The organism is Siphonobacter aquaeclarae, assembly GCF_900103285.1.
GTDB lineage: Bacteria > Bacteroidota > Bacteroidia > Cytophagales > Spirosomataceae > Siphonobacter > Siphonobacter aquaeclarae.
Window position 1 is genome coordinate 57672 of the sequence record NZ_FNGS01000009.1, and the last position, 57671, is coordinate 115342.

Consider the following 57671-nt stretch of genomic DNA (forward strand, 5'->3'; position numbering starts at 1 on the left):
GGTACTGCCTGTTTCGTACCTCCGGAAGCGGGAAGATATGCCCTTTACCCGTCCTGACATACGCGAAATCCGGACCGATCAGCTCGAAATGGAGCTGTATCCACGCCAGCCGTTACCCAATCTCGCGCTCCGGCACTGGCAGAACGACCTCAGTTTCCGGATCAGTTCTACCCAGTACGAAGTCATTTTTGCCTGGCAATACTGGCTGGAAGGCAGCGGGAAGGAGCAGTGGTCAACCTGGCGGGAAGACGATTACCTCAAGTTTTCGGCGCTGCCACCCGGCGACTATGTCCTGCACCTCCGGTCGGCTTCTTCCCGGGATGAAACCGTGTTGCCGTTCCGGATACATCCGCCCTGGTACTGGAATACCTGGAGTCAGCTGATCTATACCTTATTGCTTATCGGGCTTTTGTATCTGGTGTACCGGTTGTACCGACGCCGGATTCAGACTCACCAGAACCGCATCCGTCAGAAAATGCAGGCCGAACTCGACGAGGAGCAGCGCCGCAATGCCCAGGTACTCGTAGAACTGCGAAACGAACAGCTGCGGAAGGATGTACACCGGAAATCGGAAGAGCTGGCGAACTCCGCCATGAACCTCCTGCACAAAAACGAATTACTCGAAACGCTCAAGCAGGAGCTCGAAAAACTGCGGAAAGAAATGGGGACCGACCGCGGCGCCCAGCAGTACCGGACACTGGTACAACTGATAGACCGCAACCTCGCCGACGAACACAGCTGGGAGCTGTTTGAGGCCAATTTCAACGATGTTCACGATCACTTCTTCAAAAAGCTGCTGGAGATGTTTCCGAACCTCACGCCGGGCGACCTCAAACTGGCGGCCTACCTGCGCATGAACCTGTCGAGCAAGGAAATCGCACAATTGCTCAACATCACCGTCCGAAGCGTGGAGTTAAAACGCTACCGCCTGCGCGGCAAGCTGGAACTGGCTACGGAACAGAACCTGAATGAATTTCTGATGAAGATGTGATGGCGCATGAGGCATGGGGCAGAGGGCATGGGGCGAGTATCCACCCCATGCCCTTTGCTACCTCAGCTTGAGTGTTACCAGCGTGAATACCGCGAAAATGATGCCTACGATGAGGAAGCGCATCACGATTTTCGGCTCAGGGATATTCGATTTCTGGTAGTGGTGGTGAAGAGGCGACATTTTGAAAAGCCTGTGAGACTGCGCATACTCCAGGCCGCGTCGTTTCTTCTGGTATTTGAAATAACCCACCTGCAGAATTACGGACATATTTTCGATCACGAAGATGCCGCAGAGAACAGGAATGAGGAGCTCTTTCCGGAGGACGATCGCGAGCGTCGCGATGACGCCGCCCAGCATCAGACTGCCCGTGTCGCCCATGAAAACCTGAGCCGGATACGTATTGTACCATAAAAACCCGATACAGGCTCCGATAAAGGCGCCGCAAAAGACGACCAGCTCGCCGGAATACGGAATGTAGTAGATATTCAGGTACTGGGAGAAAACCTTGTTACCCGAAAGGTAAGCCAGAATACCCAGCGTAAGTCCGATGATGGTGGAAGAACCCGCCGCGAGGCCATCGATTCCGTCGGTAATATTCGCGCCGTTTGAAATGAAGGTAATGATGAAAATAACGATGACGGTATACAGAATCCAGGTGTAGTCGTCGGGCAGGATGGAATCCGGGAGTATCTGTGAATAATCGATCTCGTTGTTTTTAAAGAAGGGAACGTTCGTCAGGAATGACTTGGTATCGGTAAACCGGCGTACGTCTTCAAAACCGCCGGGGGTATTGATTTTCGCGTCTTCGTATACCCGGATTTTAATATCGGGGGAAAAGTGCATCGTCAGGCCCACGAGAAGCCCGAGACCTACCTGCCCGACAATCTTGAACCGTCCGGGGAGACCTTCCTTGTTTTTCCGGAAGACCTTGATGTAGTCGTCCACAAACCCGATGAGCGAAGTCCATATTGTCGAAATCAGCAACAGTATGATGTAGGTATTGTTGAGGCGGGCAAACAGCAGTACCGGAACAACCAGCGCCAGGAGAATAATAAACCCGCCCATGGTAGGAGTACCTTTCTTCTGCATCTGGCCTTCGAGGCCGAGATCGCGGACGGTTTCGCCGATTTGCAGGCGTTGGAGGAACCAGATGATCCGTTTCCCGAACAGAATTCCGATAATGAGCGAAGTAACCGTTGCAGCGGCAGCCCGGAAGGTCAGGTATTGAAAAACTCCCGCACCGGGGATGTTGAAGGCTTTATCCAGGTAGTCGAAGAGATAGTAGAGCATGCCGGGGATTAGGTATCACAATGCGACTGCTAAGTTCATCAAAAGGACAGGAAAGGTGCAAATCCTCGGCAAAATACTGGAAAAAGAGAAAAGCCCGCCGGTGGGCGGGCTTTCGCAAATGGGGGAGTAACAGATGCCTATTCTGCGCCGTTGATTTTGGCAATCTCCTTGTCGATCTGGAAACGGCCGGTTCCGGCTTCTCCAATGACGTCGAAGAGTTCGACCGCCCGGCGTGCGTTTTGTTCTTCTTCAATTTGTTCCTGTACGAACCACTGGAGGAAACTCTCCGTCGCGTAGTCGTCAATTTTCCGGCAGAGGCCAACGATCCGGTTGATGGCGTTGGTTACATTGATTTCACTCTGAAGAGCGGTTTCGAATACTTCCCGGAAGGAGGCGTAATCCTGTGCAACTGCTCCGATTTCAGGAGCGTAAGCAGTTGCGCCCTGATCGGCCAGGTAGTGGAAAATCTTCAGCATATGACCGCGCTCCTCGTCTGACTGCTTGTAGAAATAGTCGGCTGAGTGGCGGTATCCGTTGCGATCACACCAGGAGGCCATCGCCAGGTATTTGGAAGAAGCTTCGGCTTCCATTTTCACCTGAGCGTTGAGGGCTATTTCCACTTCCTCTTTGAGGGAGGTACGAAGGCGTTGCAGATCTTTCATTGGTGACTGAGTATGTTATGAATGCGATAGATCAAAAAAATGCTCGTTGTCAGTGCCTTGATGGACTCTTCTTCGTCTGACTGTGAAACAAAAGTAGTATGCCACCGGACACGTTGAAATACTAACCCGCTGAAAAAGAGAAATTTAGAAAGAATCTTGTAACAAGAATAAATAAGGGAGGGGATTGGGAGGGCAGGAAAAGCTGCAGGCTATAAGCGATAGGCTGTAAGCACTAAGCTATGGGAAAGCGGCTGTGCTTCACAGACAAGTAATTAGGCGTCAGCGGCTTCCGGGGAAGAAATGAAAAGGAAGATACTAAATAAGAGCGGGGCAGGTCCCGCCGCAACCGGGCCTAAAGCCTATAGCTTATCGCCTATAGCCACCTCATTAACTGCCTCACGCATAGCTATAAAGCGTCTCGTGCAGCATGGAATTGAGATTCAGGGTAAACTGGGTGCCGGAAAGAAGCTCCCGGAGTTGAACGAGGTCACAAAGGGTAAGAACAAACGTCCGGTCCGCTTTCGGGGCTTCAATGACTTCCACATCAAACTCGTCGCCGAGATTGAAAATCATCTCATGGAGGTTTACATGCTCCACGCGTCGGCGAAATGCCACGAAATCCGAATAACGAAATGCCGAAATCTGACCTGCGAAGTCCAGCACGATCCGATTGGTCACATCACATTGGTAGGTAGTGCCTTTCGGGGTTTTATACAATTCGTACACAGTAATCGACCGGTTACTTGAAAACGTTAACTCTCTCGTCACAAAGATAGCACCAAGAGGGCTTTTAAAACAAGTTATTTAGAACAAGTAAAAATTATTTTCTCTATTATTTGGAATAAATCTAAATAACTCACTTCCTTTGTGTCGTCAAGATGGACAGAAGATAAAGGGGACAGCATCTTTTAACACTCCATCGTTTTTTTGCTCGTTGTTAGTTCAGAAAGAGCCTTCGTCGTACGAAGGCTCTTTTTATGCCCCTTTTGATAATAAACAGGATGATAACAGGATGAAATTGAAGAAAAGAAAGACAATGATACCGCAGAGCTAACATCCTCGTTCTGAACCGGATAACCGGACAGCTTATTTAGAAAAAAACTAAATAAAATCTTGCACAAGCAGATTTCAGACCTCAGTTTTGCATCAAATTAGAATTGGTCTAAATTAATTTGCAATGAGGTTCTTTACCCTACTGGCTGCCCTTCTGGTCGGCAGCACCAGTTTGATGGCACAAACAGGTATCGTCCGTGGAAAGATTACTACGGTCGACGGCAAAGCCGCCGAATACGTCAACATCAATATCCTCGGCACCCGCTTCGGAACGCTTTCTGATGCTTCCGGACGATTTGAAATCAAAAACGTCAAAAGCGGTACCTATACCCTGCGTGTCTCCCTCGTCGGGCTCGAAACAAAGGAACAGTCCATTCAGGTCCAATCCGGACAGGTTACGAACGTTCCGGATATCTTCCTCGCAGAAAATGCCAATCAGCTTCAGGAAGTGCTCGTTCTTGCCGGAGCCGGCAAATACAACGAAGGCGAAGTGTCTCCTTCGCTCCGTCTGGCAACTCCCATCCTTGAACTTCCCCAGAACGTACAGCTCCTGAGCAGTAAAATGCTGGCAGATCAGCAGGTTACGAGCATGAGTGACGGCGTCATCCGCAACGTGAGCGGCGCTACCCGCCTCGAACACTGGGGCGATATGTACACCAACGTACATGCGCGGGGTGACCGGGTTGCTGCTTTCCGGAATGGTGTCAACGTGACATCGCCGTGGGGGCCGCTGACGGAAGACATGAGCTTCGTCGAACGCATTGAATTTGTCAAAGGCCCTGCCGGCTTCATGATGTCCAACGGAGATCCGAGCGGTATCTATAACGTCGTAACCAAACGCCCGACCGGCGAAACCAGAGGTGAAGTAGGGTTGATGCTCGGCAGCTTTGATTTTTACCGGGCGACGCTCGACCTCGACGGAAAAATCAACGACCGGCTGCTCTACCGCGTCAATACCATGGGTCAGTCGAAAAACTCCTTCCGGGCAAACGAATACAACAACCGCTTCAGCATCGCACCGGTGCTGACTTATAAACTGAGCGATAAATCCACACTGACAGCGGAATACATTTACCAGTTCGCCCGGATGTCGAACGTCGGCAGCTACTACGTCTTTGATACAAAAGGATATGCGACGCTGCCCCGCGATTTTACATTGATGGAACCGGGTCTGGACCCGACAACCATCCACGACCACAACCTGAACCTGCAGTTCCAGCATCAACTTTCTGATAACTGGAAACTTACCGCTCAGCTTTCGTACTTCGATTACAAGCAGCAGGGGTCTTCGATGTGGCCGAACGCCGTCAATCCCGACGGATCGATCATCCGCAGTGTCAGTATCTGGGATGCGTCGAACGTGCAGAAATTCGGTCAGGTATTTGTCAACGGCGATATTAAAACGGGCGTTGTCCGCCACCGTATCCTTGGCGGACTGGACCTGGGCAGCAAAGAATACATGGCCGACTGGAACCAGGCCCATGCGCTGGATACCACCGGATCGTTCAATATTCACCACCCGGTATATGGCATGCCGGCGAATGGATTCCCTTCATTCGACCGCAGTAAAGGGCTCCGCGAGCGCGCCGGTCTCTACGGGATTGTCAGCCAGTCGTATACCGGTTTATACCTGCAGGACGAGCTGGGTTTCTTTGATAACCGCCTGCGCCTGACACTGGCCGGTCGCTATACCGACGCCCGCAACAACGATTACAATACCGTTACCTCCGCGAAGCGTTTCACGCCCCGGGTCGGTCTGAGTTATTCGATCAACGATAACACCGCCGTGTATGCCCTGTTCGATCAGACGTTTGTACCGCAAAGCGGGCTTCGCCGGGATGGCAAATCGATCGTTCCGATGACCGGCGACAACCTCGAAGCCGGTATCAAACGCAACTGGTTTGGCGGCAAGTGGATGACGTCATTGACGGTTTACCGGATTATTAAGAACAACCAGACTGTTCCGGATCCAAGTAACGGTGCCGGAGAATCGTACGTCGTTCAATTTGGCCAGACGAAAACGGAAGGAATTGAATTCGATCTCCGTGGAGAAATCGTTCCCGGCCTGACGCTGGTCGCCAACTACGCCCTGACCGATTCGAAAATCACGAAATCGACGACCGAATCGGAAATCGGTAACAAGGTGCCCGGTTATGCGAAACACAACGGCAATGCCTGGCTGAACTACAAGCTGCAAAAAGGCGTACTGAAAGGCCTCGGCATCTCGGCGGGGATCAACTACCAGGTTGACCGGACCACCTGGAGCTGGCCGGGCGCTACCGGACAAATGCCCCTGCCGGATTATACCCGTATTGACGGAGGCGCTTTCTGGGAAAACGGCAAAACCCGCCTGACACTCAACGTCTTCAACATTGCCAATAAATACCTCTATACCGGAGCCTCTTACGGCGCCTACTATTACTGGCAGGCAGAAGCGCCGCGCAACCTGCGCCTCGGCCTGATCCAGCGGTTCTGATCTGTTCCTTTTCCCGATTCCCGGCTGAGGAGGGGCGGTTTCGCCCTTCCTCCCGGATGTCGCATGCCAACCCGCACCTGAAACAGTCGCTTTCTTAACCACAAAACAGATGTCTGACGAATATTCCCGCCGCCCGGCGCTCCGCATCCTGCTGGGTTTTCTACTGCTCTTTTCGATGAATGCCTTTGCCCAGCAAAAAGGGCAGGTAAGGGGGCAGGTACTGACGAGTGACAACCGTCCTGCGCCTTTCGTTTCCGTCCTCGTCAAAGGAACCGCCATCGGTGGCCTGACGATGGAATCCGGTAATTACCAGCTGAAAAACGTACCCACCGGCCCGCAAATCCTCCTGATCAGCGTGGTAGGGTATGAGGCCGTGGAGGTAGCAATAGACGTAAAAACCGGCGTGAATCAGGCAGATATCGTTCGCCTGAAAGAAGATGAAAAAACACTGAATGAGGTAACCATTCGCGGGAAAGGCCGGTACGACAAGCAGGAAAGCGATTACGTCGCCCGGATTCCGATCAAAAACCTGGAAAACCCGCAGATTTATTCGACAGTTTCATCCGAACTGCTGAAAGAACAGGTTGTCACCAACTTCGACGACGCCCTCAAAAACGTACCGGGTGTGGATAAACTCTGGACCTCAACCGGCCGGGGTGGCGACGGCGCCGCGTACTTCACCATGCGCGGGTTTTCGATTCAGCCCAGTATGATCAACGGGGTAGCCGGTCTGTCGAACGGCGGTCTGGACCCCGCCAATATCGAACGGGTGGAAGTAATCAAAGGCCCCTCCGGAACGCTTTTTGGCAGCAGCCTGGTCAATTTCGGAGGTCTGATCAACCTCGTGACGAAGAAACCGCACGAAGTCAGCAAGGGAGAATTTTCCTACACGACCGGCTCCTATGGCCTGAACCGGCTCACGGCAGACGTCAATACTCCGCTTTCGGACAAAGTCTTTTTCCGGGTAAACGGCGCGCTTCATACCGAAAACAGCTTCCAGGACGCCGGCTTCAAACGCACCGGATTTATCGCGCCGTCGCTGCTCTTCAAGGCCAGCGACCGCCTGACGGTACACCTCAACGCGGAAGTATTCACTTCAAAGGCCACCAACCCGCTGATGGTCTTCCTCAACCGCTCCCGGACGCTGATCGCCAAAACGCCGAAAGAGCTGGGAATCAACTGGAACCGCTCGTTTACCTCTGATGACATTACCGTCAGCACGCCTACTACCAACCTGTACGGACAGGTGAGCTATAAACTTTCTGACAAATGGACGTCGCAGACAAACGTCTCTTCCAGCGTCCGCAAGTCGGTGGGTCTATACTCCTATGTAATGTTTCTGGACGCGGTCAAACCGGCAAACGATACCCTGCTGAGCCGGTATGTAGGCGATCAGAACGCGACGACGACGACGACGTCTCTCCAGCAGAATTTCATCGGCGATTTCCGCATCGGATCGGTCCGGAACCGGGTAGTCGCCGGTCTTGATTACCTCGGTACCAAAGCGCGTACCTATTCGTCCTATATTCTGTTTGATAATGTTAATAGTGTGCGTCTCAATGATGTCCGGTACTCCCAACTGACCCGCCCGGCAGTAGAAGCGAAGCTGGCGCAGGTAACGGCTCCGACTAAAAACACTGCTGAATCGCATACCTATAGTGCCTATGTCTCCGACGTTATCAATGTCACGGACCAGTTGCTGGCGATGCTGAGCGTGCGGTTCGACCGGTTTGACAATAAGGGTACCTACAACATCCGGACCGGAGCTACGACCGGCGCATATACCCAAAACGCCGTTTCGCCCAAGTTTGGCCTGGTATATCAGGTCATGAAAGACCGTCTTTCTGTCTTCGCGAACTACATGAACGGGTTCAAGAACGTAGGCAACGGAACGCAGCCGGACGGCTCCGTCGCCGTATTCAAACCCCAGCAGGCCAACCAGTTCGAGGCCGGTGTGAAGGGTGAGCTTTTTGACGGAAAACTGACCGGAAGCGTGAGCTATTACGATATCTATGTCAGCGACATTACCCGGCCTGATCCCGAGCGCGTTGGTTTCACGATTCAGGACGGAAACATGTCGAGCAAAGGTATCGAGTTCGAACTGGCGGCGCATCCCGTACCAGGCCTCAACCTGATCGCCGGGTATGCGCACAATGACAGTAAAAACGAAAAAACCGATGCCGGTTCTATCGGCCGGCGGACGGTCGGTTCGGGCCCTGCCGATCTCGCCAACCTCTGGATCAGCTATGCGCCCGTCGCCGGTTCGCTCAAGGGCCTGGGTTTTGGTATCGGTGGAAACTATGCCGGTGAAAACATCATCACCAACTCAGCCGCGACGGGTCAGTTTATCGTTCCGGCCTATACCGTGCTGAATGCGACGGCCTTTTATGACACGCCGTCGCTTCGGTTCGCCCTCAAGGCCGACAACTTTACCAACCAGCTCTACTGGAAAGGATGGACGACAGTCGAGCCCCAGAAGCCCCGCAGTATAGCTGCCAGCGTGATCTTCCGCTATTGATATTGTATACCCGGGTTTCGGCAACGGAGCCCGGGTAATTTATTGATTACCTGTTTATTATCCTTCACGATCTCACCCATATCCTGATGAACCGACGACTATGGATCTTCGTCCTGCTGCAACTGGCAGGATGCCTCGCCTACGCCCAGACGCGCAGCAAAAATGTGCTGCAGGGGACTATTCTGACGCTGGACCGGAAGCCGGCCGCCTTTGTCAGCGTTGTCCTGAAAAATACCCGCGCCGGTGCACTGACGGACGAAAACGGCCACTGGACGCTGCGCAACGTCCCTTCAGGGGCGCAGGTACTGGTGGTTCGTATTGTCGGGTACGAAAGCCGCGAAATTCCGGTACAGGTAGCTGAGGGGCAAACGACGACCGTCGAAACCATTCAACTCAACGAAGACCACCAGACCCTTCAGGAAGTGACCGTTACCGGCACGAACCGTTTCGGACAACGGGAGAGTGAATATGCCGCCCGTCTTCCGATCAAAAACCTGGAAAACCCGCAGGTATACAACGTTGTGACGAAGGAGCTGGCACAGGAGCAACTGGCTGTCGACTATAAAAACATGCTCCGCAACGTACCCGGCGCCGGTGTCGGCTTCGGCGGCGTCAACAACGGCGTTACCTACCTCATTCTCCGCGGATTTTGGGTGACGAGTCAGGTTCGCAACGGCATGGCTTCCCAGCAGTACGCCGGTATTGATCCGGTAAATGTGGAAAAAGTGGAAGTGTACAAAGGCCCCTCCGGCACGCTGTTCGGTTCGAGCCTGATTTCGTTCGGGGGACTTTCGAATCTCGTTACCAAGAAACCCTACGAAACCTTTGGCGGAGAAGTGAGCTATACCGGTGGAAAATGGGGCCTCAGCCGCCTTGCCGTCGACGTCAATACCCCGCTGAACGACGATAAATCAGCCCTGCTGCGCGTCAATGCGGCTGCCCATAGCGAGCGTAGTTTCCAGAACTTCGGCTTTCAGCGGAGCTATGCCGTGGCGCCGAGTTTTTCGTTCAAAGTCAACGACCGGTTGTCGTTTTTAGTTGATGCGGAATTTTACAAGACGGAGCGGTCGACGATGCCCGCCAATTCCTTCGCCAACGTTACCTTCAAAAACATCAAAAACGCCCCGATTGGCTATACCCAGTCGATCAACAGCAACGATCCCCTTCTCAAAATGGGATCGCAGAATGTGTTCATTAAAGCCGACTACAAGATTTCCCGGAACTGGGTTTCGACCACGCAGTATGCTTACGGGAATGTGGATTTCAACAACGTAAACTACATCTGGCCGGCGACATGGACGAGCGACAGTACCATTGCCCGGAACCTCTCCACCGGTCGGAGCAGCTATACGCGTTCGTCTCAGTTTCAGCAAAATGTTACGGGCGATATCCGGCTGGGTGCGCTGCGCAACCGTGTCGTGATCGGGTTTGACGCTTATGGCTATGTGGCGCTGACGCAATCGCTCGGGACGATTGCCTATGATGTGATTAATATCCGGAAGCCGATTACCCCGATTTCGATGGCGAAAGTAGAGCAACTCGCCGCGAATGCGACGATGTCTACCTCGCTGGCAAAACAAAACCGGTACAGCGTCTATATCTCCGATGTGCTGAATATCACCGACAAACTCATGGCGATGGCTTCTGTACGGGTCGAAAAACTGGACAACCAGGGTACTTCGGTCAACGGGCAGACGCCTGCGGCTTCCGGCGTGTACCAGCAAACGGCGGTTTCGCCGAAGTTTGGCGTGGTGTACCAGCCGATCAAGGACCAGCTTTCCGTTTTTGCGAACTACATGAACGGCTTCCAGAACGTCGCACCGATTACGCAACCGGACCAGTCGGTTTTCAGTCCCAAACCGCAGTACGGGAATCAATGGGAAGTAGGGGCGAAGGCGGAAACCTTCGGTCGCCGCCTGGCCGCAACCGTCAGCTACTATACAATCAACCTGAGCAACGCCGTGCGGGTTGACCCGACACGGCCGGGCTTTCAGATCCAGGACGGTACGCAGGAAAGCAAGGGTATCGAACTGGACATTGTCGCGAACCCGGTTCCCGGCCTGAATCTCGTGGCGGGGTATGGCCACAACGCCTACAAGTACACCAAATCCAGCGCTGTCAACGAAGGGCAGGGGTCGGGTCTGCCGGCGGATATGGCCAATTTCTGGGCGAGCTACCGCTTCCAGACCGGCGCCGTGAAGGGCATTGGCCTGGGGATCGGCGGAAACTACGTCAGCGCCTGCTATCCGAACAACGAGTCGGGTGCGCTGACGATCCCGTCTTACACCAAATTCGATGCGACAGCTTTCTACGATCAGCCCAAATGGCGGCTTGGTATTAAGCTCAACAATTTCACGGGGCAGAAATACTGGGGGCTCAACTACGATCCCCAGCCGCTCCGCCAGTTTATTGCCAGCCTGAGCTATAAGTTATAAGCCGGGTCCGGAGGTATCCGGAAGAGAAAGAGAATCCCTGCCGGATACCGGCAGGGATTTTTGTTTGGTATTTAATTCGAAACCTGCGTTGATTTTCGTCCCGCGAAAACCGGTGATTCGTCCCAGAAAAAGCATACTCAACCCGGATTTGGATCACTCACCCCCGAAATCTTCCTTTTAGCTATCAATTCTGTTGAAGATTGATGAAATTCGGAACAAGTTCGCGTCGTTCTCACATCTGAGGTCGTTTCACGAACCTGTATTTGACGCTTATTCCATGATCGCTTTATCGTTCCGGACCTTCCTTTACACCTTTGTCGCCGCCGCTGTACTCTCTTCCTGTGGAGGAGGTGGTCGCCGGGGTAATCACGGCAAAGAAGAGACTGATCCGCCGGCTGCCTCGCAGGAACCTGCCGCGGGTACGGCCGCTGCCGGGCCGTCTGCCGCCGCCCCCAAATCCCTTCGCGCCAAGCTGTACCTGGAAGCCAGCGGAAGCATGTTTCCGTATGACGCGCCCGGCAGCAAAGGCGAGTTCAATGCCTCGCTGCAACAATTGCTCACAGCGTTTGAAACAGAAAAGGGAGGTTCAACGGAGCTGTTTGCGGTCAATGACAATGTATATCCGCTCGGCGTGAGTTTTCAGGAACTGGTGGAAAAGCCGGACGTCTTCAGCCTCGCTCGGGGAAAAGGTGATTCGAAAAACACGGATTTTAGCCTGATTTTCAAGACGATTCTTTCCGATTTGAAGGAAGGAGATGTCGGGGTATTGTTTTCCGATCTGATTTATTCGACGCCGTCGACCTCCGCGCAGTCGTCCGCCAAAATCCTCGCAGATGTTGAAACCCTGATGCAGACGACCTTCGCGCCCCAGGCCAAAGGCAAATCCCTGCTGCTGCTGCAACTCACCGGCGAATTCAAAGGTACCTATTACCCGCATCACGGCGGCGGCAAAGCCTATGCCGGCTCGCGACCATACTACATTGCCCTCCTGGCGACCAACGCCACGATGAAGGCGCTGCTGTCGGAAGAGAAATTCGAATCCCTCCGCCGGTTTGAAGAACTGCCGGGTTTTGAGTCGTTTCACTACTTTACCAGCGCGGCAGACAACGTTCCGTTTTATACCGTCCTGCTGAAAGATGCCGACCAGGCCGGGAGCTTTGAACAAAGCCACCAGGAGCGCAAGAACGACAAAGCCGCCGTACATACGCTGGAGAGCATCGATGCCGACCGGAAAACAAAGGGCCTGACGATTGTACTGGGCGTAGACCTCGGTGGTTTTTACCTGCCGGAAGCATATAAAACCAATCCGAAATCGTATGTACTCGAGTCGGACGAAGGGTTCCGTATCCAGAAAATCATCGCCGAGAAAGGCCCCGAAGGGTATACCCACAAATTTCTGCTGAATACCGCTGAGCCTCAGGGCGGCGGGAAACGGGAAATTACGCTGCGGCTGAAGCGCCGGTTCCCGCCGGACTGGATCGCCCGGACGACAACCGAAGACGACACCGATACCCGCTCCGGGGATTTTGCCGGATCGACTTTCGGCTTGCTCAACTTCACCCGCGGCATTGAAAAAGCCTATAACCCGCAGAAAGCTGACACGTATTTTGCCGTGACGGTATACCTGCAGGATTGATAATCAGGGGATTCGTCCCCGCCCGAAAAACCGTTACCTCATTCTCTCCATCTACGATATGGAAAACCTTCTCTATGATTTTTATGCGCTTTTTGCCGAGCGCTCCCTCATTGACGACCTCTACGATGAGACTCTCCTCACTCCGCTGACGCTGATGATGAAAGGTATTCCCCTCATCGGAGCTGCTATTTTCTACTTCGGACTGAACAAGGTCCGCTATGCCAAGTTTTCGGTATGGAGCAGTATGCTGGCGGCCTGCTCGGTGCTGGTGATGATCATCACGATTGTGACCTGTAACCAGAAAGCGGCGCAGGAAATACCCCGGAAGAAAGGCCACCCCGAACTCGGCCGCTACTTCGATCAGGGCGGTAGTGTTTTCTTCGGCTTCGGCTTCGAAATGCTGCTCCTCTCGGCGCTGGTCTTCTTCGTCGTCTCCCTGATCATTAAGAATTTGAGTACGAATAACCGGAAGATTCCGTTTTAGGTGTTTTCGGTTTTCTGTTGACGGTTTTCAGTTGGCCGGTCGGCTCCCTGAACTGTAAACAGAAAACCGCAAACCGCAAACTTACCACTGTATGTCACGACTCTTTCTCTTCGCCATCGGCGGGACGGGTGCGCGGGTAGTCAAATCCCTGACGTATCTGCTGGCGTCGGGTGTCAAGCTCCGGAACACCACGCAGGTGATTCCGATTCTGATGGACCCGCATGCCGAAAACAAGGATCTCAAGCGGACGCGGGAGTTGCTGAGCTATTACCAGAACGTCCGCTCGTCTTTGCAGACACCGCCTTCGTCAGGCCTTTTCGGAACCGATATTCAGACGCTGAAACGGCAGCTGCCCAGCGCCTCCATCTCGGATTCCTTTCAATACGAACTCAAGGGAGTCAGCGATGAGAAATACGAAAACTACATCGGCTATGACTCCCTCGACGAAGCCAACCAGGCGCTGGCAGGGCTGCTTTTCTCCAAAGAACAGCTCGCCACGAAAATGGATATCGGCTTCGTCGGAAACCCGAATATCGGATCCGTGGTACTGAACCAGTTCGAGGAATCGGAGGAGTTCAAAGCCTTCGTCAGTACCTTCAAAAAGGAAGACAAGGTATTCATTGTCAGTTCTATTTTCGGGGGAACAGGCGCCGCCGGTTTCCCGATTATCCTGAAAAACATCCGCGGATACGGCGGGTCGGACGCCAAGGACGTACGTGAGGCGCGTATCGGCGCTATTTCCGTGCAGCCGTATTTCGATGTGTACTCCGCTTCGGTACAGGATAAGGTAATCGATAATGCGACCTTTATCTCCAAAACCAAAGCCGCACTCGGGTACTACCAGAACAGCCTTTCCAGCCGGGAATACCCCAAGCTGAATGCCCTCTACTACCTGGCTGAGAGCTTCCGGAGCCCGTATGAGTACGATCCCGGATCAGCAGGTCAGCAAAACGACGCCCACTATGTCGAAATGGTGGCGGCGTTGTCGGTCGTCGATTTCTGCGAACATGCCGGCGAGTTTGAATGCGAACTGCGCAACGGGCAGGTAGTAGCCCGTAATCCCCGCTACTCTGAATTTGGCCTGAATACCAATAATCCCCGGCTTTCCCTGGCGGATTTTGTGGATAAAACACGACAGGTTGTCGGCGGACCGCTCGCCCAAATGGCGTTGCTCAGCCAATACCTCAAAACGCGCATCGAGCGGGACGGTATCCTGGGTAGCAACAGCGCGCCGTGGTCGAGCAAGGAAGCCCCGAAAATCGGCCCGGATTTCCGGCAGACGAAGTTTTACCGGAACCTGCACGACTTCAACGAAGGCTTCCGCCTGTGGCTCACCGAGATGAACGACCACGACCGGAATATCTTCAACAAACGTACCTTCCGGCCGTTTAACCTGGCTACAGAAGACCTCGGCAAGTTTGTTCCTGGTTTTGAGCGAACAAAAAAGAACCTCTTCGGCAAGACGGTCGACGTGGAAATTGAAATGAACAAAGGGGAATTCGACGAGTACCTCAATGCCGAATCCAAAGGGAAAACATACGTGACTCCGGAAGACAAGTTCCTCCAGCTCATGGATTCCTGTACGGCGCAGTTCCTCCGGAAAGAATACCCCCAGCTGATTGCCTGAAAACGGCCGTATTGTCAACCAACGAAACGCAAGTACCATGTCTGATCAGTCATTGAAACGGGAACTGACCCTGCACGACCGCTCCGCTTCGGTAGACGGCCACTGGTTTGTTTCCCAACCGTATAATACCGATCTGATCGAAGCCATCGAGGACAAGGCGAAGGGGGATACTGAAAAGGATCCTACGTCGATTCCGAGTCCCTTTGCCCGGTTTGATCTGGTGAAGTCCGCTTTCCGGAATCTGATTCTCCGCGGGGACCTGCGCGGCTCCGCCAACGACGAGCGGATGGTTTCCGCCTGCTTCGATGTCGGGGAGATTTTTTACAATTACGACAAGTTCAAATCGCCGCGCGGACCGGTCCGTATCATTACCTGGGACCGTGAACAAGCACTCCGCACACTGAAAAACGGCTCACGCAACCACCAGCGTCTGGGTAGTGCGATCGACCTGTACCTCCGCGAAGATTCCGGCAGCTACAATTTCAACGGCCTCCGGAAGATATTCATCCTGCATTACCAAAGCCGGGAAGGAACGGGCGTGATCGGCGGGACCTCGCCGGCGACGCTCTTTTTTACCGCGCCCAACGACCTCGGCTTCGTCAATATCACCTTCGGCAACCATCGGGTGTTCGACCGGAATAACCCGGTGCCGCTGCACGACAGAGACATCGAATACCAGGTATTCTGGCACGGGCTCAAGCGGTTTATGCCGGGTTTCCGGGAGCTGTTTCCGGAAGTATCGGAATACCTCAGCCGCAGCCTCGAAATCCTGCACAGCAAAAACTACGAGTTCTGGCAGCGCATTGGCGCGAACGGCCAGAACCTGCGGGAAGAAGCCTGGAACGCCGATTTCCCGGAACTGGAATTCGATACCAACCAGACCGTTGAGTTTATCGCCGGCAACGGCGGCCCTGCCTTCAAAATGCGGAAAGTGGCCTCCGGACCGGAAGTCATCCAGGGCCTGAGTCACTTCCTCATCAGCCCGACCGAGGAAACGGATGAAACCGGCGCCCGCCGGCCCCGCTACCAGGGCAAACCGGCGCCGATGATCCTGTCGAAGGACTTCTTCGAGCCGATTCCGTATACCCGTATTCCGTGGAAGGATACGATCGACGTGAAGCATTATGTCCCGGAAGACTGGCGGCAAAACCAGCGCCAGCTACCGGGTCAGGCGGATTATTATCCCTACCTCACCACCAGCGATTTCCTGGAGCCATACCTGATCCGGCTGGTGTATCCCATTCATTCCCAGCGGTATTTTGACGGGGGACTGAAAAACGTTCAGAAGAGCTACCTGCTCCCGCTGAAGCCCGATTTCTTCACCTTCTTCTCGGCACAGGACCTGATCCGGGGTGGAGAAGTGAATATCCAGATGGAAGAACGGGCGGGCGGGTCGGTCCGGGTGACGCTCCAGATACCCCTCGGTCGCTGGGATGCTTCCGTGCAGAAGGTTGTCCCGACCGGGCGCTCCCTGAAGCTCTCCCGGATGTATTACGACGACCCAACGAAGACGCCGAGTGAAGAGAAAAACGAAGGGGTAATCGCCGAGCACCAGTTCGGACTCACGGTTTTTCCGTTTGTACAGGTGAAACGGCCGGCATACTCCGACTTCAAACCCATGTACCGCGTGCACCTGGTAGACCGGGATGTGGCCGCTCACAGCTTCAAAAACGAGTACAAGCTCAGTTTCTTCGACGCGAAAAACGACGTCATACCCGTTCCGGCGAACCGGGTCCGGCCACGGAGCCAGAAGGCCATTAACAGCGGAGCGAAATCAGAAGTCCACGTCTTAGAAGCAGACTTTGAGCGAATAGTTGTCGAAGTCGCCGGACATAGAGGTGTCATCTTGCCGAAGTTTGAAATTCGTGAGATGAAAGATACTGTATTCACATTTGCAGTAGACTTCGGGACGACAAACACGCACGTTGAGTTTCTTACATCGGAAGATCGTCAGCCTAAACCGTTTACGATTGACACCGATGTACAGATTGCGACTTTGTATGACCCTGCGTTTGCGGAGCAGGACAAAGGATTCAATAATACCAAGGCATCTTTTATTTCTGAATTGGTGCCGCTGGAACTGATGCCGGAGCGATTGGGTGAGACGTATCTCTGTAAGTTTCCTCAACGCACTGCATTGATTGAAAACAGGCCCAGTTTTTCAGGAGAAAATTTATTTGGTTTTGGTGATTTCAATATTGGGTTTTTGTATGAAAAGACATCCCTTTCGGATTATACCATATCAACAAACCTGAAATGGTCTGATTTTAGTAAAAACGTAAAAGCGCAAAAACGCATCGAAGGTTTCTTGCAGTCACTTTTGCTGCTTATCCGTAACAAAGTTTTGCTGAATGGAGGTGACTTATCCAAAACTGAGCTGCTTTGGTTTTATCCCTTAAGCATGGTTGAGAACCAACGGAACTACTTCGAAGGATTGTGGAATAAGCTCTTTTCGGAAACCATCAGTAGGGAGCGTGTTCCGCGGAAAGTTCCCGAAAGTATCGCACCTTTTTACTGGTATAGTCGAGGAGGAAGTAGCAGTCAGCCCATCACGTCTAATCTGTATCCGGCAGCATTAATTGATATTGGAGGAGGAACCTCGGATATAGTTATTTTTGAAAATAATGAGCCTTCGTTGCTGACTTCAGTAAGGTTTGCCGCAAATGCCATTTTCGGCGACGGGTTTACGCTGGACGGCGCAAGAGCGAGGAATGGTTATTACAAAAAGTACCATGAGGAAGTTGAGCATCACCTGAAAACAAATTTCGGAAAGTTGAATACAGCTTACGAAGCGATACAGTCAGGTAATCACTCCGAAGACATTGTTGCCTTCTACTTTTCCCTCAAGAATAACAAAGACCTTGCTGAAAAAGCCGCCTACGATTTCAACGACCGCCTCGCCAACGACGCCGACATGAAGATCGTCCCGCTGGTGTTTTACACAGCGCTGATCTACCACGTGGCGCGGCTGATGAAGGCAAACGGCAAGCAGTTCCCGCGGTACATCGCTTTCAGCGGTACCGGCTCGAAGGTGCTGGATATCCTGACGCCGCGGAACGTTGCCCTGGCTGACCTGGCCAAGCTGATTTTCGAGGATGTGTATGGCGAGCCGTACCATGCCGACGGCCTCGATATCGTCCGGGAGCGCAATTCCCCGAAAGAATCGACCTGTAAAGGCGGCCTGAAAATGCCCGGCCTCAATTTTGCAAGGGAGGACGACGGTACGCTCGAAGCCAAAATGGACAAGATCAAGACCGTATTGTGGGGCACGACGGAAGATCGCCTCGTCGTACGCGGCGATACCTACCAGAAGATAGACAGCGAAGTGCTGCAGGGCGTAGCCGACGAAGTGAAGAAGTTTGTGGATATGCTTTTCGGCCTCGAATTCTCCTTCAGCGGAAAATTCGGTGTGAACGAAGGGCGGCTGGAGCAGTACAAGGACATCCTCCTCCGGAATCTCCTGCAAAATGTATACAGCGGCTGGGAAATGCGACGGGAAGGCCTTGATAACCTCAACAGCCCGATCGAAGAATCCCTTTTCTTCTATCCGCTGCTCGGCGCACTCAATCAGCTCGCGTGGGAAGCCGCCAACGGCTGAGTCCCGTAGATACCCGAACGGGGCGCCGCGTTGGCGCCCCCTTTTCCACCCCTCAACAGGACATGAAGCGGATCCTCTTCTTTTTTGCCGCGATGTTCAGCGTACTGATCGCTGCGGCACAGAACAACCTCGGTAGCAAACAGGCGACCTTCCAGTCGGCCGATGGTTCGGAAAAAGTAACCTATGCCGTTTTCCACCAGAAAATGGCTGATTTTTTCAAGGGAAGAAAGGACCTGCCCAAAGTAGCCGGCCTGCTTCGCCAGGTGGAACCTTACCTGAAAAAGAACCTCTCGAAAGACGATCAGGCCCGTCTGAAGAAAATTCTCAAAGACATCGAAGATCTGAAGGAAAGGGATGAGAAGACGGGCAAGCAGGTATCGATCCTTCAGACCCGGCAGGCGCTGGGTAGCTATGTCGGGCATCTCCGGGAAGAGCTGGCCGGTGTTCCGGCGGATATGGAAAGCGATTCTGTGACAGAGGATGCCACGCAGGCCGTTCCCGACACCGCTGCCAATGCCGCGCTGGATACAGCTGTGCCGGTGACGAAGGACACCAGAAGCTCCCCCTGGTTCTGGTGGGTATTGTCCGGGCTGGGAATCGTCGCGGCAGGAGCCCTGGGTTTTTTGTATGTCGGAGAAAAGAAACAGCGCGAAGCTGCCGAGGCGAAACTGGCGGTACTGCCGATTCCGCCGACGCCGGCGTCTTCGGCGATACCACTGGCGGAGCTTCAGAAGCAGGTTCCGCAGCTGATCGCGAAAATCAAGGAATATGAGAAAGCAATTGCCGATCATCAGCGGGTATTGAAAGAACACCAGGCCCGGTGGGAAGCCGACAAAAAACAATACACTCAACAGATTGAATCGCTACAGACCCAGCTGACCGAGGCACAGCAGGAGGCGCCGTCATTGATTCCGGCCGCTCCTGTCGCCGCGCCGGAGCCTCCTCCCGCTGCAACGCCCGAACCGGTTACAGAAGAGCAACCGGCCGAAGAACCCGCTCCGGAAGAACCGGCAGAATTTTACCTGTCGACGCCCAATAAGGACGGTTCCTTCCGGGATCTCCGGGCGAGCCGCTTCGACCCGTCGCAATCCCTGTACCGGGTGGTGCAGATCTCGCCGTTTGAGGCAGAGTTTGAATTTGTGAATGATCCGATTCTGGTCAGCGAAGCGCTCCGTTATCCTGAAACGTTCCTCGATCCCGTGTGCGACTACGGCGGCGGCATTCAGTACGGTGCGCGGCATATCCTTACCATTGCGAAGGGCCGGCTCCTGAAAACGAACATCGACGCCGACCGCTGGGAGCTCCAGCATAAGGCGATTATCCGCTTTGAGGGATAACTTCCCCGGCGCTGTTCCGGCAGCTGATGCGAAGGATTTCTCCGGGAATCCGGTATTCGCATCAGCTGCGTTTTATTTTTACACGATTAATCCCGACAGTCCATGACTCAACTGCTTGAAATCATCGTTATCCTCCTCATTCTCGCGGCGCAGGCGTGGGTCTGGTTTGATACAAGGGGGAGAATCCGGCGGTTTCAGGATCTGATTCCGGACGACTCCATTTTCCGCCTGCAACGCTACAAGGTACTGCGGCAGGACGTGCAGCACCTCCCTACGCGGGATGTGCTCCAGCAGATCGACAGCCTTTCTGCCCGGACCCAGCTCAGCGGGCAGCGCCTCGAAGAACTCACGCGCCGCGAAGACCAGCTCGTGGTACTCCTCTCAAACGAACTGCACGAAACCATGCGCGCCGACGCCGAACAGGAACTGGTGCAGGTGCGCGATGAGTTACTCGGCCTGCGCGCCGCACAGGCACAGCGGGAGGTATTCGAACTGCCGTTCATCCGGACGAAGGAAAAACACGAAGGCGTCGCCCGGATTCTTTCCGAAATCAATAGCTACCTGGTTCGGAACCGTACGTCGCTGGCCGATTTCAACCTGCTCAAAGACATCACCGAGCGCAACCTCGACGCCGAAGAAGAAGGCATCAACCTGACGCTGCCGATACCCCTGTACCTCGGTCTGATGGGAACCATGGCTGGTATCGTCATCGGGTTATTTGCCATGCCTGATGTGGGTTCTGCCCGTTTTTTGCAGGGAGAAGGGATCAACAACCTCATCGGGGGGGTGAAAATCGCGATGATTGCGAGCCTCGTCGGGCTCTGCCTGACGGTTCTTAATTCCTGGATTTTCCGGAATGCCAAAGCGTCTCTCGAAAGCCGGAAACAGGGTTTTTACTCTTTCCTGCAAACAGAGCTATTGCCGGTACTGTCAGAAGGAGTGAATGCCGGGCTTTTCGCCACCCTCAACCGGAGTATTCAGGAGTTCAGCCTGACGTTTAAAGATAACGTGCGGGAATTGGGCGGGATGGTCGACCGCAATCACGAATCCCTCATGGCGCAGCAAAAAGCGCTGGATACCCTGCAAAAGGTAGACCTCAGCCGGGTAGCCGGGTTCAACGTACAGGTACTCGGGCAGCTCGACCGCAGCCTCGACGCGCTCGAAAAATTCGGGTTTTACCTCAATCAGTTGAACGGGCTGGTCGATAACGCCCAGAAAATTGTAGAACGTACCCAGCATGTCGACGATATTTCTGTGCAGATTTCCAAGACGTTGCAGCAGTCGCAGGACCTGTATCTGTACCTCACCGGGCATTTTCAGCAACTGGATGAACACGGCCGGGCGTTTACCAACAAGGTAGGGCAATACGACGACCTCATCGCGCAGAGCCTTCGCTCGCTGGATCGTACCATTCACGATCAGCTGAAGACAATCGAGGATATTAAGATCCGGGAAATCAACGTCACCGACGAATACTTTACCCAAAACCGCGACAAACTGAGCAAGCTCGATTACCTGGAGTTGCTGGAACGGAAAGCGTCGACCTACCAGGAGCAGGATGCGCAACGGCAGGAGCGGATCCGCCAGCAACTGGAATCTCTCAGCAAGCAGCAGGAGCTGACACTGCAGTTGATGGAGCGGATGGTCCGCCGGCTGGAACGCGGCGCCTGGGGTCGCTTATTTTCCTCGAAGCCATGAAAACGAAGGATTCCGGTTTTTTCTGGCCGAGCTATACCGACCTGATGACGAGCCTGTTTTTCATCATGCTCGTGTTGTATGTCCTGACTGTTGCCATCCTCAAATCCAAGGAAGCCGGGTATATCAACGACGCGTTGAAGTACCAGAAAATCCAGACCATTGAGCGGGCGCTGCAGGAACTGAACGGTACCTACTTCCGGTACGATGAGAACAACAAACGCTTCCGGCTGGGTGTGGACGTGAATTTCCGCCCCAATAAAGCCGATATTTCAGAACTCGACAGCCGGACGCAGGACGACCTGCTCGAAGCGGGCCGTATACTTTTCCGGAAAATCCAGAAAGTCACGAAAGAAAACCCCGACGTCAGCTATATGGTCGTGGTGGAAGGAAATGCCCAGCGGGCCAACGACAACTGGCAGAGCGCGTTCGGCCGCCAGAACGGGTATGAACTGAGCTACCGCCGCGCGCTGGCGCTGACCGATTTCTGGAAGCGGAACGGGCTGGATTTTGACCGGTTTCCGAACTGCGAAATCCTGATCGTCGGCAGCGGGCACTTCGGCAAATCGCGGGACCCGCGGAATGAAATTGCGAACCGTCGTTTCACGATACAGATTACGTCCAAAGTAGGAAAAACACTATGAAAACCCGAGTCGCTTTGTTTTTGCTGGCGTGTATGCTCAGCGGCTGCGCCGGCTGCTCCAAAACAGGCAACCACCGGCACGAGCCGGACAGTACCCGACGAACTTCATGATTGCTTTTCCCAACGCCAAGATCAACCTGGGCCTTTTTATTACGGAAAAACGGCCTGATGGGTTTCATAACCTGGAGTCGGTGTTCGTTCCGGTAGGCTGGACCGATGTGCTGGAGATTCTTCCCGCCGCCGAAACCCGCTTTGAGAGCTCGGGGATTCCCATTCCGGGCGATCCTTCCACGAATCTCTGCCTCCGGGCTTACGGGCTCCTGGCGGCTGATTTTGACCTGCCGCCGGTGTACATGCACCTGCATAAAGTTGTACCGATCGGCGCCGGGCTGGGCGGCGGCTCTTCCGACGCAGCTTTTGTCCTGAAGATGCTGAATGACCTTTTTTCGCTGGGATTGCCTGGCGAACCGCTGGAAGCATACGCACGGCTGCTGGGAAGCGACTGCGCCTTTTTTATACGCAACGAGGTAAAATTCTGTTACGGCAAAGGCGATGAATTTTCCGAAATCAGCATTAATTTGGCTGGAAAGTCGATTTTACTGGTCAATCCGGAAATTCATATTTCCACCGCAGAGGCCTATGCCGGTGTCCGGCCGAAGCCTTCCGGGGTGGATTGGAGCCGGATCGCCGCCAGTCCGGTCGGGGAGTGGAAGCAGTGGCTCCGCAATGATTTTGAGGATTCCCTCTTCCCGAAATACCCCGCACTTCCGGCACTAAAGGAGGCGCTGTATGCCGGTGGAGCCCTGTATGCGAGTATGTCAGGGTCCGGGTCGACCGTTTACGGAATTTACGAAGGCGATGCGCCGGCCGGTTTATTTCCCGGAATGAAAACCTGGACCGGTCTATTTTAGCACTCATCGGCATGGAAAAACACGGAACCCGTCACGCCAGGCCTAATTCTTCTTCGGGAGACTGGCTCTCCAGACGCCACGAACCATACCGGTTCATGCTGGCGCTGGCGATGCTGGGCAGCGTGCTCGTGTTTCTGATTATTCTGGTGGTATACCTGTACCGTCGCCACGGCGCGAACTGGTCGGAGGTGACATTGCCGCGTATTTTCTGGCTGTCAACGGCCTTTATTCTGGCCAGCAGTGCTACCCTGCAATCCGCTGTGTCTGCTTTTAAGCGGGAGCATTTTCTGAATTACCGCATCATGCTGGGGCTGACGTTTTTCCTCGGTATCCTTTTCGTCATCATGCAGATGATCGGGTGGGGGGATATGATCGGGCATGGTATCCGGATGGAAAACAGCCCTCCCGGTTCCTTCATCTTCCTGATATCGGGTCTGCATATCGCCCATATTCTGGGCGGGCTGTATTTCCTCAGCCGGGCCTTTCTTGAAGCCATCCGCAACCGGAAGTACCTCGACGCCTATATCTACAGCGTTAATCCTCCCAATCAGTTGAAACTGAGCCTGGTAACGCTCTACTGGCACTTTGTGGACGTATTGTGGATATTGCTGTTTGCCTTCATGATTTATTTCCATCGAAAATAGCCGGGCGGAACAACACAAAGAGGTGATTATCTTCCAGTTTTCCGTTTTTCACCAGTGACTTCCGGAGGACGGCCTCCTTCACAAATCCTGCTTTTTCGAGTACCCGCATGGAAGGAGCGTTATAAGCGAATACGCCCGCCCAGAGCCGTTCCAGCTCCGGAAAATCCCGCCATACCTGTTCTGTCCACAGCTTCAGCGCTTCGGTCGCTATTCCCCGCCCCCAGAAGGGTTCGCCGAGCCAGTAGCCGATTTCCGCACTGGCGCGGTAGATATCCGCACCGGGCGTGACGCCCACACCGCCGGCCAGCTCGCCGTCTACTTCAATGGCTACGTTGTACGGCGGATTACCTTGTTTTTCACAGATACTGATCCATATTTCCGCGTCTTCCCGCGTGTAGGGATAGGGGAAGGAATCCCTGAGATTAGTGTGTATCAGAGGATTATTGGCCAGGTCTGGAAGCAGGGCTTCGTCGCCCGCACGAAAAGGACGAAGTACAATCATGGCATCAGAAGGGAATGCTGGCTGGCGGTATGCAAATCCCGCCAGATCCGGTTGAGTACATGGGAAGGATCGGCTGCGGTGAGGCCGCCATACGGGTAAAGGGTATCGACGAGCATCCGCGCGGCGGAAGCCAGGCCGAGCGCGTGGTCGTGAATCGCAGACGCGTGGCCGTCGGAGAAGCGATCCTGCCGGCAGGCCTCCCAGGACTCATCGACCGCCCGGAACAACTGCTGCCGGGCGTCGTCGAGTTGCCTGACCTGCCGGTCAAAATCTTCGCCCAGGTGGGAGAGAACAGGAATACCTCCGCGCGTTTTCTTCAGGCGGAAGTACCCTTCGCATTCTTCCAGAAAATGCACGGCCATACCTGAAAGGTTGACGGCCAGGGTAGCTTCGGCAAACGGGAGGAAGGGGTACCGGTACAACGGATCATCAGCGCGAACCGCCTGAGGATCAAGTAAAAAGGTACGCTCTGCCGGAACCACGCAGTTTTGAATTTCAAACGAATGGCTTGCCGATGCAATCAGGCCTATCGTCCGCCAGGTATCGAGCGGTGTTACTTCGCTTCGCAGAAAGGCAAAAGGTCGTATAACCGGCTGATTATCATCGTCCAATACGGGTATGCCGTTTTCCGTCAGTACGCAGTTGGCTGTAAAATGGGTAGCATGCGGCGTGCCGCTGGCGTAGTTCCAGCGTCCGTTGACGCGGTATTGCCCGTCGGGCAGACGCTCGGCTTCTCCGGTAGCAGCGCCACTACCCGCAAGCAGGGCCTGCGGATGGCGGAACACCTCGCCGGCAAAAACCGGATCCATGAATCCCCCGAACCAGCCGGCGCCGGAGCAGAGGGTAAGTACCCAGCCGGCACTGCCGTCGGCATAGGCCACAGCCTCCTCCAGCCGGATGGCGCGGGGTAAGCCCCATTGCAGGCCGCCGACCGACCGCGGGGCAAGCATTTTGAACCAGCCCTGCTCAAAAAACAGGGACAAGGTATCGGCGGCAAGCTCCCGTTGCTGCTCGGCAGTATCGGCGTTGTTCCGGATGCGGGAGATCCACTCGTCCGGAAGGCGCGGAGGCTCAGTGAAAAACATGGTTCAAAGGTACACGCGGGAACCGAATTTGGCGAGTTACGCTTATTTTCGTGCGATGCAACCGGATTTTACCATGAACGAAGCGTCTTTTGTCGAAAAAGCCACGGAAGCGATCGGAGACCGTTATCGCCTCCGCATCGTCATGGCGTTACAGGAAAGAGGAGAAATGTGTTGCTCCGACGTACAGGAGCTGACCGGTCTATCCCAGCCCTGCTGCTCTCACCATCTCAAGCTGTTATCTGATTGTGACCTGATTTCCAGCCGGAAAGAAGGGAAATTCCACAAGTACTATCTCAATAAGGAAAAGTTCGGAGAGCTGTCCCGCTTTTTCAGCGCGCTGTCCTGAAACATTTTTCAAAACGGGGTGAACTATTCGCCCGGACAGTTGTTTCTCACAACGTATCTAAAAAATTGAATACGTAATCTGTCTACAGCTATGCGTTCATCCCGACTTTTCGCTCCGGCTCAGCTGGGCAACCTGACGCTCTCCAATCACATCGCGATGGCGCCAATGACCCGCAGCCGGGCGACGGCGCTTCACGTTCCGACGGACGAGATCGCCACCTATTACGCCCAGCGGGCTTCTGCCGGGTTGTTGATTACAGAAGGCGCGAGCCCGTCTCCCAACGGCGAAGGCTATGCCCGGATTCCCGGCATCTGGAACGAAGCCCAGATCAAAGGCTGGCGCAAGGTCACCGACGCCGTACATGCCAAAGGCGGAAAGATTTTCATTCAGTTGATGCATACCGGCCGTATCGGCCATGCCCTGAATCTGACGAACGGAGGGGAAGTGCTGGCGCCCTCGGCCGTGAAAGCGGAAGGCGCGATCTACACCGATCAGGAAGGCATGAAAGACCATCCCGTTCCGCGTGCAATGACGACGGAAGAAGTACAGGATGCTGTCCAGGAATTCGTTCAGGCGGCGATCAACGCGGTGACGGCCGGATTTGACGGCGTGGAAATCCACGGCGCAAACGGTTACCTGATCGAGCAGTTTATCCGTCCGACAGCCAACCAGCGCACCGATCAATACGGAGGGACTACCGAAAACTACGCCCGGTTTGCACTGGAAATCGCCGAACGTACCGCTGCTGCCATCGGGAAAGACAAAACAGGCATCCGCCTGTCTCCCTATGGCGTAGCCAGCGATATGCCGTATCAACCGGAATTTGATTCGATCTATGCGTATCTCGCGGAAAAACTGGGCGACTACGTCACATACGTGCACCTCGTCGATCACAGCGCACTGGGTGCACCGGCTGTCCCTGATTCCATCAAACAGCTTTTCCGGGAAACATACACCGGCACGCTGATCCTGAGCGGCGGGTATACGAAAGAATCGGCGGAAGCCGATCTGGAATCCGGCAAGGCAGACCTGATTGCTATTGGCCGGCCCTTCATCAGCAATCCCGACCTGGTGGAACGTTTGCAGCAGGGCGCGGCCCTCAACGACCCTGATCCGGATACGTTCTATACTCCTGGTGAAAAAGGATATACCGACTACCCCGTACTCGAAGAAACGATCGCCTGACCTGATCTGTCTTTCCTGTGTAAAAAAAGCGGCTCCCTGCACGGGAGCCGCTTTTTTGCTATGGGATGAAAGAGAAATCAAAGCTCTTCGGTACTGACGATGGCGTCGCGGTTGAGCGGGCCGTACAGGTGGGGGAAGAGCTCCCCGTTGGTGGAGGGTTCGTACCGGAGTTCGGCTGTGAGCAGCGACTCGTCGAGGTGGAGTGCAATCAGCGGACGGATGCCGCTGTAGTAGCGTTCGAGAACGCCGGCGACCTGCTCACGGGTACTCAGGTGAATAAACCCTTCTTCGGCAAAAGTCTCCGGAACATAGGCTTCGTCCGGCTGACATTGGTACCAATAAGCTGGTTTGACAATGTGATAAAGCATAAGCGGATTCCTTTGGATAACACGACAAGGTACATTTCTGTGGCTAGAATTGAAACCCGACGTTGAAGAAAAGCCGCAATTTATCAACCTGCTCTGTGCGGGAAACGGTCAGGCTGATCGGCCCGAGAAGGCTGGTAAATGCCGCCGTAACCCCATATCCGAAGGCGTTAAACGCCCGCTCCTGACCGCTTTCGCTGATCTTGTCCCAGGAGCCGAGATGCCGCAGAAATTGCCCGGCGTCGTACCCGCCGGCCAGTACGTTGACCATCGGCAGAATATGCAGGTTTTTCCGCGGAGACCACTGGATCCCGGTCGCCAGAACCAGTACCTGCGGGGTAGAAAGCTCATTCTCCCGAAGCCCGAAAAACGGAACGCTGAGGCCGCGGGGGCGGTCGGCCTGCCCGCCGATGTTGAAGTAATCGCCTACGCCGGAGCCGTCGGCCATATCCAGGTTCGACGCCTTCCGGAGCAGGCTGAACGTCATCCCGGAAGAAAACCGCCCGATCCAGGATACCTTTTCCGACAGCGGCCAGAACTTCTGCCCGCTTACCTGCCACCGCAGATAGGGATTGATCCGTTCTTCGACCTGCCACTTATGGGCGCTGTCGGGCTGGTAGAGGCGGATGAGGAGGTTGTTGTCGACCGTCAGCCTCGCCTCTGCCGACAGCTGCGCGCCCTGGTTGGGGTAGTATACCTTGTTGAGGGAGTTGAACTGATACTGGGCAAAGACGGAGGTATTGTTCAGCTCGTATTTGTCGAAAGCGAGCGGGGTATTCGGCGGGAGATCGGCCGGGGAAATCCGCGGTTTATACCACGAGTACTCTTTCCGGATCCCGAAGCCTGCATAGCTGCGGGTATCGAAGCTGTAGGACAGCCGGGCAAACCCCATGCCGTAGTAACTGATCACGTCGGGCAGGGCGCGCCCCTGGTAAAACGAATTGCGGATATCCCGCTCGCCGTATCCGCCGGCTGCGATCCACCACCGGGCTTTGGTATCGAGGAAACGGTAGTAGTGTACCCGGAAGCGGGGGCGTTCGGCGATATCAACCGAAGCGAGCAGACGGGAGCCCCGGCCCAGCAGGTTCCGGTAGGTAAGGTTGGCAATGATGCCGGTACCGGCTTCGGAATCGTAATGCAGGGCCATTTTGGCGGCACCCTGATAGGCTTCCCGGGCGCTGAGGGTTAGCTCGGTGGCCTGGGCATCGCCGGCGGTAGTACCTTCAATGCTGTAGTTAACTTTCGAAAACAACCGCGTACCGAAGAGGCGGTGCATGGCTTCGTTGAGCTGGCGGATCGTGACGGTATCACCCTCATGAATCCCGAATTTGCCCATGGCAGTACCGAGTGTCCGGTTACTCATGCCTTCCGTGCGGATGGTCTGGAGGCGGTATCGGGATACGCCGTTTGGAAGGGATTTCCGGGGAACGGCCGGAAATTGCCGCAGCGCCTGAGCCAGGGCTTGTAATTGGGGCAGAACGGCGTTTGTCGCCCGCCTGCCGGCTGCCAGAATTTCCCGGGCATACCCGAAGTCGGCCGACTCGTATTTGAGATAATGGACGTGGTCGATGTAGATATTGGTCAGCCGCCGCTGCCGCCGCTGATCCCGGTTGGACGACAGCATCGCTGCCTGTGCCAGCAATTTCGGGAGAGAATTGAGCTTGTCTTTCCCGTACCAGCCTCCGCCGACGTCCGACCCGATGATGAATTCCGCGCCCATTTCCCGGCAATAGCTGACAGGAAAGTTGCTGTAAACGCCTCCGTCTACAAGCAGCAGGCTATCCATCGCGACAGGTGTAAAAAACGAAGGAATGGCCATAGAGGAGCGCATGGCCCGCATCAGGCTTCCCGAATGAAACATGACGGCTTCGCCACGGTAAATATCAAAGGCAACACACGTGAAGGGAATAGCCAGGCTGTCGAACCGGCTGACATTCCAGACCGGCAGGGTAAGCCCGGCAAGGAGTTCATCGAGTTTCTGCCCGTCGACCAGCCCGAGCGGCAGGCGGGGCTTAAATCCATCCAGTTGAATTTCAGCGATATACCGGCCGAATTCGTCCTTTTCTTCGATGTTGATTTCGCGGAAAGGTACCTTGTTGGTCAGGAGTTCGGTCCAGTCTATCTTCTCGACGATTTTGCGGAGGGTATCACCGCGGTAGCCGGCCGCGTATAATCCGCCGACAATCGCGCCCATACTCGTTCCGGCGATGTAATCGGGGACGATGCCAAGGGAATCGAGTGTCCGAAGTACTTCAATATGTGCGATGCCTTTGGCACCGCCGCCGCTCAGTACCAGCCCGATTTTAGGCCGGCGCGGGAAATCCTGGCCGGATACCACGCCCGAAATCAACAGGAATACCAGAAGAACCAGCAGCGACCGCATGTGTTATCGGATGAGATTATAGAGCTGACGATGCACAGCAAAACACCGGATGATGTCATCCGGCGAGGCGTCCACGTTGGAAAGAAGGATCAGACTCTTTCCAGTCGAAGGATAATAAAAATTTATCGAATTGTAGGCGTCCAGATAGCCACTGTGGCCGAGATCACCTTTTTGCCCGATCTGGATTCCGTATCCATAGCCGACTTTTCCCCAGATTGTATGGTCCCGTTCGGAAGACGGGGTCGTCATTTTTCGATAGGCGTCAACGCTGAGGAGTTTTCCGCCGTGAAGGTGGGTATTCCAGCGGAGGAGGTTTTCGGCGGTAGAAATAATAGCTCCGCCGGCGGCGAGCGGTCTGAACGACTGCAAATCCAGCTTTTCTGCCTGGTAGTGCCCATCCGGATACCGCAGGCAGGGCTGTGAAAGCCGCTGACCGGAGTAGCGTGCGGGCGTTGTAGAATGCTTCATACCGCACCGGACGAACAGGTCGGCGGCGAGGTCGTCGTATGACTTTCCGCTTGTTTTTTCAATGATCCGCGCCAGCAGTCCATATGTAAAAGTGGGAGAGTAAACGAATTTGGTACCCGGCCGGTGTGTCAACGGTTTATCGGTCGCAACTGCGCCGGACGTATGGTTCAGCAGCTGGTGAATCGTAACGGAATCGCCCCAGGAAATACCGCTAAGGTACCGACTGACGGGGTCTTCGGGACGAAGCCGGCCTTTGTCGTACTCCCGGAGTACCAGCACTGCCGTGATCTGTTTGCTCAGCGAGCCGATGACGAACTGCGCATCCCGTCGCAAGGGTACGTTCCGCCCGCAATCTGAGCAACCGCGTACCTGGATGAACGAAACACGGCCTTTTTCACCGAGTACAACGACCCCGTTGAACGTACCGGTAAAAAGCGAGTCGGGAAGAGACTGAGCCGCGAGTCGGACAGAGAACAGAACGAGAAGAATTCCAGGAAAAAGAAGGCGCATGGGACAAGAGTAAACCAGCCGAAAGTTAGTCAAAATCCGGGCAGGATCGGGCGTCCGTCCGGAGAAGAAAAGGAGAAAATTATGCTGAAAAGAAGCCCGATGGAACGATTATTTTCCTCATAATCTGTGTGGAAGAGAATGAACATATCCTCGCCTTAAGGATTTTTTAAGAATTCGTTAAGCCGAGGCTAAGCCTTCCGCGTTAGTTTTGTTTCAGCACCAAACCAGAATACCATGATTGTCGAACCGATTCATGTCATCGCCTGGTCAAGGCTCCGCCGCCGTAAACTCCGCCACCTGCGGCTGTTACCCACATCCGAAAAATCTCCGCTTTTAGGATTGCTCACCCTGGCTGCCGGTATTGTCTACCTGCTTGTAATGGAAGGCCTGGCCTGATTTCCTTCCGTTCGTTTCCCGTCTTTTAACCTGACGCACTTCTCCAGGCCGGAGAAGCAGGTGATTTTTTGCCGCTCCTTATAGCCTGTCGCCTTTTCCTGTATCGGGAAAAAGGTACGCTATTTCCTCACTTTTCCACAGGCTGCGCGCTTTGCGGAGCAGGCGCTGGTTTTTTTTCCATCCATCAAAACCGCCATTGACACGTATGAAAAGACTGATAATCGTATCCAACCGATTACCCATACAACTGATCCGGGAAGAGTCCGGCGTCCGCATGCTCGAAAGCGCGGGCGGCCTGGCCACCGCGCTCAAAAGTTACCTGGAAGCGCAGGGACGCTCCACGTTTAGTCCAGAAGAGGTCGTTTGGGTCGGCAACGCCGATTTCCCGAAAGAGCTGTGGGAAGAGTACCGGACGAGCGGATCCGCAGGCGGAACATTCACCATCGAGCCGCTGTGGCTGGATAGTTCCGTCAACGAAGGTTTCTACAATGGTTTGTCCAATTCGACCATCTGGCCGCTGTTTCACTACTTCCCGTCTATCGCCGAATTCACCGAGTCCCACTGGCAGAGCTATCAGGAGGCGAACCGCCTTTTTGCCGAACAACTCGACAACCTCTATCAACCCGGAGACGTACTATGGATCCACGATTACCACCTGTTGCTGTTGCCCCGTCTGTTTCGTGAAAGATGTCCGGATGCGTCGATCGGGTTCTTTTTGCATATCCCATTTCCCTCTTTCGAACTGTACCGCATGCTCCCCAAACCGTGGCGGGAAGACCTGCTTCGGGGATTACTGGGCGCGGATCTCATCGGGTTTCATACCAACGATTATGTCCAGCATTTTGAGAAATCGGTGCAGCGACTTGTCGGGCTGGAAAGCAAACTCCGCACCATTCAGGTCGGAAACCGGCCGGTGCGGGTGGATTTGTTTCCGATTTCGATTGATTATGACCGGTTTCACAATGCCTATACCCTTCCGGAAGTCGTTGCGGAGCGCGGTAGAATCCGGGAGCAGCTGCAGGATATCCGGTTGATTTTTTCGGTGGACCGGCTGGACTATACGAAAGGGGTCCTCAACCGGCTTCAGGGGTACGAAACCTTCCTCGAAACGCACCCGGAATGGCGCGGCAAAATCACGTTCGTGCTGGTAGTAGTGCCGTCCCGCAGCGAAATTTCTTCCTACGGAGAACGGAAACAACTGATCGAAGAAAACGTAGGGCGAATCAACGGCCGCTTTGCCACGATGAGCTGGCAGCCGGTCCTGTACCAGTACCGGAGCCTGTCGTTCGAACAACTCTGCGCCTATTACACGGCTTGTGACATCGCCATGATTACGCCGCTCCGCGACGGCATGAACCTGGTTGCGAAGGAATTCGTCGCTACCCGCCAGGACGAGCACGGTGTGCTGATTCTGAGTGAAGTAGCCGGTGCGGCGGCCGAACTCGGGGAAGCGCTTCAGATCAATCCGACCGACCGGGAGGGCGTCGCCGCGGCCATTCAGCAAGCACTGACCATGCCCGAAAAAGCACAGGCCGAGCGTCTTCGCCAGATGCAGAAACGCATCCGCGATTATGATGTGGTACAGTGGGCCGACGATTTTCTCACCCAATTACTCAACGCCAAAAACCAGCAGCACCAATGGGAGGTACGCCTCCTGGGTACTGCCCGGAGAAAGGAACTGATGGATAGTTATCAAAACGCGCGCAAGCGCCTGCTTTTGCTTGATTACGACGGCACGCTCGTGCCTTTTGCCAAATTCCCGGAACTTGCCCGGCCCGGCGAGCGGGTCGTCGAGCTGCTGAATGAGCTCGCTGCCATGCCGCAAAACCAGGTCGTGATCATCAGCGGGCGGGATAAAAAGGCCCTGGAAGGCTGGTTCGGTAATCTTCCGATACAACTCGTGGCCGAGCACGGCGCCGCGATCCGGCTGCCAGATGGCACCTGGCAGGAAAACCCCGACGCATTTCATCCCGAATGGAGAGCCAATATTTTCCAGGCCATGAACCTCGCTGTTCAGCGCTGTCCGGGAGCTTTTATCGAGGAAAAAACGCATTCGCTGGCCTGGCACTACCGCAATGCGCCGCCGGATCTCGGCTTTGCCCGTTCCCGGGAATTAATCGAAACGCTGATGGCGACGGTCGGTAACCAGCTACAGGTGATCGACGGAAACCGGGTGGTGGAAGTACGCGTCGCCGGGGTGGACAAAGGGTCCGTTGCCAGCCGTCTCGCCTCCGCCGATCAATACGATTTCATTCTGGCTATCGGCGATGACCGCACGGATGAAGACATGTTCCGGGCGCTGACCGACCGGGCCGTTACCATCAAAGTCGGGCAGCAGAAGACGCTCGCCCGCTACAGCCTGCCGGATACGGCTGCCGTATTAAGTTTTTTGCAACGTTTCGCCGGAATTGACTCGTCTGTTGAGCTGATGCCGGCGAACCACCTGGCTTCCGCGTGAATAAACTGCTTTCCAACTGGGAATGGATGGAGGTAACGGGCGTATTGCTTGCCTCCCTGCTGACCGGCCTGTTGCTGGTCCGCTACCTCGTGCCCGTCGCCGCCCGCTGGGCGCGGGCGCGCAAGTGGCCCGTTTCGGCCCGGATGGAAGGCAGTATCGGGCGGATGGTGGTATTGTGGACGTTGATGGCAGGTATGTATGCCATTGTCCGGTTTTTGCCGCAGCTTCGGGAGATACACAAGCCGATCGGCCGTATTCTGCTGGTCCTGAGTATCTTCAGCGGTACCTGGATCATCGCCCGGCTGGCGATGGCCTGGGTATCTTCCAAAACCGGGGTAACGGCCTCGGGATCGCTGCGCTCGGCTTCGATCATCAGCAATATTACCGGCGTCGTGATTTTCGCGATCGGGCTGATGATCGTTTTTCAGACGCTGGGTATCTCGATTACCCCGGCGCTGACAGCCCTAGGGGTAACCGGTCTGGCGGTAGCACTGGCTTTGCAGGACACGTTGTCCAATCTGTTCGCCGGTATTCAGCTCATCGCCTCGCGAAAAATGCGCCCGGGCGATTTCATCCAGATCGAACCGGGGATGGAAGGGTATATTCAGGACATTACCTGGCGGAATACCACGATCCAGACCTTACCCAACCACCTGGTACTGGTGCCAAACGCCAAGCTTTCAGCGGCTACGGTACGGAACTTTACCCTGCCGGACAAGGAAATTGCCGTACTGGTGGATATCAGCGTGAGCCATTCTAATGACCTCGAAAAAGTAGAACGCGTGACGATCGAAGCCGCCCGCTACATCATGCAGCATACCCAGGGCGGCGTGCGGAATTTCGAACCGTTTATCCGGTTTCATACTGTGGCGAACTACGGCGTGACGTTCAGCGTCATCATGCGGGGACTGGAGTTTACCGACCAGTACCTCATCAAACATGAATTCATCAAGAAATTATGGGCCTACTACCAGGAAGCCGACATTGAAATTGCTTTTCCGATTCACGGCGTTTTTCTGCGCCCGCAGGAAAACGGGCAGGTTGCCGAAGCGCAGCCCAAAGCCTTCTCCGAATTGCACTGATACGGTTGCGCTCACCCCGCTTCCACGACCGGCAAAGACCGCCTTTTGCCGGTAAAGCCTCCCCGGAATCCTTTCCGGAGAGGCTTTTTGTTTTCTAGCAGAAATCGGACGGTTCGTCGCAAATACCCTTTTGAATTGCACTTTATCCGGCCGATACCTTGAAATTCTAATGAAAATTTAACTTCTTTACAGTGTTTTATTCCCGGATTTTATTACCGGATAGTCTTCAAACAGAACTTCAATGCGGTTTTATCTCTGTTTGTGGGTATTTTTTCTAAGCCTGGCCAAGGTGTCCGCTGCGACGCTTTGGGTGGAAAATAATTGTACTTTAGAAAGAAATACTTCGACTATTATGCCGGCGTACCAGACCTGCCTCAAGGTGCGGTATGTAGAGGGTCCGGGGATAGAACCTCATTGGGAAACCCAGTCCGGTGAAGATCAGGCCCCTCAGGATTCCGGCGTATCTTCTTATTCGGATGACGGGCTTCTCATCTCCGCTCCCTGCCGGCTTGCCGTATTGATTCTCCGGCCGGTATCCGAGAGTACTCCCTATGCTTTCCATTATCAGTCTGTAGACAGCCTCCTGGTGCCGCCGCCGCCCCGGGCAGGATAATACTGCCTTTTCTGCACCGGTCTGCCAGACAGACCTCCGGATGTTCGTCCGGAGAGGCCGGACTGCGTATTTACCATTCTGCCACAAACGGATGCCGGTTGTTTTACCGGACATCCCCCAACCGCTATGATTGACAAGATTATTGCTTTCAGTGTACGAAGCCCGTACACCGTCGGCCTGTTGGTACTGCTCATGGCCATCTGGGGCGGGTATTCGCTGAAAACCCTCCCAATTGATGCCGTGCCCGATGTAACCAATCAGCAGGTAGACGTCATCACCAATTCACCGAACTTATCCTCACTGGAAATCGAGCGCTATATCACGACGCCCATCGAAATGGCTATGGCCAATATTCCGGGGCTCACCGAGGCGCGCTCGTACTCGAAATTCGGTTCCTCTGTTGTCAAACTCATCTTCACCGATGATACAGACATCTACTGGGCCCGTCAGCAGGTTTTCGAACGCCTGACGCAGGTACAGGCCGAAATCCCGCAGGGAGCAGGTACTCCCATCCTCGGGCCGGTATCCACCGGTCTCGGCGAAATCTTCCAATACGTGATCCGTCCGAAAGATCTCAATAACAGTCCGTATACCCTGACCGAAATCCGGACGGTTCAGGACTGGGTCGTCCGTCGCCGGCTGCTCGGCCTGCCGGGCGTGGCCGACGTCAGCGGTTACGGCGGGTATGCCAAGGAGTATCAGGCCAAGATCAAAACCGATCAGATGCGGGCGCTTGGCGTAACGGTCGACGAACTCTACGAAGCCCTCAACAAAGGCAACTCCAATACCGGCGGCGCCTATATCGAAAAAGAAAACAAAGCTTTTACCATCCGCGGTATCGGGTTGGCGCAGTCGCTCGAAGACATCGCCAATGCCGTCATCAAGAAAAACGGCAGCGTACCTATCCTGATCAAGGACGTCGCGGATGTGGAATTTGGCCATGCCCTGCGTTTTGGCGCATTGTCGAACAACGGGGAAGGAGAGGTAGTCGGCGGCTCTATTCTCATGATGAAGGGAGCCAATGGTAATCAGGTCATTACAACGCTGAAAGAGCGTTTCGCGGAGATTCAGAAGGAGCTGCCGCCGGGCCTGGTCATCGAACCCTTCCTCGACCGCTCCAAGCTGGTGAATGCTGCCATCGCGACAGTCGCGAAAAACCTGGTGGAAGGCGCAATCATCGTCATGCTGGTGATCCTGTTATTTCTCGGAAACTGGCGGGCGAGCCTCCTGGCGGCGTCGGTGATTCCGCTGGCCATGCTTTTTGCCTTTATCTGGATGAAGCTGTTCGGCGTCGTCGGAAACGTGATGAGCCTCGGCGCGATTGACTTCGGGTTGCTGGTCGACCCGGCGATTATCGTTGTCGAGTCCGCCGTTCTTTACCTGGCGCTGGCGTTGGGTAAGTTTGCCGGAAAGAAAATGACTTATACCGACCGGCAGAACGTCATCATCAGCGCGGCGGCAGAGGTGAAGAAGTCGGTGGTTTTCGGGGGATTGATCATCCTGATCGTATACTTCCCGATCCTGACGCTCGAAGGCGTCGAGGGCAAGATGTTCTCGCCGATGGCCAAGACCGTCGGGTTCGCGATTATCGGCGCGCTGCTACTGGCCGTTACCTATGTGCCGATGATGTGCGCGGTAGTGTTGCGGCCGCCGAAGTCGGCGCATCACGACGGTTTCTCCGAAAAAATTGTCCAGTTCTTCCTCAAAGGCCTGCGCCCGGTTATCCGGCTCGGCCTGCGGTTCAAATGGGCCGTCATTGTCTTTGCCTTTGCAGTGCTGGCGGGGGGGGTGATCGGCTTCGGAAAGATCGGCGGCGAGTTTATGCCGAAGATTCAGGAAGGGGATATCGTCGTGGACATGGATCTTCCGGTCGGGACAACGCTCACCGAATCCATCCGCCAAAGCCAGATTTTCCAGAAGGGCCTGATGAGTGCTTTCCCGGATGAAATAGAAGGAGCCGTTTCTAAAATTGGTACGTCGGAAGTCAAGGTAGATCCGCTGCCCCTCGAATCGCAGGAACTCTACCTGGAGCTGAAAGACAAGAAGTTCTGGAAAAAAGCGCATAACCAGGAAGAGCTGGCTGTAAAAATCAACGAGTACATGGCGCAGTTCCCCGGACCGATCTACGCTATTTCCCAGCCCATTGAAAGCCGGGTAAACGACATGATCAGCGGGGCACGGACGGATGTTGTTGTTCAGCTGTATGGTACCGATCTGGATACCCTCGTCAGCCGGACCAAGCAGATTATCCAGATCGTCCGGAATGTACCCGGAGCGGTGGATGTCAAGGGAAGCAAGGTATTCGGGCTTCCCCACCTCAATATCAAGTATGACCGCCAGCGCATGGCGATCCACGGCATCAAGGTAGAGCAGGTCAATCGGGCCGTACAAATGGCTTTCGGAGGCGCTACAGCCGGCGTGGTATACGAGGGCGACCGCCGTTTTGACGTGACGCTCCGGCTGACGGGAGAGGACCGTACCCGCCCGGAAAACATCGAAAACCTGCTCATCAACGACCAGAATAACAATCCTATTCCGCTTCGGGAAATCGCCGATATCACCGAAACGATCGGGCCTTCGGAGATTGTCCACGAAAACCTCAAGCGGGTTGTCAACCTCGGGTTCAACGTCCGCGGGCGCGACCTGGAGTCGGTCGTGAACGATGTAATCAAGGAAGTCGACGCCAAGGTCAAACTTCCCAAGGGATACAGCGTAAACTATGGAGGGGAATTTGAAAACTTCTCCCGGGCGAAGTCCCGCCTGGCGATTGTCGTCCCGATTTCCCTTGTCATCATTTTCGGATTGCTTTACCTGACGTTCCGGAACTTCCGGGATAGTCTCCTGATCTATGCCGTTGTGCCGCTGTCGGCCGTTGGCGGCGTTTTCTCCCTGCTTTTCCGGGATATGAACTTTAGTATTTCCGCCGGCGTCGGGTTTATTGCCCTCTTTGGCGTGGCGGTACTGAACGGGATCCTGCTGGTCGGCCACTTCAACGAGTTGGGCCGCCAGGGGATCGACAACCCTGACCGGCGGGTTCTGATGGGAATCGAAGAACGATTCCGCCCGGTATTGATGACATCGTTTGTGGCAGCGCTTGGGTTTATGCCAATGGCGTTGTCGACAAGCGTAGGCGCAGAAGTACAAAAACCGCTCGCGACGGTCGTGATTGGCGGTCTTCTGACGGCGACGATTCTGACCTTGATAGTATTACCCATTCTGTATGCCCTGTTTGTAAAACGCCCGTCGAGAGGCGGACATCCCCGCGGACGGAAGGCGCAGGCTGTACCGGTCACGACTATCCTGGCTGTCCTGCTGCTGGCAGGCGCTGCTCACGGACAGGCGCCGGTTAAAAAGGAAGACGTCCGGGTATTGACGCTCGACAAAGCCCTCGATCTCGCCAGAAGAAACAACCCGCAGACCCGGTTGGCGGACCTGCGGATTGAAAAGCAGAAGGTCCTGCTTCCGGCGACGGTCAACATCGACGCGCCCCGTATCTACACACAGTCGCCGACAGGTGAAAACATGCGTCTCGGGTTCATGCAGAACATCCAGTTTCCGACGGTGTATTCGCATCAGAAGCAGGCCCAGCGCCAGCAGATCCGGCTGAATGAGTCGGAGAAACGGGTGACGATCAACGACTTGTCGTATCAGGTACGTTCGGTATACAATGAGATTCTGTATTACGACAAGGTAATCGCCAATTACGAACAGCAGGACAGCCTGCTGGCCAACTTCGTGAAGGTGACGGATGTCCGGCTGAATGTCGGGCAGATTTCCCGCATCGAACGGCTCAACGCCGAAGCGCAGTACCGCGAAAACCAGATCTACCTGCGCCAGTCGCGGGCCCGCCTCCGCGGCGCCCGGATTCAGCTATGGATTCTGACCGGCCTGGAGCCCGACAGTACCCGGGCAATAGACGGAGATTTTGAACGCATCAAGTACCAGGTACCGGTCTCCCCGCTGGATTCTTCGTTTGCCGGCAATCCCCGCATCGGATTCTACGAGGAAAACCGGAAGCTGAGCGAGAAGATGTTTGACGTCGAGAAAAGCCGCAAGCTGCCGGGTATCTCCCTCGGATACATGAACCAGGGCAACCGCGATACGCCCATACAGTTCCGCTGGGAATTCGGACTGACCGTACCGCTCTGGCAATGGCAGTACAAATCACGCCAGGCCGGCGCCCGCAAGGACATCGAAATCGCACAGCAGCAGATTGCGCTCAACCGGTATGAACTCCAGGGCCTGCACGACAAAGCGTTTTCAGACTACCGGGCGTACAGCGAATCCCTGGCCTACTACGAGACCTTTGGTCTGAACCAGGCCGACGAGATTATCAAAGCGGCGCAGGACAGCTACCGCCTGGGCAGCATCGGGTACTATAACTTCCTGCTCAACCTGCAGGAGGCATTCCGGATCCGGGCCGAACACCTCGACGCGCTCCGCAATGTCAACAACGCCATCATCACGATTCAATACCTCAAAGGAGAATAATCCATGAAAAAGACATTTTTGCCCGTTATCGCCGCGCTGGCGCTTATTGCGACCACGCTCAGCGGGTGTTCGGAAAGCGAGGCGACAGAAACCGCCGAAGAAAAGAAGGAAGTAACCACCAGCGCCGATTCCCTGCGGTTGTCGCTGCAGCAGCTTGAATCGGTGAATGTAAACCTTGTGAGTTTCGAAAACCGCCAGCTTCGTCCGGTAATCAACGCCAGCGGAAAAATCAAGCTGCTGCCCGACAGCCGTTCGGAAGTACACAGCGAGGTGGAGGGCCACGTCGATGCGATCTACGTACGCGAAGGCCAGTTTGTCACGAAAGGGCAACCCCTGCTCAAGCTGACCAGTATGGAGTTTCTGGAACTGCAAAACCAGTATATCTCCGCACGCAGCGAGGCCGACTTCCTCGAAATCGAATACAAGCGTCAGGAAGAACTCAAGAAAAGCAACGTGGGTGTACTGGCGGAATATCAATCCACCGAAGCGAAACTCAACGCCGCTCTGGGCCGGGTAAAAGCCCTGAAGGCCAAGCTGAGCCTGCTCAATTTCGACGCGAATCAGCTTAATAACGTCCGGAAGGCCGAGATATCTCCGGTGGTAATTGTCCGGGCGCCGATCAGCGGATCGATCCTGAAAGTATTCCAGAACCTCGGGAAACTGGCCAATCCGACCGACCCCCTCGTGGAAATCATCAGCACGGAGCAGCTTCAGGCGAATATCTATGTCTATGAAAAAGACGCGGAGCTGGTGCAGGTAGGGCAGAAGGTAGACATCAGTTTCCCGAACGAAGCCATTCCGATGGTACAGGGAACGGTAGCGAATGTCTCCCGCTCGCTTGATACCGAAAACGGAGCTATTACGCTGTATGTCAACTTCAAACGCCCGAAGACAAACGAAATTATCTTCTCGGAAATGAACGTGCGGGCGCGTATTGTCGGTGCGACGGAGAAAAACAGCCCGAATACATTACCGAAAACAGCTATACTAAACGATGGCGAAGCCAACTATATCTTCGGTACCTCAGAACCCAACGCAGCGAAGATTCCGCTCCGGAAGCTGAAGGTGGAAGTCGAAAACGAGGGAGAAGATTATGTCCAGGTGAAAGTCCTGGAGAAAGTACCGGCGGGTATCAAGGTCGCCAACAAGAATATCCTGGCGCTGGAAGCGGAACGGAAGAAGAGTGAGTAAGGGCAGGGGGCATGGGGCATGGGGTGGGATACTCGCCGACTGTAGCTGTCCCGTTGACTAAGTAGGTGCTTTTTGGCACGGAGCATGGGGCAGAGGGCATGGGGTGGGATACTCGCCGACTGTCGCTGTCCCGCAGACTAAATAGGTGCTTTTTTGCATGGAGCATGGGGCAGAGGGCATGGGGCGAATACGCTACCCTATGCCCTCTGCCCCATGCCCTTTGCTACTTATGTTGCTTCGCCTTCTTCGCTTCAGCTTTCATTTCTTTCTTCGATTCCTTGCCTGTTTTTTCGGCAGAAGCTTCGGTCTTCTTCATATCACCGGCCATCTCCGATTTTTTGGCGTGATGGTGGTGTTTGGCTTTGGGTTCCTGGGCAAAAACAGTCGTTGTCAGGGAAACCACAGCGATGAGCAGCAGGACTTTTTTCATGAGTGAAACGCGTTTGTTTTGGAGGTTCGTTTTGTTTGGGCAAAGCGCTGTCATACAGCCTGTTAGGTTGTGTTTTCAGCGTCTTTGGACACGAACAAACTTAGAGAGAATCTGTATCGGTGGAGAAAAAAGGGGGTTAAATCCCTGTTAAAAAGCAGGGGGCAGGGGGCAGAGGGCAGAGGGCGAGTAGACTACCCTATGCCCTCTGCCCCTTGCCCCCCGCTACTTCCCGTACGCCTTCACTTCCTGCAACGTACTCCTGTACTCGCCCAGTTTGCCGGCCTTGGCGTAGTACTCGCGTGCCTGTTTGGTTTGCCCGGCGCGGTCGGCGATACGGGCCAGGCCTGCATAAGCCATTGCATGGTAGTCCTGGGTATACTGCTCGTTGATTTTCTCTTTGATGACGCGCTGGTAGTGGGCAGCGGCGGCGGCATCGTTCTTCTTGCCTTTTTCGAGAATAAGGCCGAGGAAGGTCTCCCCGGCAGAGCGGAAAACATATCCTTTTTTCTGCGTCAGCTGCTGGGCGAGCGGCTCGGCTTCCTGGTAATGGCCGGCCAGCGTCAGTGCTTCCGCATGCCGGGTCAGGTACAAGAGGTTTTCGGGAAACTCCCGGTAGATAGGTTGGGAATAATGAAGCGCCCTGGCCGGACTGTTTTCATGTTTCAGGAAGACGTGTACCAGGTAGTAGGCGGCTTCTGTCCGGGAAAACAGGGATTTTTCAAAAGCGGTATCCATCTGTTTCAGGCCGAGGGTTTTATTTCCTCCCTGAAAAAAGAACATAAACGGCTTTACAATTCCGTGATCTTCCGGGTATTGCTCCCGGTAGTAGTTGTACAGACCGGTAGAGAAGAAAAACTCCGGGTTCTGGTCCATCAGCTTAAAGCCCTTGCGCATGTACGTATAGGTTCGCTTGGCTTCGCCGAGGGCTTTCATGAAATCGCCCCGGTCGGATTCGAGCATGGCCAGGTAGCTATGTGACGCGAGCAGAAAAAAGGTAGCTTCGGTGTCGTGCTTGTCGGCCGACCGCATTTTTTCCGCCTGCTGAAGCGATTGCCGCAGGTAGGCTTCGTATTTCCCGGCCATCGCCTGGTTTTCCACAAGAGGCAGGTACTGCCAATACAACTGAATCGCCTGAAGGAGCGGGTTGACGGGGTGATCCGGGTAGCGTGCCCGGATTTTCTGCTGAAAGGGTTCGGCTTCCCGGAATTCGAAGTTGTAGAGGTTTCGCAGCGCTTCCAGCACCAGGTGCTGGGTATCCTTGTCGTGAAGAATCTGGCTTTGAGCAGGGAAGAAACAGCCTCCCGTGAGCAGGAGACAGAGGAGTACTTTTCTGAATAGGTAGTTCATGGCTTGGGAAAAAAGGCTTCCGGACGGTGGGCTCCGCCGGAAACCGATAATAAGAATGATCCGGTAAAGGTATGAAGCATTTCGCCCAGACCCTTAGATTTGTCTTTCCGAAGCGGATGTTCCGTATTCGCAGCACCCGCTTTTTGTCTCATGATTCCCTATCAATCGTTCCTGCTGGATAACGGCCTCCGGGTATTTGTTCACGAAGATCCGACGACGCCCATGGCGGCGGTCAACGTGATCTACAACGTGGGCTCCCGGGATGAAAACCCGGAAAAGACAGGGTTTGCACACCTTTTCGAACATTTGATGTTTGGCGGATCGGCGCACATTCCCGACTATGACACGCCCCTGCAGCGTGTCGGCGGGGAAAACAATGCCTTTACATCCGCCGATATTACCAATTACTATATCACACTGCCGGCTACCAACCTCGAAACGGCTTTCTGGCTCGAGTCCGACCGGATGATGTCGCTTTCCTTTGATCCTGAGGTGCTGGAAGTGCAACGCAGCGTGGTCATCGAAGAGTTCAAACAACGGTACCTGAATCAGCCCTATGGCGATGTCTGGCTGAAGCTGCGTCCGCTCGCGTATACGACTCACCCGTATCAGTGGGCAACGATCGGCAAGGAAATCAGCCATATTGAAGAAGCTACGCTCGACGACGTTCGTGATTTTTTCTTCCGGTATTACCTGCCCAATAATGCAGTGCTGGTCGTTGCCGGCAATGTCACCACCGAACAGGTCAAGCAACTTTGCCGGAAATGGTTTGAACCGATCGCGCCTGGCGCCGCCTATAACCGCCATCTGCCAAAAGAACCCGTTCAGACCGAAGCCCGCTTCCTGAAAACCGGCGCCAAAGTACCCCTGCACGCCCTTTACAAAGCCTACCACATGGGCGGGCGGTATGAGCAGGCTTTTTACGAAGCCGACCTGATGGCGGATATTCTTGGCCGAGGCAAGTCCTCCCGCCTGTACCGGAAACTGGTGAAGGAAAATCCGGTCTTCAATTCCATCAACGCATACCCGACGGCCAGTCTGGAACCGGGATTGTTTGTCATCCAGGGTAACCTGAACCGGGGCGTGTCGCTCGAGGAAGGAGAAGCCGCCGTACAATCGGTAATCGATGAATTGCTGGCAACGGGCCCGCTCGAATCGGAAGTACAAAAAGTTAAAAACCAGGCGGAAGCTACCCTGGCCTTTGCCGAGGTAGAGCTGCTCAACCGGGCCATGAACCTGGCCTTCGCCGCCAATGGCGCCGACGCCGGCTGGGTCAACGGCGAAGCGGAACGGATTCAGTCCGTAACGGCCGACGGCATTGCTGCCGCTACCGCATCCATTCTCCGTCCCGCAAATTGTTCGACATTACATTACGAGGCTCAGGCATAGGGCCGACAATCATACCCATCTCATGTCATTACAAACCCTTATTCATCAGGAACTGACAGAAGCTCAGGAGGTATTGGACCGGTTCCTGAAAGAGGAAACCAACCTTCAACGCATCGAAGACGCCGCCAGACTGCTGGCGTCGGCTATTCAGAACGGAAAAAAAATCATCTCCTGTGGCAACGGCGGCTCGCATTGCGACGCCATGCATTTCGCCGAGGAGCTTACCGGACGCTACCGGGACGACCGCCGGTCGCTTCCCGCCATCGCCGTATCAGATCCGAGCCATATTTCCTGTGTATCAAACGATTACGGGTATGAGTTTGTCTTCAGCCGCTTTGTCGAAGGGCTGGGGCAGGAGGGAGATGTACTGGTGGGTATCAGTACCTCGGGCAATTCCGCCAATATCATCCGCGCGGTGGAAGCCGCCCGGAAGAAAGGCATGCACGTCATTACCCTTACCGGTAAGGATGGCGGAAAAATGGCCGGTACTGCCGACGTGGAACTGCGTGTTCCGCATTTTGGCTATGCCGATCGTATTCAGGAGATTCACATCAAAATCATTCATATCCTGATCATGCTGATTGAGAAACTGGTCGTCGACTGACGCAGGGAAACGCCCGTCAACGGACGTCTTTTCTCCGGAGACCCTATCAGCAGATTTCCTCTAACACCTATGCAAGAAGAAAAGAAGTACCGCTCGCAGGACTGGTTCGGTAAAGGCGGCAAAGACGGCTTCATCTACCGGTCGTTCATGAAAAACCAGGGTGTTCCGCACGATGAGTTTACCGGAAAGCCGGTTATCGGTATCTGCAATACCTGGTCGGAGCTGACGCCGTGCAATGGTCACTTTCGCGAACTGGCCGAGCACATCAAGCGGGGTATCTGGGAGGCCGGCGGCTTTCCGGTAGAGTTTCCGGTGATGTCTCTCGGGGAAACCCTCATCAAGCCTACTGCCATGCTGTACCGCAACCTGGTGAGCATGGATGTGGAAGAATCGATCCGCGCCAATCCGGTTGACGGTGTCGTACTGATGTGCGGCTGCGACAAAACTACGCCCTCGCTCGTCATGGGAGCGGCCAGTGTGGACCTGCCGACGATCGTACTTTCCGGAGGACCGATGCTGGCCGGGCATTTCAAAGGCCGCAAAATCGGTACATCGGATGTCTGGCGCTTTGCTGAAGCCTATAAAGTAGGGGAGCTGACGCAGGAGGAATTCATCGCCGCCGAAGCCTGCATGGCCCGCAGTGCCGGTCACTGTGCGGTAATGGGTACGGCTTCAACGATGGCGTCGATGGTGGAGTCCCTCGGACTGACCCTGCCGAATAATGCGTCTATTCCGGCTGCCGACTCGCGTCGGCGGGCCCTGGCGCACCTCACCGGTCGCCGCATTGTGCAAATGGTGAAGGATGACCTGAAAATGTCGCAAATCCTCACGCGGAAAGCGTTTGAAAACGCGATCATGGTCAATGCCGCCATCGGCGGGTCGACGAACTTCGTCATTCACCTCAAGGCGATTGCCGGCCGGGTAGGCGTAGAGCTCGATCTTGAAGACTTTGACAAGCTTTCGGAAGAAATCCCCTTTATCGCGAACGTACAGCCTTCCGGCGAGCATTTCTTCGAAGACCTGTACTACGCGGGCGGCATCCCGGCTGTCATGAAGGAACTCGAAGGTTTCCTGCACCTGGACGCAGTTACCGCTACCGGCGCGCCGCTGGGCGACAATATCGCCGATGCCGGCGCCCATAACCGGGAGATTATCGCGACGGTCGATAATCCGTTCAAGCCGAATACCGGGCTGGCGGTGCTGAAAGGTAACCTGGCGTCAAACGGGGCCGTACTGAAGCCCTCCGCGGCCAGTCCGCACCTGATGACACATACCGGTCGGGCCGTGGTGTTCGAAGACATTGACGACTACAAAGCCCGCGTCGACGATCCCGATCTGGATATCGATGAAACGTGCATTATGGTACTGAAGAACGTCGGCCCCCGTGGCTATCCGGGTATGCCGGAAGTCGGGAATATGACGCTTCCCAAGAAAATCATTGAAAAGGGCGTGCATGATATGATCCGTATTTCGGACGGGCGGATGAGCGGTACCGGGTTTGGTACCGTGGTACTCCACGTCTCACCGGAGGCGGCTGTTGGCGGAAATCTGGCTTTGGTACAGAACGGAGACCTCATTACGCTCGATGTGCCGAACCGCTCCCTCCACCTGCATGTATCTGACGAAGAACTCGAAACCCGCCGGAAGGAATGGCAACCATTGAACCTCGGATATGACCGCGGATATGTCAACCTCTATCTCCGGCACGTTCAGCAGTCGCATGAAGGCGCAGACCTTGACTTTCTCGTCGGAAACTCCGGTACCTGGAAACTGAGGGATTCACACTGATTCCTTCACAGGAAAAATTTAGCCTTCTGTGTATTCTGTGCTTTCTGTGAGCAATTTTTTAGTTTCTCACAGAAAGCACAGAATACACAGAAGGTTTTTTATTTCTTCTTTGCGCGCTTCACCGGTTCAAACAAGGTATCGCCGAAAATGGTATCCGAGGCAGTTACCCCCGGTTCGGGACCGGGTCTTTTCCGCGGCAGGAACAGCAGGCTGCCACCTACTGCGATCAACAGTACCGCAAGCAGGCCGACAATACCCAGACGAAAGATCTTTCCGGTGGCATCCATAGGAACAAACTGGTACAGGGTTTTCATCCAACCCGAAAAGGCCATACCATGGATACGTCCACACCTCCATCCGCGGGTACTGCTGCGGCACGTCCCCTTTACCGCCGGATAGGCGCTATACTCTCCATTCTCCTTTTGATACCGGTACTTGCCTGGATAGTGGGGATGTTTTTCCTCAAACCGCTGCTGGGCGACCGGCTCATCCGCGTCGCGGAAAAAGAAGCCGGCTACCGCCTCGAAATAGGTTCCATGCGCTATAATCTCCTGACGGGGGCGGGTATGCTGTCGGGCCTGAAAATCCAGGCGGACTCAGCTACGCGCGGAGCGTTTGTCGTGGGTACTATTGCACAAATCGATATTCGTTCCATTCATCTTCTGGCATGGTGGAAGACTAATCAAATTCGCATAGATGAAATCCTGGTTATCCGTCCCGACTTCGCGTACCGTCCGGCACGTGTGTCAACTTCCGAAAGCAGCGAGGGTGTAGAATGGTCTGTCGGGTCGGTCCAATGCCGGGAGGGGCATTTCAGGGTACTCGATTCTACCGGAACTGCTGTTGCTGCCATCGGCCGGATTACGTTTCAGGTCGACTCCCTGCAGCACCAGGCACGGGCCGACGGGCTTCCCGGCCGACTGGTTTCGCTTCAGGCTGATTCACTATGGACGGGCGACGAGTGGTCGGATTACCGCCTCGCTTCTCTTTCATTTGAAAACAGCCGGCTGGAGATGAATACCGCTTCGATACAACCCCGGAACAAACGGTTCGAACATGTACGGAAATCCGGCGGGAATACCTACACGGCAGCCTCTGCCGCGCATATACAGGCTGAGGGAGTGCAATTGAGTGATACCGCCGTGCGGTTGCAGACGTTGCGTGTGGACGAGGGCGATGTTGCCGTATTCGAAGTCCGCAACCGTTCTTCGAAGGCATCCGGCCCACGGAATCCCTTTCCTATGCAGCAATTCATAAAACTACCGCTTTTCGTTTCCTGTGATACGATTTCGGTGGCCGGTATTAACGTCCGGTACGATGAGTTCAATCCCGATACGCGGAAGACCGGCGGCGTCAGCTTCAGGGGTATCCGCGGAACGATTTCGGGGCTTTCAAACGACTCCGCCGTCTTAAAAACCCGACCCTGGTGCCTGGCTCATTTCGATACCCGTTTCATGGGGCAATATCCGCTCCGCGTTGATTTCCGATTTCGGCAGGGATCTGCGAAGGGCTACTATGAATGCCGGGCGGATTTGGGGCCGGTAGATCTTCCGTCGATGAATCCTGTATTTAAGCCGCTGGCGAAGGTTTCGATTGAATCCGGGCGGGTAAATCACCTGCGGTTTCAGTTTTCGGGAGACGAACGCACGTCTTCCGGGACGGCTTCGTTTTTGTATCAGGATCTTTCTGTTAAAATCCTGAAGCACGACGAAGGAAAGGGCTTTCGCATCCGGGACCTGTTATCGTTCACGGCCAACCGGTTGCTTGTCTACAAACACAACCCGATGCCCCGGAAGGAAGTACGGACCGGAGCGATCCGTTATACCCGTATTCCGGGTGAAAGTTTCTGGGGAATACTCTGGCGAAGCATTCGTTCAGGCCTCTGGAGCTCAGTGAAAAGAACCTAGGAACTAAAAATATCGTTTATTTAACAGGAGATAATCGGGACAGTCGGGACTGTCCCGGGCGCGGAGTGCCAACGCCCGGAAGGGGCGAAATAAAAACCTCCGGCGAACTCTTAAAAACCTATTAATTTTGTATTTTTGTAAACTGGGGATAGGCTGCCTGGGACGTTTTGCCGCTATATTTGGTTGGCTTGGCGTTACGGAATTGTTAAGGCGCCGGCCCTGACCCTTAGCTTTTATACGCATCTCAAATGACTGTAAGCGTCCTGATTGCCGGTATTCTGGCTTATTTACTGGGTTCCATTCCTACCTCAGTTTGGTATGGACAGGCTTTCTTCGGTATTGATGTCCGGAATCACGGTAGCGGCAACGCGGGAGCCACGAATACCTTCCGGGTATTAGGCAAGCGTGCCGGAACAATTGTGTTGCTGATTGATGTGCTTAAAGGCTGGATTGCAGCCAACCTGGCCCTGATTTTATTTTACCTCGGGGAGATTTCGATGGATGAACGCGTGCCGATGAAGCTCGCTTTCGGTATCATCGCGGTGATTGGTCACCTGTTCCCTGTTTTTGCCAATTTCAAAGGCGGAAAAGGGGTAGCTACCCTGCTCGGGATGGTACTCAGTATCCACCCGGAAGCAGCCGGAGCCTGTATAGCTGTTTTTGTATTGGTGATGATTTCATCCCGATACGTGTCGCTGAGTTCTATCCTAGCGACGTTGTCTTTCCCGCTGATGATGGTCTTCGGACTCTTCGGTCCGGAAAGTAACCTGCTGATTATCTTTGGATTTGTCTTATTCGCATTGATCGTTTATACGCACCACAAGAACATTGGCCGCCTGCTGCGCGGCGAAGAAAGCCGGGTGCCGATCGGTCGTCGCCGGAGCCGGTAATACCGGACTGGTTTATCAGAGCAAGGGCTGTCTCACAACGTGACGACAGCCCTTGTTTGTTTGGTCTGTTTCCCACAGAAAACAAAGGCTTCACAGAAGACCTTATCATTTCGGTCTTTTTGTCTGTGTATGCTGTGAAGTCTGTGAGAAAAATAAAGTCCCTGAAGTGCAGACCCGTCTGGTCGGGAGATAAATTTTATTTCTCACAGAAAACACAGACTTCTCAGAAAGGTACCTTATCGTTTCGGTTTTTTTGTCTGTGTATTCTGTGAAGTCTGTGAGAAAAATAAAGTTCCTGAAGTGCAGACCCGTCTGGTCGGGAGATAAATTTTATTTCTCACAGAAAACACAGACTTCACAGAAAGGTACCTTATCGTTTCAGTCTTTTTTGTCTGTGTATTCTGTGAAGTCTGTGAGAAAAATAAAGTCCCTGACGTGCAGACCCGTCTGGTCGGGAGATAAATTTTATTTCTCACAGAAAACACAGACTTCACAGAAGGTACCTTATCGTTTCAGTCTTTTTTGTCTGTGTATTCTGTGAAGTCTGTGAGAAAAAACAGAATCCTGTCATATAAGACCCGTTCTGTTAAGTCTGTGAGAAAACCCAACCTACCTCCTTTTTCATGTTCCATGCGCTCGCACCGCACGGGTTTTCCTATTTTTGCACGTCTGAATTCATTCTCTATGCAAGACTATCTCCAGGCCCACAAAGGCCGCTTCCTCGACGAACTACTTGAACTCCTGCGGATTCCGTCCGTCAGCGCTGATTCCAACTACAAAGGCGACGTCCGGAAGGCCGCCGAATACGTCCGCGAAAGCCTTGCAAAAGCCGGCGCCGACGTGGCAGAACTCCACGAGACCAACGGGCACCCGATCGTCTTCGGTGAGAAAATCATCGATCCGGCACTGCCGACTGTCCTTGTATACGGCCACTACGACGTACAACCCGCTGATCCCCTTGAACTCTGGACTTCGCCTCCGTTCGAGCCGGTTATTAAAGACGAGAAGATCTACGCCCGTGGCTCGGCCGATGACAAAGGCCAGTTCTTCATGCACGTCAAAGCTTTCGAAGCCATGATGGCAACGGGCTCGCTTCCCTGTAACGTCAAATTCATGATCGAAGGAGAAGAGGAAGTGGGTTCCAACAACCTCGGTACCTTCGTCGCCAGCAACCGCGAAAAACTCAAAGCAGACGTCATCCTGATTTCGGATACGGCCATGATTGCGAACGACGTGCCGTCTATCGATACCGGTCTGCGCGGACTGAGCTACGTGGAAGTCGAAGTAACGGGTCCGAACCGCGACCTCCACTCAGGCGTATACGGCGGAGCTGTTGCCAATCCGATCAATACGCTGGCGAAAATGATTGCCAGCCTGCACGACGAGAAAGGCCATATCACGATTCCGCATTTTTATGACGACGTGGTGGAACTGACCGCAGACGAACGCGCACTGCTGGAGTCGGCGCCGTTCAGCCTCGACGAATACAAAACCGACCTGGATATCGACGATGTGCAGGGAGAAGAAGGGTATAGCACCCGGGAGCGGGCGAGTATCCGGCCGACGCTCGATTGCAACGGCATCTGGGGCGGGTATACCGGCGAAGGCGCCAAGACGGTTCTCCCGTCCAAAGCCTTTGCGAAAATCTCCATGCGCCTGGTGCCGAATCAGGACTGGAACAAAATCACCGATCTATTTGCCGAGCATTTCCGCCGCATCGCTCCGAAATCCGTCAAAGTGAAGGTAACCCCGCACCACGGCGGTCAGCCCTACCTGACCCCGCTGGAATCGGCTGCTTACCGCGCGGCTGAAGCGGCGCTGGCGGAGAGCTTCGGCAAGAAGCCCGTCCCGACGCGCGGCGGTGGCAGTATCCCCATCGTAGCACTTTTCGAGAAGGAGCTCGGGCTTAAAACCGTACTCATGGGTTTCGGACTTGATTCCGACGCCATTCACTCACCCAACGAACATTACGGCCTGTTCAATTTCTATAAGGGAATTGAAACGATTCCGTTGTTCTTCAAACATTTTGCGGAACTCTCCCGCTGACAACTTCCCGGTCTGCCCGCCCGGCAGACCGGGATTTTTTTGCTTCTATGCGTCTTCTGTATCTCCTGACCGCATTCCTGGTCGCTTCTTCTTCCTACGCCCAGAATAAAGCTGAATTTCTTCCCAAAGGACATCTATTCGAACCGATCGTACTTGATCCGCTGGAGGCAAAAACCAGTGGTTCCATTGTGCGCCGTTCGCAGGAGGGCGTGAGCCAGGATGGCGTATTCGCGCCTTTTTCCATTGGTTTTCAGAAAGGTTTTGTGCGCTGGTCCCGCGATGAGCAGCACGCTTCCGAGCTGGCGCTTGACGTTGTCGCGAATACCCAGTTCGAAATGTTTCATGATAGCAAGGAAAACCGCTTCCGGCGGTACCTGTTTAATGTCGACTACCGTGTCGGACTGCTTTACAATCTGAAGCGGGGCGCGAATAGCTGGCGTTTCCGGATTTATCACTTGTCGTCGCACCTTGGCGACGACTACCTCATCCGGCAGAATCTTAATTATTTCATTCCCAATGCCGTCAACTACGAGCAGGTCGACGCCTTGTACAGCCATCAGGGCCGTGCCGTTCGCCTGTATGGAGGGGTGGGACTAGGGCTGCGTCCGTCGTCCGAGCGGAAACGGCTTTACGTGCAGACCGGGTTTGTCTGGAAGCAACCCAACCGGCAGAAAGCCCGCTGGTGGGGTGGAGTGGACGCCCGTATGATCGAGGAAACAGAGTTTCACCCGGGCGTCTCGGCAGCGTTCGGAATTGAGCTGGGCGAAACGGACCGGAATCCGATCAGCCTGGCGCTACAGTTTTTTCACGGGCCGCTGCCATACAGCGTCTTCGAACGAAAAATCAATACCTGGGCAGGAATAGGATTCTACCTGAATCCGTTCTGAGGTTATTTCAGGAACTGTATCTCGGCCTTTCGGTCGGGTTGGCGGTCGGTCTCCGGAGAATCGGAAGGGACGACCGCTTTTTCTTTTCCTTCGGCAGACAGGCGTATGACGGAATCCGGGATGCCCTTTTCCAGCAAAAATGCCCGGATCGCTTCCGCTCTCCGCATGGAAAGGGTTTTGTTGGAACCGGCCTCGCCGACTGCATCCGCAAATCCGACTACCTGTATGATCCGCGGCGCTTCCTGCTGCGCGTGAGCGGCGAGCCGCCGGAGCTGATCCAGCGCAGTCGGCACTAGTTCGGCCGAATTGAAAGGGAAGTAGATAGTGCCTGTACGAGAGACGGCCAGGCCGGTAGTTGCCGGTACCTCGATAGGCTTTTCTTTGAACAGCATCGTCTCGGTAGCGACGACGAGGTCGGCGTCGCGGCCTTCTTCCGCCCGTACGAAACAAAGCCAGCCTTCTGTCGGGTGAAACGCCGGATACGCTTCAAACCCGGGAGTATTGATACCGGCAAGCGGCTCCGGATCTCCCCATTCAGACCAGTCGTCCGATAGCCGCCGGGCACGGTACAGGTCTGCATTTCCTCCGCGGTCACTCGCAAAATACAGGTACGGCTCCCGCCAGAAAGGGGCGAAGTCGTTTCCGTCCGAATTCAGGCCAAGTGGTATTGGCTCCGCACGGGAAGTTGTTTTCGGGACGAGAAAGAGATCGTCGTCCTCCCGGCCGGCTGCCGGCATGGCAACGAGCAGGAGGGAGTTAGAAACGACATGGAAACCGATATGCCCGGAAGCGGTGGAGAGCCCGGGAAGGTCGATGGCTTCCGGTTTTTGCCACTGCCCGTTGCGGTAGCGGGACAGGGAAAGACCGGGGCGGGATCGCCGGCCGGTCGACTGATTGGCCAGGTAGAGTCCCTCCGCTGTCAGCGCCACAACGGCGTCGTCAAACCGGGTATTGAGGGGCAGGGGCAGGGCTTCGCTCCAGCGGCCGTCGTGCCCGCGAACTGAAAACCACGCATCCTGAAGGCCTTTGTTCTGCGGATGTCCGTCGCGAACGAAAAAGAGGGTATCTCCCTTCGGCGAAAATACCGGCGCGAGCTCCTGCGCGGAGGAATTGGGTAGCTGGGCATACGTCGTCCCCCAAAAAAAGAGACACCACAGGCCGGGAAAAATACCCGGCATGCGGTGTCTCTTGAAGGGATTCCGGCGCCGCATGGCTTACTTCGGAAACTTCATTTTGTAGTCTACCCGGATTTCCCCTTTGGTGATGTTCGACATCTTCTTTTTGAGAAGCGTCCGCTTCAGCGGGGGCAGGTGGTCGGTAAAGAGAATGCCTTCGAGGTGGTCATACTCGTGCTGAATGATCCGCGCGGCAATGCCTTCGTAGTCTTCGATGTGCTCGTTCCAGTCGAGATCGAAGTAACGGATTTTGAGGCGTTCGGGCCGAAGCACATCCGCCCGGATGCCCGGAATGGAGAGGCAGCCTTCTTCGTAGGCCCATTCTTCCCCTTCTTCTTCGAGGATTTCGGGGTTGACGAATGCTTTCTTGAAATTGACGAGGCTCGGGTCGAAATCTTCGCTGTCTTCCTCTTCTCCGTCGATAATAGGCGTTCCGTCCACGACAAACAGGCGGAGGCTGTAACCGACCTGCGGCGCGGCCAGTCCTACACCCGACGCCTTGTACATGGTCTCGAACATGTTATCGGCCAGCTCGCGCAGGTTCACAGGCGTATCTTTCGGAATATCTTCGGTAACCTTTCTCAGCACAGGATCACCAAATGCGACGATGGGTAAAATCATAAACTCCGGATCTTTCCGCCCGGCGTTTCAGGCGGTATGTGATGAATGAAAAGACAAAATACGTGAAACCCTCCGGCTTTTCCGAGTCCGGCGGCGGCGAATATATCCGACCATTAATTCCGCCACTCCGCTTGTTAATCCTCCGGGTTTCTTCCATTTTAAGGAATCAAATTCGTTCAGCCGTTCCGGTCAGCGGAAGAAATTCCGGTTTCGGGAGGCAGGCGGCAGGCTCGCGTTCGCATGACATTTGATACCTGGAATATTGCTTTCGTGGGGATGGTTACCTCGATGTTGCTTTTCAACATCATGCAGTGGTATTCCCACCGGGAGCGGGTTTACGGGTACTACACGCTGTTCATGTTGTTGTGGCTGGGGTATTTTGTATTGCGTCAGGAGGGAGAAGCATGGCTGCGGGAGGGTACGTATCATTTTGTACGGGTGGCCGTTCCGATGATGGCGTACTTCGTTTACTATGATTTTTCAGCGGTCTTTACGCGGTTGCGGGATGAGAAACTGCTGAAGCTTTTTTCCCGGGTACAGGCGCTGCTGACGGTGTATGTGCTGGTCGAAATGGGCCTTTGTTTTTTTTCGGAAGGATGGCGGTTACCGGTACACGAGTACCTGCATATCGCGATGCGGACGATCCTGATTCTGGCCTCCGGCTATATTATCTGGCGGATGGCCCAGGCGCCTGACCGGGTCATCCGGTATTTTGTCGCCGGTTCGCTGCTGCTGGTATTATTCGGGGCGATTGCCATGGTTACCACCATCACAGGTATCCGGCCGAGTACGCCCCTTCGGCCCTGGGAAGCGCCGCTGTTTTACATGCAGATCGGGATTATCCTGGAGTTGCTGTGTTTCTCGCTCGGATTGGCCTATCGCCACCGCCGAGCCAGTATCGAAAAGGCAGTCGTATTTGAGCAACTGGCCAGGGAACGGGAGCAACTGGAGCGGGAGCGGCTGGAAACCAAACTTGCCGCCCAGCAGACGCACAAGCTTCTGAGCGACCTCCGGATGAAGGCCCTGCGGGCACAGATGAATCCGCACTTTCTGTTTAATTCGCTCAATGCGATTCAGGAGTGTATTCTGACCGAGCAGACCGATGCCGCAGCGAGCTACCTGGCGAAATTCTCCAAACTGGTACGGCTGATTCTGGAGAGTTCCGACAAGCAGATGATACCGCTGTCGTCCGAAATCGAAAGCCTCCGGCTATACCTGGATGTTGAGTCGCTGCGGTTTACGCAGGCTTTTTTTTACGAAATACTGGTACATACCCATATTGACGCTTCCCTGATCAATATTCCGCCGATGCTTGTCCAACCCTATGCGGAAAATGCCATCTGGCACGGCCTGCTGCACAAGGAGGGAGACCGGAAGCTGACGATTTCTTTTTTTTCGGACGATGAATTTCTGTACATCGAGATCCAGGATAATGGTATCGGACGGGCGAAAGCCGGTCAGGAACAAAATCCCCTGAAAAAAGAATACGAGTCCCGCGGGATGAAACTGACCGACGAGCGATTGCAGGCACTGAGCGAACGGGAGGGCGTCAATGCGTTCGCTGAAGTCGAAGACCTCGCAGATCCCGCAGGCCGGCCCGCCGGAACCCGGGTGATGGTTACCCTGCCCATCTGATCCACGCATTTATTAATCTGTTATTCAACATGCTGACCACGCTCATTATTGACGACGAAATACGGGGTAGAAACCTGCTGAGAGAACTGGTAAACCGCTACTGCCCGGAAATTGAATTGCTGGGCATGGCTTCCTCCGCGCTGGAAGGCATCGAAATGATCCGGAAATACAAGCCGAATTTTATCTTTCTCGACATCAAAATGCCTGGAATGACCGGCTTTGAGATGATCGAGGCGCTGGACGACATTGACTTTGATATCGTCTTCGTGACCGCCTACAATGAGTTTGCGGTGAAGGCGTACAAGTACTCGGCTTTCGATTACCTGCTCAAGCCGGTCGACCCCGACGAGCTCAAGGCTACCATGCACCGCCTGCAATCCAAACGCCAGAGCCAGACCCTGAGCGCCCGCCTGAACCTGCTGATGAAGACGCTGGAGGAACCGAAAAAACTTCCTTCCAAAATCACGATCTCGGCAGCCGACGGAATCACGATTCTGAACATCGAGGAGATCATTTACCTGGAAGCGGACGGACCGTATACCACATTTTTCCTGCAGGACGGAACCAAGATTATTTCGTCACACAACCTGAAAGAATACGAGGAGCTGCTGACGGACCATGGTTTCTTCCGGAGCCACCATTCCTTCCTGCTCAACATGAACCACATCAAGAAATACATCAAGTCGGACGGATATGTGCTGATGAGCAACGGACGGCACGCGGAGGTCAGCAAGCGCAAAAAAGACGAGTTCATGACACGTCTGGGGCAGATCTGACCCATTTGATCGCGTCGATTGCTCTTTTACTAATCCGTTGAGTCCGGTTATGGAACGGCCGGTATTTTGCAGCGTATTTTCGTGTATTTGCGGAGGTTCACTTTCCCCTGCTATGATGAACCTTCTCCTTTCTTTTCTGCTGCTGCTGCCGTCCGGGCAACCGGAATGCTCCTGTTCGACCTTCGAAGGAGGATCCCGTATAACGGTTACGCTGACAGGCGGCGCGAATGCCGGCACTTACACGGTGTCGACACCGAAAACGACCTGTTCAAAAGGACTGACGGGACCTGCTTCTTTCGGAAACCAGTATTCCGAGAAAGGCAAGAGCGATGCTGAATTTTCCAGCCTGCAGCTGATCGTAGACGATGCATCCGCGGCCGGCACCGGAACCGACAAGTTTTACGTAAAAGTGGCTTTTGGCAAAGTTTTGGTTGGACGCAAGTATGAAATTAACGGATCCTCGAATCCGATGGCCGGCGCCAAAACCGGGAAAGGGACCCTATCCCTGAAAGAAGGAGGCGGAAAGAAAACGGTAACGCTGGAGGGAGAAACAGCCGACGGCGTCAAAATACGGGTAACGCTTGAATGCTTCAAGACCCTGGTCAATCGCAACGGAACATATGTGGAAGAATAGCAACCGGCAACCGTTCACGAACTGCCTCCGCATCGCGGCGTCCCGACAGAAATAAACCGCTAAATTGGCAGCCGTGCCGGTGAAAACAGACGGGTCTTGTTACGTTCAATCATCCTTTTCAAACCTATGAAACTTACATCACACCTTATTCTCTTCGGATCGATGGTCATGGCCGTCACTTCCTGTAATTTTGTGAGCAAAGCGAAGGAAACGGCGGAGAACGCACAGAATGTTGCACAGGCTGCCGAGAACATTGCCAAGTCCGGAGAGACGATCAGCAAGCGCGTGGAAGCGCGCCGCGCCAAAGGAGATACCCTGGCAATGCCCTACAAGGAGCTGGCCAATTTCATGCCTTCGGGCGTTTCGGGATACGAGCCGGCACACGATCCGGCCGGGCAAACGATGAACATGCAGGGCTTTTCCTATTCTTCCTACGAGCAGGAATACAAGAAAGGGGAAGAGTCGAC

Annotated in this window: 45 protein-coding genes (2 of these 45 cut by a window edge); 32 read left to right on the top strand and 13 right to left on the bottom strand. The window is 54.6% G+C overall.

All coding sequences use genetic code 11. From position 1 onward, the window contains the following. On the top strand, positions 1-991 hold the final stretch of the coding sequence (locus tag BLR09_RS21060) for a hypothetical protein (protein ID WP_093207631.1). The gene continues 1814 nt to the left of window position 1, outside the view; the window shows 991 of its 2805 coding nt (coding positions 1815-2805); the start codon falls outside the window, past its left edge; it ends in the stop codon at positions 989-991. 57 nt (positions 992-1048) lie between these two features. Here BLR09_RS21060 and mraY read toward each other — a convergent pair whose 3' ends face one another. The 3 genes from mraY to BLR09_RS21075 all read right to left on the bottom strand — a co-directional run bounded on the left by mraY (position 1049) and on the right by BLR09_RS21075 (position 3669). Further along, positions 1049-2281 carry a phospho-N-acetylmuramoyl-pentapeptide-transferase gene (gene mraY, locus BLR09_RS21065; protein ID WP_093207633.1) on the bottom strand — a complete coding sequence of 411 codons (1233 nt, stop codon included), beginning with the start codon at positions 2279-2281 and terminating at the stop codon, positions 1049-1051. A gap of 137 nt (positions 2282-2418) precedes the next feature. Next, on the bottom strand, positions 2419-2943 hold the full coding sequence (locus tag BLR09_RS21070; RefSeq protein WP_093207635.1) for a ferritin: 525 nt from the start codon (positions 2941-2943) through the stop codon (positions 2419-2421). A gap of 396 nt (positions 2944-3339) precedes the next feature. Further along, positions 3340-3669: a hypothetical protein gene (locus tag BLR09_RS21075; RefSeq protein WP_093207637.1), complete on the bottom strand. Its 330-nt coding sequence runs from the start codon at positions 3667-3669 to the stop codon at positions 3340-3342. A gap of 451 nt (positions 3670-4120) precedes the next feature. Between BLR09_RS21075 and BLR09_RS21080 the strand changes: the two genes are divergently transcribed. The 12 genes from BLR09_RS21080 to BLR09_RS21135 all read left to right on the top strand — a co-directional run bounded on the left by BLR09_RS21080 (position 4121) and on the right by BLR09_RS21135 (position 24000). Beyond that, positions 4121-6472 carry a TonB-dependent siderophore receptor gene (locus BLR09_RS21080; protein ID WP_093207639.1) on the top strand — a complete coding sequence of 784 codons (2352 nt, stop codon included), beginning with the start codon at positions 4121-4123 and terminating at the stop codon, positions 6470-6472. A 109-nt stretch (positions 6473-6581) separates the two neighbouring features. Next, a complete protein-coding gene (locus tag BLR09_RS21085; protein ID WP_093207640.1) occupies positions 6582-8990 on the top strand; it encodes a TonB-dependent receptor in 2409 nt (802 codons plus the stop codon). A gap of 86 nt (positions 8991-9076) precedes the next feature. Next, the gene (locus BLR09_RS21090; RefSeq protein WP_093207642.1) at positions 9077-11425 is read left to right on the top strand and encodes a TonB-dependent receptor; all 2349 of its coding nucleotides are present in this window, start codon (positions 9077-9079) and stop codon (positions 11423-11425) included. Between the two features lie 277 nt (positions 11426-11702). Next, entirely contained in the window at positions 11703-13061 is a 1359-nt protein-coding gene (locus BLR09_RS21095; RefSeq protein ID WP_143011176.1) for a hypothetical protein, read from the top strand. Between the two features lie 58 nt (positions 13062-13119). Beyond that, complete coding sequence (locus BLR09_RS21100) at positions 13120-13545, top strand: hypothetical protein (protein WP_093207645.1); 426 nt, start codon at positions 13120-13122, stop codon at positions 13543-13545. Positions 13546-13636: 91 nt separating this feature from the next. Next, on the top strand, positions 13637-15172 hold the full coding sequence (locus tag BLR09_RS21105) for a hypothetical protein (protein WP_093207646.1): 1536 nt from the start codon (positions 13637-13639) through the stop codon (positions 15170-15172). Positions 15173-15209: 37 nt separating this feature from the next. After that, complete coding sequence (locus tag BLR09_RS21110) at positions 15210-18770, top strand: cell division protein FtsA (protein ID WP_093207648.1); 3561 nt, start codon at positions 15210-15212, stop codon at positions 18768-18770. Positions 18771-18832: 62 nt separating this feature from the next. After that, complete coding sequence (locus tag BLR09_RS21115; RefSeq protein ID WP_093207649.1) at positions 18833-20107, top strand: hypothetical protein; 1275 nt, start codon at positions 18833-18835, stop codon at positions 20105-20107. A gap of 102 nt (positions 20108-20209) precedes the next feature. Then, positions 20210-21805, top strand: coding sequence for a hypothetical protein (locus BLR09_RS21120; RefSeq protein WP_093207651.1), 1596 nt, complete (start codon positions 20210-20212; stop codon positions 21803-21805). Next, entirely contained in the window at positions 21802-22446 is a 645-nt protein-coding gene (locus BLR09_RS21125) for an OmpA/MotB family protein (protein WP_093207652.1), read from the top strand. Before BLR09_RS21120 ends, BLR09_RS21125 begins: the two co-directional genes overlap by 4 nt. Before the next feature lie 106 nt (positions 22447-22552). After that, on the top strand, positions 22553-23356 hold the full coding sequence (gene ispE / locus BLR09_RS21130) for a 4-(cytidine 5'-diphospho)-2-C-methyl-D-erythritol kinase (RefSeq protein WP_093207853.1): 804 nt from the start codon (positions 22553-22555) through the stop codon (positions 23354-23356). Positions 23357-23367: 11 nt separating this feature from the next. Further along, positions 23368-24000 (top strand): cytochrome c oxidase subunit 3, encoded by a 633-nt coding sequence (locus tag BLR09_RS21135; RefSeq protein ID WP_245689982.1) that lies wholly within the window; start codon positions 23368-23370, stop codon positions 23998-24000. On the opposite strand, the gene BLR09_RS21140 is transcribed toward BLR09_RS21135, so the two are convergent. After that, entirely contained in the window at positions 23975-24502 is a 528-nt protein-coding gene (locus BLR09_RS21140; RefSeq protein WP_093207654.1) for a GNAT family N-acetyltransferase, read from the bottom strand. The two genes, BLR09_RS21135 and BLR09_RS21140, sit on opposite strands and share 26 nt — an antisense overlap. Next, positions 24499-25587 carry an acyl-CoA dehydrogenase family protein gene (locus tag BLR09_RS21145; protein ID WP_093207655.1) on the bottom strand — a complete coding sequence of 363 codons (1089 nt, stop codon included), beginning with the start codon at positions 25585-25587 and terminating at the stop codon, positions 24499-24501. The genes BLR09_RS21140 and BLR09_RS21145 overlap by 4 nt, the downstream gene beginning before the upstream one ends. A gap of 73 nt (positions 25588-25660) precedes the next feature. On the opposite strand from BLR09_RS21145, the gene BLR09_RS21150 reads away from it, so the two are divergent. Together BLR09_RS21150 and BLR09_RS21155 are read left to right on the top strand one after the other, a co-directional pair. Further along, complete coding sequence (locus BLR09_RS21150; RefSeq protein WP_093207856.1) at positions 25661-25933, top strand: ArsR/SmtB family transcription factor; 273 nt, start codon at positions 25661-25663, stop codon at positions 25931-25933. 90 nt (positions 25934-26023) lie between these two features. After that, positions 26024-27118, top strand: coding sequence for an alkene reductase (locus tag BLR09_RS21155; RefSeq protein WP_093207657.1), 1095 nt, complete (start codon positions 26024-26026; stop codon positions 27116-27118). A 77-nt stretch (positions 27119-27195) separates the two neighbouring features. On the opposite strand, the gene BLR09_RS21160 is transcribed toward BLR09_RS21155, so the two are convergent. Genes BLR09_RS21160 through BLR09_RS21170 form a run of 3 tightly spaced genes read right to left on the bottom strand, consistent with a single transcriptional unit; the run spans position 27196 to position 30844 of the window. Next, positions 27196-27486: a DUF952 domain-containing protein gene (locus tag BLR09_RS21160; RefSeq protein ID WP_093207659.1), complete on the bottom strand. Its 291-nt coding sequence runs from the start codon at positions 27484-27486 to the stop codon at positions 27196-27198. Positions 27487-27529: 43 nt separating this feature from the next. Further along, entirely contained in the window at positions 27530-29866 is a 2337-nt protein-coding gene (locus BLR09_RS21165) for a patatin-like phospholipase family protein (protein WP_093207661.1), read from the bottom strand. Between the two features lie 3 nt (positions 29867-29869). Further along, on the bottom strand, positions 29870-30844 hold the full coding sequence (locus BLR09_RS21170) for a serine hydrolase domain-containing protein (protein WP_093207663.1): 975 nt from the start codon (positions 30842-30844) through the stop codon (positions 29870-29872). Between the two features lie 234 nt (positions 30845-31078). Here BLR09_RS21170 and BLR09_RS25585 point away from each other — a divergent pair, with 234 nt between their 5' ends. From BLR09_RS25585 to BLR09_RS21195, 6 genes are all read left to right on the top strand, one after another. Beyond that, positions 31079-31240, top strand: a complete 162-nt coding sequence (locus BLR09_RS25585; protein ID WP_176785632.1) for a hypothetical protein — start codon at positions 31079-31081, stop codon at positions 31238-31240. Positions 31241-31445: 205 nt separating this feature from the next. Then, on the top strand, positions 31446-33698 hold the full coding sequence (locus tag BLR09_RS21175; protein ID WP_093207664.1) for a bifunctional alpha,alpha-trehalose-phosphate synthase (UDP-forming)/trehalose-phosphatase: 2253 nt from the start codon (positions 31446-31448) through the stop codon (positions 33696-33698). Further along, positions 33695-34780, top strand: a complete 1086-nt coding sequence (locus tag BLR09_RS21180; protein ID WP_093207666.1) for a mechanosensitive ion channel family protein — start codon at positions 33695-33697, stop codon at positions 34778-34780. The genes BLR09_RS21175 and BLR09_RS21180 overlap by 4 nt, the downstream gene beginning before the upstream one ends. Positions 34781-35132: 352 nt before the next feature. Continuing rightward, positions 35133-35393, top strand: coding sequence for a hypothetical protein (locus tag BLR09_RS21185; RefSeq protein ID WP_093207667.1), 261 nt, complete (start codon positions 35133-35135; stop codon positions 35391-35393). Positions 35394-35519: 126 nt separating this feature from the next. Next, on the top strand, positions 35520-39884 hold the full coding sequence (locus BLR09_RS21190; protein WP_093207669.1) for a CusA/CzcA family heavy metal efflux RND transporter: 4365 nt from the start codon (positions 35520-35522) through the stop codon (positions 39882-39884). A 3-nt stretch (positions 39885-39887) separates the two neighbouring features. Continuing rightward, positions 39888-41075 carry an efflux RND transporter periplasmic adaptor subunit gene (locus tag BLR09_RS21195; RefSeq protein ID WP_093207670.1) on the top strand — a complete coding sequence of 396 codons (1188 nt, stop codon included), beginning with the start codon at positions 39888-39890 and terminating at the stop codon, positions 41073-41075. Positions 41076-41298: 223 nt separating this feature from the next. Here BLR09_RS21195 and BLR09_RS21200 read toward each other — a convergent pair whose 3' ends face one another. Together BLR09_RS21200 and BLR09_RS21205 are read right to left on the bottom strand one after the other, a co-directional pair. Beyond that, positions 41299-41505 carry a hypothetical protein gene (locus tag BLR09_RS21200; protein WP_093207672.1) on the bottom strand — a complete coding sequence of 69 codons (207 nt, stop codon included), beginning with the start codon at positions 41503-41505 and terminating at the stop codon, positions 41299-41301. A gap of 222 nt (positions 41506-41727) precedes the next feature. Beyond that, on the bottom strand, positions 41728-42852 hold the full coding sequence (locus tag BLR09_RS21205) for a tetratricopeptide repeat protein (protein WP_093207674.1): 1125 nt from the start codon (positions 42850-42852) through the stop codon (positions 41728-41730). A gap of 150 nt (positions 42853-43002) precedes the next feature. Here BLR09_RS21205 and BLR09_RS21210 point away from each other — a divergent pair, with 150 nt between their 5' ends. The 3 genes from BLR09_RS21210 to BLR09_RS21220 all read left to right on the top strand — a co-directional run bounded on the left by BLR09_RS21210 (position 43003) and on the right by BLR09_RS21220 (position 46633). Next, entirely contained in the window at positions 43003-44241 is a 1239-nt protein-coding gene (locus tag BLR09_RS21210) for a M16 family metallopeptidase (protein WP_093207675.1), read from the top strand. A 22-nt stretch (positions 44242-44263) separates the two neighbouring features. Further along, a complete protein-coding gene (gene lpcA / locus BLR09_RS21215) occupies positions 44264-44845 on the top strand; it encodes a D-sedoheptulose 7-phosphate isomerase (RefSeq protein ID WP_093207677.1) in 582 nt (193 codons plus the stop codon). Positions 44846-44914: 69 nt separating this feature from the next. Next, the gene (locus BLR09_RS21220; protein ID WP_093207678.1) at positions 44915-46633 is read left to right on the top strand and encodes an IlvD/Edd family dehydratase; all 1719 of its coding nucleotides are present in this window, start codon (positions 44915-44917) and stop codon (positions 46631-46633) included. Between the two features lie 98 nt (positions 46634-46731). On the opposite strand, the gene BLR09_RS21225 is transcribed toward BLR09_RS21220, so the two are convergent. Next, positions 46732-46947, bottom strand: coding sequence for a hypothetical protein (locus BLR09_RS21225; protein WP_093207680.1), 216 nt, complete (start codon positions 46945-46947; stop codon positions 46732-46734). Between the two features lie 21 nt (positions 46948-46968). On the opposite strand from BLR09_RS21225, the gene BLR09_RS21230 reads away from it, so the two are divergent. The 4 genes from BLR09_RS21230 (at position 46969) to BLR09_RS21245 (ending at position 52363) form a co-directional block, all read left to right on the top strand. Beyond that, positions 46969-48540: an AsmA family protein gene (locus BLR09_RS21230; protein ID WP_143011177.1), complete on the top strand. Its 1572-nt coding sequence runs from the start codon at positions 46969-46971 to the stop codon at positions 48538-48540. A gap of 248 nt (positions 48541-48788) precedes the next feature. Continuing rightward, on the top strand, positions 48789-49430 hold the full coding sequence (gene plsY / locus BLR09_RS21235; protein WP_093207683.1) for a glycerol-3-phosphate 1-O-acyltransferase PlsY: 642 nt from the start codon (positions 48789-48791) through the stop codon (positions 49428-49430). 684 nt (positions 49431-50114) lie between these two features. Then, positions 50115-51476 (top strand): dipeptidase, encoded by a 1362-nt coding sequence (locus BLR09_RS21240; RefSeq protein ID WP_093207857.1) that lies wholly within the window; start codon positions 50115-50117, stop codon positions 51474-51476. A gap of 47 nt (positions 51477-51523) precedes the next feature. Beyond that, positions 51524-52363 carry a DUF1207 domain-containing protein gene (locus BLR09_RS21245; RefSeq protein ID WP_093207684.1) on the top strand — a complete coding sequence of 280 codons (840 nt, stop codon included), beginning with the start codon at positions 51524-51526 and terminating at the stop codon, positions 52361-52363. A 2-nt stretch (positions 52364-52365) separates the two neighbouring features. On the opposite strand, the gene BLR09_RS21250 is transcribed toward BLR09_RS21245, so the two are convergent. Continuing rightward, positions 52366-53541 (bottom strand): OmpA family protein, encoded by a 1176-nt coding sequence (locus BLR09_RS21250; RefSeq protein ID WP_176785633.1) that lies wholly within the window; start codon positions 53539-53541, stop codon positions 52366-52368. Positions 53542-53577: 36 nt separating this feature from the next. Continuing rightward, positions 53578-54159 (bottom strand): peptide deformylase, encoded by a 582-nt coding sequence (gene def / locus BLR09_RS21255; RefSeq protein ID WP_093207687.1) that lies wholly within the window; start codon positions 54157-54159, stop codon positions 53578-53580. 240 nt (positions 54160-54399) lie between these two features. Here def and BLR09_RS21260 point away from each other — a divergent pair, with 240 nt between their 5' ends. The 4 genes from BLR09_RS21260 to BLR09_RS21275 form a co-directional block, all read left to right on the top strand. Then, positions 54400-55794 (top strand): sensor histidine kinase, encoded by a 1395-nt coding sequence (locus BLR09_RS21260; protein WP_093207689.1) that lies wholly within the window; start codon positions 54400-54402, stop codon positions 55792-55794. A gap of 29 nt (positions 55795-55823) precedes the next feature. Further along, the gene (locus BLR09_RS21265; protein WP_093207690.1) at positions 55824-56570 is read left to right on the top strand and encodes a LytR/AlgR family response regulator transcription factor; all 747 of its coding nucleotides are present in this window, start codon (positions 55824-55826) and stop codon (positions 56568-56570) included. Positions 56571-56682: 112 nt separating this feature from the next. Then, positions 56683-57204, top strand: a complete 522-nt coding sequence (locus tag BLR09_RS21270; protein WP_093207691.1) for a hypothetical protein — start codon at positions 56683-56685, stop codon at positions 57202-57204. Positions 57205-57330: 126 nt separating this feature from the next. Further along, positions 57331-57671 carry the 5' portion of a hypothetical protein gene (locus tag BLR09_RS21275; RefSeq protein WP_093207693.1) on the top strand. Its footprint extends 298 nt past the window's final position, so only the first 341 of its 639 coding nucleotides appear in the window; the start codon lies at positions 57331-57333; its stop codon lies beyond the right edge, outside the window.

Coding starts and splice junctions, on each gene's coding strand:
- BLR09_RS25585 (WP_176785632.1), top strand. CDS start 31,079: ATGATTGTCGAACCGATTCATGTCATCGCCTGGTCAAGGCTCCGCCGC.
- BLR09_RS21080 (WP_093207639.1), top strand. CDS start 4,121: ATGAGGTTCTTTACCCTACTGGCTGCCCTTCTGGTCGGCAGCACCAGT.
- BLR09_RS21265 (WP_093207690.1), top strand. CDS start 55,824: ATGCTGACCACGCTCATTATTGACGACGAAATACGGGGTAGAAACCTG.
- BLR09_RS21070 (WP_093207635.1), bottom strand. CDS start 2,943: ATGAAAGATCTGCAACGCCTTCGTACCTCCCTCAAAGAGGAAGTGGAA.
- BLR09_RS21205 (WP_093207674.1), bottom strand. CDS start 42,852: ATGAACTACCTATTCAGAAAAGTACTCCTCTGTCTCCTGCTCACGGGA.
- BLR09_RS21260 (WP_093207689.1), top strand. CDS start 54,400: ATGACATTTGATACCTGGAATATTGCTTTCGTGGGGATGGTTACCTCG.
- BLR09_RS21185 (WP_093207667.1), top strand. CDS start 35,133: ATGCCGGCGTACCAGACCTGCCTCAAGGTGCGGTATGTAGAGGGTCCG.
- plsY (WP_093207683.1), top strand. CDS start 48,789: ATGACTGTAAGCGTCCTGATTGCCGGTATTCTGGCTTATTTACTGGGT.
- BLR09_RS21110 (WP_093207648.1), top strand. CDS start 15,210: ATGTCTGATCAGTCATTGAAACGGGAACTGACCCTGCACGACCGCTCC.
- BLR09_RS21145 (WP_093207655.1), bottom strand. CDS start 25,587: ATGTTTTTCACTGAGCCTCCGCGCCTTCCGGACGAGTGGATCTCCCGC.
- ispE (WP_093207853.1), top strand. CDS start 22,553: ATGATTGCTTTTCCCAACGCCAAGATCAACCTGGGCCTTTTTATTACG.
- BLR09_RS21125 (WP_093207652.1), top strand. CDS start 21,802: ATGAAAACGAAGGATTCCGGTTTTTTCTGGCCGAGCTATACCGACCTG.
- lpcA (WP_093207677.1), top strand. CDS start 44,264: ATGTCATTACAAACCCTTATTCATCAGGAACTGACAGAAGCTCAGGAG.
- BLR09_RS21090 (WP_093207642.1), top strand. CDS start 9,077: ATGAACCGACGACTATGGATCTTCGTCCTGCTGCAACTGGCAGGATGC.
- BLR09_RS21190 (WP_093207669.1), top strand. CDS start 35,520: ATGATTGACAAGATTATTGCTTTCAGTGTACGAAGCCCGTACACCGTC.
- BLR09_RS21195 (WP_093207670.1), top strand. CDS start 39,888: ATGAAAAAGACATTTTTGCCCGTTATCGCCGCGCTGGCGCTTATTGCG.
- BLR09_RS21155 (WP_093207657.1), top strand. CDS start 26,024: ATGCGTTCATCCCGACTTTTCGCTCCGGCTCAGCTGGGCAACCTGACG.
- BLR09_RS21100 (WP_093207645.1), top strand. CDS start 13,120: ATGGAAAACCTTCTCTATGATTTTTATGCGCTTTTTGCCGAGCGCTCC.
- BLR09_RS21150 (WP_093207856.1), top strand. CDS start 25,661: ATGAACGAAGCGTCTTTTGTCGAAAAAGCCACGGAAGCGATCGGAGAC.
- BLR09_RS21095 (WP_143011176.1), top strand. CDS start 11,703: ATGATCGCTTTATCGTTCCGGACCTTCCTTTACACCTTTGTCGCCGCC.
- BLR09_RS21175 (WP_093207664.1), top strand. CDS start 31,446: ATGAAAAGACTGATAATCGTATCCAACCGATTACCCATACAACTGATC.
- BLR09_RS21220 (WP_093207678.1), top strand. CDS start 44,915: ATGCAAGAAGAAAAGAAGTACCGCTCGCAGGACTGGTTCGGTAAAGGC.
- BLR09_RS21210 (WP_093207675.1), top strand. CDS start 43,003: ATGATTCCCTATCAATCGTTCCTGCTGGATAACGGCCTCCGGGTATTT.
- BLR09_RS21120 (WP_093207651.1), top strand. CDS start 20,210: ATGACTCAACTGCTTGAAATCATCGTTATCCTCCTCATTCTCGCGGCG.
- BLR09_RS21240 (WP_093207857.1), top strand. CDS start 50,115: ATGCAAGACTATCTCCAGGCCCACAAAGGCCGCTTCCTCGACGAACTA.
- BLR09_RS21270 (WP_093207691.1), top strand. CDS start 56,683: ATGATGAACCTTCTCCTTTCTTTTCTGCTGCTGCTGCCGTCCGGGCAA.
- BLR09_RS21250 (WP_176785633.1), bottom strand. CDS start 53,541: ATGCCGGGTATTTTTCCCGGCCTGTGGTGTCTCTTTTTTTGGGGGACG.
- BLR09_RS21140 (WP_093207654.1), bottom strand. CDS start 24,502: ATGATTGTACTTCGTCCTTTTCGTGCGGGCGACGAAGCCCTGCTTCCA.
- BLR09_RS21200 (WP_093207672.1), bottom strand. CDS start 41,505: ATGAAAAAAGTCCTGCTGCTCATCGCTGTGGTTTCCCTGACAACGACT.
- BLR09_RS21230 (WP_143011177.1), top strand. CDS start 46,969: ATGGATACGTCCACACCTCCATCCGCGGGTACTGCTGCGGCACGTCCC.
- BLR09_RS21105 (WP_093207646.1), top strand. CDS start 13,637: ATGTCACGACTCTTTCTCTTCGCCATCGGCGGGACGGGTGCGCGGGTA.
- BLR09_RS21135 (WP_245689982.1), top strand. CDS start 23,368: ATGGAAAAACACGGAACCCGTCACGCCAGGCCTAATTCTTCTTCGGGA.
- BLR09_RS21085 (WP_093207640.1), top strand. CDS start 6,582: ATGTCTGACGAATATTCCCGCCGCCCGGCGCTCCGCATCCTGCTGGGT.
- BLR09_RS21115 (WP_093207649.1), top strand. CDS start 18,833: ATGAAGCGGATCCTCTTCTTTTTTGCCGCGATGTTCAGCGTACTGATC.
- BLR09_RS21160 (WP_093207659.1), bottom strand. CDS start 27,486: ATGCTTTATCACATTGTCAAACCAGCTTATTGGTACCAATGTCAGCCG.
- def (WP_093207687.1), bottom strand. CDS start 54,159: ATGATTTTACCCATCGTCGCATTTGGTGATCCTGTGCTGAGAAAGGTT.
- BLR09_RS21170 (WP_093207663.1), bottom strand. CDS start 30,844: ATGCGCCTTCTTTTTCCTGGAATTCTTCTCGTTCTGTTCTCTGTCCGA.
- BLR09_RS21225 (WP_093207680.1), bottom strand. CDS start 46,947: ATGAAAACCCTGTACCAGTTTGTTCCTATGGATGCCACCGGAAAGATC.
- BLR09_RS21165 (WP_093207661.1), bottom strand. CDS start 29,866: ATGCGGTCGCTGCTGGTTCTTCTGGTATTCCTGTTGATTTCGGGCGTG.
- BLR09_RS21245 (WP_093207684.1), top strand. CDS start 51,524: ATGCGTCTTCTGTATCTCCTGACCGCATTCCTGGTCGCTTCTTCTTCC.
- mraY (WP_093207633.1), bottom strand. CDS start 2,281: ATGCTCTACTATCTCTTCGACTACCTGGATAAAGCCTTCAACATCCCC.